The organism is Pseudopedobacter beijingensis (assembly GCF_042678145.1).
In the GTDB taxonomy this organism is placed as follows: domain Bacteria; phylum Bacteroidota; class Bacteroidia; order Sphingobacteriales; family Sphingobacteriaceae; genus Pseudopedobacter; species Pseudopedobacter beijingensis.
Genome location: NZ_JBHUDG010000003.1, coordinates 692,058 through 748,305, shown reverse-complemented (window position 1 = coordinate 748,305; position 56,248 = coordinate 692,058). Strand labels below are relative to the sequence as shown.

The window sequence follows — 56,248 nt, the reverse complement described above, 5'->3', positions numbered from 1 at the left end:
CAACCCATGCTGGAGATTTACAAGAAACTCAACCCATCAATTTACGAACCGCCGTATACGAGACCCGTACGTACGGTGGTGTGAGAGGCGCACTCTGCCAGACATCTGGTAGAGCCGTCTACTCGATTAGCGGTTCGTTTTTTTGTCGTTCCACTCTTTCATATGTTCTTCAATTCGCAATTTGTCAATTGATAGTTGTTGTTTGAATGTTTCAAGCATCGTTAAATAGTCTGATTTAGAAAAATTGAGTTCTTCAAATTTGTCAAACCATTCTACTGTCGAGCCAACTTTTTCAGCTTCCCATTCTTTTGTTTTATCAATACCAATTTGTTTCCATTGTATCAAGTCTCCACAATTTCTTACTTCAGCAACAATTAATGTACAAGAAAAGTCATTGTCGTCAGGACACATAAGAATTGGGCAAATTGTCGTCTCGTTTTCGTTAGGTAAAATTCTTTTCCAAACGATTGCTTTTTCGTCCTCTCTTTCCATCCAGTAAACAAGTGTCGGAATAAGTCCTTTATACATACTGTTCGGATAAATTTCGTCAAGTTTTTCGTCAAGCCAATATCCGTCAATATGAAAATTTATGAAGTCCCAATAATCTTCATAATCACTTTTGTCTTGTATTCCTTCTATTCTGTTCATTGGTTTTTTTAAAATGACCGCTAACGGTTCGGGGCTTGGCGTAGTGGCGGCATTATAGCACTGCCGTTGATACGAAGCACCAAAGTTCAAATTTAGCACAAATGTTCATACGAAGCACTTCACCCGCCATTACGCCAAGCCCTTGTTATAGCCAGTGGTTCTTGTCCACCGTCCTTGTGAACCATTGTCAATACTGCATTTCTCCGTCTTTGTCGTGTCGGGATGTGCGGTTGCGTATTTTTTATTTTCAGAAAGGGTGGAGCTTTTTTTTAATTCAATTTTGTTTGGGCGGAAAAGGGATAAGCTCTTTTGCAAACTTTGGATTGTGTTTCGGCTTGTGCGGTTTGCAAATGTGCTTACACCTGTGTCGGGGCTTACATATAAATTATCCTTACACTAATCGTTTTGTCTGTGTTCAATTCAAAACTTGCTTTGGAAAAATTGGGTCTGTTTTTTAACCCTATTGACTGATAATTAGAAAATCCAATTCCCTCTTTGGGTAAAAGCAAACCTTTATCAATCTTTCCGTTATTGTTTTCATCGTGTAAAATATTCACGGCATATTTCCCTTTGGGCAGATTTTTAAAAGTAATTTCGGCTTTCCCATTTCCGATTTTCGCTTTCTCTAATCGGTAATAATTTCTGTAATCTTCATCAGGTATTGAGCCGTCTTTGTTGTAAAGGGCGAACTGTACAACGCCTTTTGAGTTTTGTAATTTTTCTACCTTAACGGTCAATGTGTAGGTTTCTGCCCGATTTCCCGAAAACGAACAGAGAAAAAAACATAACCCAACTGTCAGTATAATAAAAATTGTTGCTTTCATTTATTATTGTTTTTTATTTGAACCCAATTTTTCTTTCATTCTATCTACTCCGTAGTACACCATTGGCACTAAATAAACCGTCAATGCCAATGAAGAGAGCAAACCTCCAATAATTACCCACGCCAAACCGTTTTTCCATTCGGCTGCTGTTCCGCTGGCTAATGCTATGGGCAACATTCCTATTGCCATTGATAAAGTCGTCATTAAAATGGGTCGCATACGTTCTTTTCCTGCGGTAATCAATGCTTCTTTGTAATGTTTCCCCTCCGCTTTCAGTTGGTTGGTAAAGTCCACAATCAAGATGGAATTTTTTGTTACCAATCCCATTAACATAATCAAGCCGAGCAAAGCAAATAAGCTCAAATTGCTTAACGATAAATTCAAGGCTAAAAATGCTCCGATAGCTGCAACGGGTATGGCAAATAAGGCAACAAAAGGATAAATGTAACTGTCGTATAAGGCTACCATAATCAAATAAATCAGTAAGAATGAAATCAGCAATACTGAACCCAAAGCCCCGAAGCTGTCGTTTTGCCGTTTAATATCGCTTCCCCAAGTCATTTGTATGCCGTTTGGTAAGGGATTGTTTTTGAGATATGCCACGACATCGTCTGCTACTGTTCCCGAAGGTCTGCCGAGTGCATCGGAAGTTAATGTAACGGCAGGTTGTCGGTCTTTTCGTTCTAAAAGCGAAGGCGAATTATCTCTTTCAATAGTTGCAAACTGTGAAACTTCAATCGGAATGCCCATTGGATTTATAATGTTGAGTTGGTTTACATCATCATAATTTTTACGGCTGAATTTATCCAACCAAATCCGTACAGGATATTCTGTTCCGTTTTCCGTTAAAGTGGCATCGTCATTTCCTGTAAAAGCGGTACGCAAATTCATTCCCACATAAGCCGTGTTCAATCCTAAACGCTGCATTTTGTCTTTGTCAGGAATGACTTTTAATTCAGGGCTTCCTGCTTCTACCGAAAGCCGCACATTATCTGCTCCAGGTATTTTTTCAATGACTGTTTTTAAGTCATTACCTGTCTGCATTACCTGGTCTAAGTCGCTTCCGCTTAATGTAATTTCTATCGGTGCAGAACGTGGAATTAAGCCTAATGCTATCATTGAAAAATTGATGCCTGAATATTCTTTTTGCAAATCAGTTCGCAATTTTCGCATAAAGGTTTCGGTAGAAAGATTATTTGTTTCTTTCCTGGATTTTAGCTGAATAGTAAATTCGGTTTTATTGGCAGAACCAACTCCCAAACTTCCGATACCTGTGCTTGGTCCGCCTACATTGCTGAAAACAGTTGAAACTTCGGGTTGCTTCAAAATATAGTTTTCTATTTTTTCTGAAACCAAATTGTTTTGCTGAATGGAAGTGCTTTTATCAAACTCTAATGCCAAACGGAATTTCCCTTGGTCGCCTGTGGAAATGAGTTCCTTTCCAATAATTCCTTGCTTCATCATTACTGCTGTTCCTATAAAAAGAAGCAAAACAAAAACTGTAAAAACAAGTTTGTGATGTAAAACCCAATTTAGCGTTTTGCCATACCAATTGATAAATTTGTCTAACTGATGTTCAAACCAAAGCAAAAAACGGTTGAAGATATTAGTCGGCTGCAAATCTTCTTTTTTCCCGATGCGTGAAGCCAGCCAAGGCGTTAAAGTAAAACCTACCAATAAACTTGTAAGCGTAGATGTGATAACCACTACCGAAAATTGTTTGAGCATATCGGCAACAAAAACCTGTAAGAATAAAATCGGCAGAAACACAACCACATCAACCAATGTAATAGACAATGCCGAAAAACCGATTTCCATTCTTCCGTCCATAGCTGCTGTTCTTTTTTCTTTACCCATATCCAAATGACGTTGGATATTTTCTAAAACTACGGTAGCATCGTCCACCAAAATACCGATGATTAAAGACATTGCAAGCAAAGTCATCAGGTTGAGCGTATAACCCAAAAGCCACATCACGGCAAAAGCGGTAATTAAGGAAGTAGGAATGGCAACCAAAACAATCAATGAGTTTCTGAAACTTCTCAGGAACAGCAACATTACCAACGACACTAAAATAACGGCTAAAATCAAGTCAAACACCACCGAGTTAACGGCTGCAATGGTGTTATCGGTGCTGTCGTCCGTAACTACAAATTTTACATCTGCATTGGCATTTTGTTTTTCAATGGACTGAAATTTTTCCCTAATCAGTTTAGAAACATCAACGGCATTGGCATCGCCTTGTTTCTTAATCATTAAGCCAATACCGTTTTTACGGTTGTAACGGCTATACGAAGTAATTTCTTTAATGCCGTCTGTTACTTCCGCAATATCTTTCACATAAACAGGACTGTTTGGAAAAGGCATTGCGACCTGAACATTCTGAATATCATTGATAGTATTGAATTTGCCTACTAACCTTACCGAATTATTTTCCGTATCGGTTTGCAATTTTCCGGCAGGTAAATCAATCCCCGAACGATTGACGGCTTCCACAACCTGGTACAAAGAAATTTTATAGAGCTTCAATTTTTCTTTGTCCACCTTGATTTGAATTTCCCTTTCTTCTCCACCTAAAATGGTTATCTCTGCCACTCCTTTTAGCTGTTGGATTTGTGGCAGGTAATCGTCTTTCATTTTTTGATAAAACACTGTCGGCTCTAAATTGCTTGTTGCACTTACCGACATTATCGGCAAATCATTAGGCGAAACCTTACTCATTACCGGATTTTGAATATCTTTAGGTAAATCCTTTTTGATATTGTCAATGTAGCGTTGTGCATCCTGCATTGTTTTGTCTAAATCGGTTCCATATTTCAGATTAGCAATAATGATAGAAGCATTAGGCAATGATTTTGTAAGCAAATAATCTACACCCTCCAAATTGGAAAGTGCATCTTCAATTTTTCGGGAAACGGAAGTTTCTACCTCGTTGGGTTCTGCTCCGGGATAAACGGTTCTGATAACCACAACAGGCTGATTAAAATCGGGCATCAGCTCATAGCTCAAATTCTTGTAGCCGATAATTCCCAACAGGGCAAACACGCTGAAAAGTACGATAATCAGCGAGGGACGTTTAATTGATATTTCTGTAATATTCATTTTTGCTGATTTTATTTAGTCGTAATATTTGCTCCGTCAAACAGGTTGATAAAACCATTGATAACAATGACATCGTTTTCATTTAATCCACCTGATACAAGCGTTTTATTGCCGATATTTCTTGAAGTAATTATCGTTTGCAAAACAGCTTTTCCGTTTTTTATCAAATACACTTTTGCAATTCCATTTTCTTCCATAATGGCAGATGTTGGAATAAGAATACCTTGCTCTTGTTCGCTTTCAGAAAGATTAACTTTGCCAAACATTCCTGATTTGATACTTAGATTTTTGGTGTTTGCAACTTGAAATTGAATTGGAAAACTGTTGCCCATATTGGCTTTGCTTCCTATCATTGATACTTTGCCCGAAAGTGAAATGTCGGGATAAACATCTGCATTGATTTTGTAAGTTTGGTTGTTTTGGAATTTTACCAAATCATTTTCGGGAACATTGACTGTAAAGCGTAAAGTGCTTATGTCTGTTATTTGCAACAACGGAACTCCCGGTGCTGCAAAACCGCCTTCTTCATTAAGTTTGGCAGTTACAATACCGTTAAAAGGTGCTTTAATAGAAGTTTTGCTGATTTGCTCTAACAAAGTGGCTTTCTGAACTTTTGCAGTTTTCAATCCCAATTTTGCTTTTTCCAATTGCACACCTTGAACTGCATCTGCTTCCGTTAAAATCGTATAGCGTTTTACATCATCTTCCAAACCCTCAATCTGTACTTCAACTGATTGCAGTTGTAATTTTAATAGCGAATTATCCAATTGAATAAGCGTTTGTCCTTTGCTTACTTCACTCCCTACATCTACTAAAACCGCATTGATTTTTCCCTGTATGTCCGCACTAATTTTGGTTTCTTTGTTCGGTTCAAAAGTTCCTGTATAAGTCTTTGCGTCATCAATACTTTGCAAACGAATGGTGTCCACACTTACGGCAATCGGTTTTTCTTTGTCGTACTGATACACCTTGCTTTCGGTAGTTTCTTTATTGTTTTTCAACTTAAAAAACACAAGTGCTATTACTGCAATCAAAGCAATTATCCCGATTATTTTTTTCCAATTCATATTCTTGATTTTTATCCGTTATTTTAATTCTTAATTGTTCCTGCCAACTTTTTTAGCTCCAAATCCGCTTTCAGATAATCTATCACTGCCGACAGGTAATTTTGCTGTGCTTCACGAAGTGCATTATCAGCCAATAAAACATCGGTAAGTGTTGCCGTACCTTGCTTTTGTTGTAAAATGGTTTGCTCATAAATAGATTGAGCCAAAGTGATTTGATTTTCGGTATTGATGACTGTTTGCTGTGCAATCGTTCTTTGCCTTAAAGCATTTTCAGTTTCCATTTTGTTTTTATCGCCAATCAGTTGAGCCTGCAATTCGTTATTGCTGATTTCCAGTTTTTTTTGATTGATTTTTCGCTGTGTAACTGTTCCGTTGAAAAGCGGGTAAGTCAGTTGCAAACCTGCAAAGCCTATGGGATAAAATTTCAGAAAGTCATTTGGGGTTTTGTCGTAGCCAAAACCTGTTGTTCCGTAGGAAGCAATCAAATTAAGCGAGGGTAGAAATCGTGATTTGTTCAACGTACTCAATTCGCTGTTCAATAGTTTGTTTTGTGTCTGAATAATCTTCAAATCCAATATATTTTCTACATTATTTTCCGTCAAGGTTTGCTGTTCGATTTCAGAAACAACGGTAATATTTCGCTCCAATGGGATACCGATATTCAGTTTTAGTGCATTTAGAATTGAAATGTATTTATTGTGAACGTTTTCCCTTTGGGTATTTAACTGCTCGGCTTGCAATTTCACTTTACTCACATCTGTTCCCTTTGCCAATAACTGTTCTTTCAAAAGTTCCATATTCTTTAAGAGCTTTTGGGTATTTATCAGATTGCTTTCCAAAAAATCCAATTGATGTTTCAATATTTGAGCGTTATAATACAGCGTAGTGATGTCGTATAAAACCTGTTCTTCCGATTTTTGAAATTGAAGCTGTGTCAGTTCGTTGGCAATTCTTGTATTCTCAATCGCTCCATAAACCTGCGGATTATACAACGGCATTGCCAACTGCACATTTGCATTGATGTTGTGCGGAACACCAAATTGCAAATCTCTGAATTGCCCTTCGGGTGCTTGCGGATTGAGTGCATTCATCGGCATTAGCTGTGTAGGCAATTCCATAAAATATTTGTAATCGGCATTGGCAGTAACTTTCGGAATGAGATTGGCTTTTGCTTCTTTTTCCCTTTGTTCGCTGATGCGGATATGGTTTCTGTTGATTTGCAGGGTTTTGTTATAGACCTGTGCCGTATCAATACATTGTTTCAGTGTCCAGACTTCTTGTGCCTGAACAGTATTCCACCCGATAAATATCAACGGAATAACAAGTAGCTTGTGAGTGTTCACTAACATAATTGAGCAAATTTTTTTGTTTTCTATCATTTTAAGTTATTTAATCTCCTCCTATCATTTTTGAGGTAATTCCTTTTTTGTTAGAAAATTCAGCTAATACAATTCCTACCAAATGCAAAAGAATAAAAATAGGAAACCAGTAAATTCCCCATTTGTGTACGGTTTCAATATCTTCTTTCCATTGTGGTAAAAATCCTTTTTCTATACAGATACCTGTAACAGCCGAAATAAAAACAAAAAGATAAAAGTACACATAAGTAAAACCCTGTAACCGTTCTTTAAGCGGTTGATTGCTTTTAAAGGGATTTGGAAAACGAATACCTTTTACAAGCATATAAATAATCCGTGCTAAAAAGGCAAAAATCATTATGTGAGCAAAAACTTCGTGCCATTGCCACATTGGTTCTCTTATCGCTTTGGCAATGTCCGTCATTTGTTCTTTAGGTATTGCCGATGTTTTACTTTCAATAACAGCAACAATATTGTTTTTATTCATCCAATACATACGAAGAAACCCTGTAATGAATAAAACAGGCATTGCAAAAGCCATTATCCAATGCAGTACCCGATGAAATATTGTGAATTTTTGTTGGGATTTCATCACTAAGAAAATTTAGTTAAAATACTGATGATAGTGCTGATACGAATGTTGCAGGTGCAAAACGGTTTCATTTGCTTTTGTTGCATCTGTTTCATTTTCCAACGTCTTCACTATTTCAAGGTGTGGGTGCAACCATTTGTGTAATTCATCGTGGCTTTTTCCGCCCATTGTACAACTTTTTATGAGTTGGCTATTTTGGTCTTTTACCTGTTGAGCTAATGCTTTATAATCGGTCTGATTATTTTGGATATAAGCATTTACCAGTTCTTCGCCTTTCAATACAAAGGGTTTCATTTCTTCGTTCACCAACCATTTTTCGCCATTGTTGAGTTCAATAGCTTCGGAACTCTCATCGTGGCGATGTTCTGCGTGATTTTCTGTTTCCTGATGTGTAGTTGATTTTTCAGTGGAATTATTACAGCTCCACAAAAGCATAAGGCTCATTCCAAATACAATTACTTTTTTCATATCTCAATTATTTTTTTTCAATCATTTTTAAAATTCCCTCCAAAACTGCTTTCCCGTCTTTCATCAGGTTGGATTTATGCCCTGACAATTTCCATTTCAATACGGTCATTCTCATTCCTCCAAGTATAATAGTGGTAAGCGTGGAAGCATTGATTAGCTTGCCGTATTGCTCTGCTTTTTGTCCTTTTTCAATGTTTGCATTGACATATTGGTGCATTAATTCCATTATTTCGGAAACTTTATAACTCAATCCCTCATCATAATGAAAAATACTTTCCGCAAAAATGACACTAACAATCGCAGGCTTATCTGTAAAGGTTTGCAGTTGCGATTTAAAAATATCCCTCAATTCATCTCCTGCCGTTGCGTTAGGATTTACAGGAATGTTACTTATGCGGTTTTTCATTCCTGTTATGAAATAGTTGAGCAAACCAAGTAAAATATCATTCTTGCTTTTAAAATGACGGTATAAAGCCGGTTCGGATAAACCAATATCGGCAGCCAGCGTTTTGATAGTCAGGTTTTGAATACCGTAAGCATCAATCCGAGCCGTTGCAGCTTCCATTATTTCTATTTGTCTATCTGTGAACTTTTCCATATTATTTGTTTGCTAACTAATCACGTTAGTTAGTATTCACTCGCAAAGGTAGAAATAGTTTTTTAAGTGACAATATTTTCTTGAAAAAAGTTTTTCACTTCTTTCAAATCGTCATTAAAAGCGTTGGCAAGATTTGGCTCTTTTGGTTTTGTGAGGCGTTGGGTTGTGTGTTGGGCAAAACCAAATGTGCCAATGCGTGTCGGCTAAAATTGAATTAAAAAAATGTGCGGTGGGAAAAATAAAAAATACAGAAAGGTAGGCAATGAGTGTCGGCTTACTTGCTGTTTAATTGTTAAAATGGTTACTGTCTGTTAATGTTCGGAGGGTTGTCCTACCATTGGCTATAACGGTTAGTATATGAAAAGTAGGCGATTTCGAAGCACTAAACTTTCGGTTAAGCACAAAGATTGATACGAGCCAAAAGCCTTGATTTTACTACTATTTCGCCTATTTTGTATATACATTGTTAGCGGTTCGGGCTTTTTTTCTTCGGTCAGCAACATTTCTCGTCTTGTTGAATTGGTGGACATTTCTCGCTCCCATAACTGCAATAAACACAGCAGTCTCCTTGTTGTGGTTTCAATACAGTTTTGCAGTTTTCGCACTCGTAAAAGTATTGGCAAGCATCTGTCGGCATTGTTTCTTCTTTTTTGTGTCCGCAGTTGGGGCAAGTGATTGTTGATTGCAATTTTATTTCCATTTTATTTTTCCTTTTTGTCTCTTACTGAATATCCTGTTCCGTTAATTGCTGTTTCGATTTCGGCTATGTTAGTTTTTGAGTTGTCAAATTCAACGATTGCGTTTCCATTCTCGTATGAAGCAGTTGATTTGATTATTCCTGAAAGTTTGTTCACTTCGTGGTTTACGTGTTCTTCGCATCCTGCACAAGTCATTCCGCTGATAGTAAACTCAACGGTCTGTAAATTTGATTTGTCAACTACTATTACTTGTTTTTCTGTCTTAGGGTAGAAAATATGTGCATAGTAAGGAAAGGCAAGCATTACAATTGCGAATGCTGTAACAATTCCTAAAAACTTTTTACTCTGAATGAATTTTGGCTTTTCATCAGTTTCACAATCACAGTCTATTTCCTTTTTCGGTTTTAGTTTTTGATACCAAGCAAAACCAAGAACCAAAATTGTCAAACCAATTAAATACGGTCGGAAAGGTTCAAGCCACGAAAAAGAGGCAGCAAGTCCGCTTGTTCCTGCAATTAGTGCCAAAACTGGTGTAATACAGCATAGAGAAGCAGCGAATGCCGTTAAAATTCCTGCTCCGATTAGTTTATTGTCCTTTTTCATATTGTCTCCAAAATTTTGTTTTCGTCAAGTATTATGAAAAACGGTTCAAGCAAGTTTTTGTATTCGTTTGTCAGCGAATAGAAAATGGTCTGTGCTTGCCTTTCTGTTTCAATGAGTTTTCGGTCTTTGAGTTTTCGCAGGTGTTGAGAAACTGCCGAAATGGTCATTCCAAGAACATCACTCAGGTCGCAAACGCAAAGTTGTTTCTCTTCATAAAGCAGGAACAGGATTTTCAGTCTGACGTTGTTACCCGCCAATTCAAGTCCGTTCGATAAGTAGTCAAACGAGCCGTTGAGTTCTGCAACTCGGTCTTTACAACGGTTGATTTGTTTAATGTCCGCTTGTTGTCTTATGCAAGAATTGTTTTCCATAAACACAAAGATAGTCAACTTGTTTATTTAAGCAAATGCTAAAATACAATATTTTAAAAATAACCCGATTTGTTTCTCGGGTCGTTTTATTGCCTGACCGCTAACGGTTTGGGTATTGCCGAAGGCGGGGAGTTTTAGCACCAAACTTCAATAGAAATACCAAAGTTCAAATATAGCAAAAATGTTCAATATAATTCCTTCAGCCCCGCTTTTGGCAATACCTTGTTACCTGCTGCCCTAATTTTTTATTAGGTTTTGTCAAGTTTTGTTTTGTCAAGTTGTCATAAAATGTTAATTTTGCAACCTCAATGAAAAAAACAACGCAAATATCTTCTCAAGTTACTCCGCCTTAATGGTTGGTTAATTGCTGTTTTTTCCCAATTCCTTTTATTGGTTTCTTTCGTGTACCCGAAATGCTGATTTTCGGTGCAAATTACATTTTATAAATTTTTACAATACAAATATCTTATGCAGAAAATTATCAATTTGTTTGATTTCAAACAAAAAGTAGATTACAAAACCGAAATTTTATCAGGTATTACCGTTGCTTTGGCTTTAGTTCCAGAAGCAGTTGCGTTTGCCTTAATTGCAGGACTTTCTCCGCTTGTGGGTCTTTATGCCGCTTTTATGATGGGCTTGGTTACGTCCATTTTAGGCGGTCGTCCCGGAATGATTTCGGGTGCAACTGGTGCAATAGCAGTAGTCATAGTTGTTTTAGCAAAAACGCACGGTGTGGAATACGTTTTTGCCACCGTTATTTTGGCAGGAATTATTCAAATGTTAGCAGGATTTTTAAAGTTAGGAAAACTTATCCGTTTGGTTCCGCATCCTGTTATTTTTGGTTTTGTGAATGGTTTAGCCATCATTATTTTTATGTCGCAGTTAGACCAATTCAAAGATGTTTCGGGCAATTGGCTCACAGGTTCAAATATGTATATTCTCTTGGCTTTGGTGGGTTTAACAATGCTTATTATTTGGGGATTGCCTAAAATTACAAAAGCTGTTCCCGCTTCCCTTACTGCTATTTTAGTGGTTTTTGGGTTGGTTTATTTTTTAAAATTGGATACCAAAACTGTTGGCGATATTGCTTCTATAAAAGGTGGATTTCCGCCGTTTCATATTCCTCAAATTCCTTTTAATTTAGAAACACTTCAAATCATTTTTCCGTATGCGGCTATTGTTGCAGGGGTTGGTTTGATTGAAAGTTTATTGACCTTGAATATTATTGATGAAATTACTGAAACAAGAGGACATAGCAATAGAGAAGCAGTGGCACAAGGAACGGCTAATATTTTATCGGGTTTCTTTTCAGGAATGGGCGGTTGTGCAATGCTTGGACAAAGCTTAATTAATGTATCCAGTGGAGCAAGAGCGAGATTATCTGGAATTATTGCATCTGTGGCTCTTTTAGTATTTATAATGTTTGGTAGTAGTTTAATTGAAAAAGTTCCGATGGCTGCACTTACTGGACTTATGATTATGGTAGCGATAGGTACGTTTGAATGGGCAAGTATCCGTATTATTAATAAAATGCCACGACACGACATTTTTGTAGGTATGTTAGTTGCTTTAGTTACTGTGTTGCTACACAATCTCGCATTGGCAGTTTTAATAGGAGTTATTATTTCAGCATTAGTTTTTGCTTGGGAAAGTGCTAAAAGAATACGTGCCAGAAAATACATTGACGATAAAGGAGTAAAGCATTACGAAATATTTGGTCCACTTTTCTTTGGTTCAACTACAGCTTTTACAGAAAAATTTGATGTAATTGGTGACCCCGAAGAAATAATTATTGATTTTAAGGAAAGTAAAGTGGTAGATATGTCAGCAATAGAAGCGTTGAACGTTTTGACACATCGTTATGCTAAGCAAAATAAAAAAGTACATTTGAAGCATCTAAGCGAAGACTGTCGACAATTATTGAAAAATGCAGAAAGTGTTATCGAAGTAAATATCATTGAAGACCCAACTTATAAAGTGATGTTAGATAAATAATTTTTTTTAGCGACTTTTCGAGGTCGCTTTCTTGTTGCGTAGTGTTTGGAAAGGGTTGCAGGTAACTTATTTATATGTCCCACATACTTGCCCATACATAGCCAAATCAGGCTATATATGTCTCATAAACTGGGACATATTTTTAAATATATAAATTTTATAAATCATCAAAAGGACTTTTTACATTCTGTAAGCTTTTTGTGCTTACATGAGTATAAATTTCTGTTGTTTTACTGCTATTATGACCTAGTATTTCCTGTATATATCTCAAATCAGTCCCATTTTCCAATAAATGTGTAGCGTAACTATGCCTCAACCAATGCAAGGTAACGGGTTTTTGAATCTTACATTTTTCTAATGCTTGTTTCAATACGTTTTGTAAACTTTTTGCTGAATAAGGAGATCCGGGTTTGATACCTTCAAAAAGCCATACTTTAGGGCGATATTGTTTATAATAATCACGAAGCAAACTCAATATTTTAGGACTTAATGGTACTATCCTGTCTTTTTTACCTTTAGCCAGTCTAATAATGATAACCATTCTATGCGAATCAACATCTCTAGGCTTCATATTAATTAACTCGCTACGGCGAAGCCCGCAACTGTAAATGAGGCTCAGTAAGGTTTTGTGTTTGATGTTTTGATGCGCCTCCAGGATTTTTTTTATTTCAGTTTTGCTAAGTACATTCGGCAACAGCCTTTCTTGTTTTGGGCGATATATCTTTTCAACAACGATGGTGTTGTTCTTTAGGATTCCGAAGTACAATTTTATAGCATTGATAATCTGATTTTGGAAAGAGACAGAGAGCTTTTTCTTTAAAATATAATCATGCTGATAAACTATCACATCGTTGTTATTTATATGTGAGATTTCCTTATTATTATAATATTTTAAAAAAGAAGTAAGAGCCTCTGTATAAGTTTTAATAGTGTTTTCGCTGTACCTCTTTGTGATAAGGTAATGTCTAAAGTCCGTTAGAACTTCTTTTTTATCTGGATTAAGGCCATTGTCTTTTTGGGGTAAGTTAAAACGAATTCTATTAGCTGTATGATCTGGTAAATGCCAAACTTGTAAAGTTTGGCTCCATTTAGCCCCGGGAAGGCATTTTATTCTGGCAATCAATTTGGCATTCTTTTCAAAATATACAGCAATCCTTTTACTCCCTCCATGTTCTATTATTTTTGCGCTCCAGTTTCTCATGGTTTTCCTTTCTCCTCTCTTTTTACCAATAAAACCTCCTCCTTTTCCAATAAAAGGTAGCCGTAGTCGTAACAAAAGAAATAAGTATTTCCTTTTTGTGTGGTATAGAGGTGCGTATGATAACTGAAATCAAAGCCTTTTTGTAAAAGGAGTTCTCTTTTTACTTTTGTTTTTCCGCCGGGATTACAGCTTTTTAGAATACTATAGTTCTTTCGCAATATTTTGTTAATATGTTTTAAAGGACTATTGTCATCTGCTTTTAGGCGGTTGTTATAATTGGTTCTGCACTGGTCATCACAAAACTTTTTGTCGGCTCTTCCCACGATAGGCTGCTGACAGTCGAGGCAAAGTCTTTCCATACCGTTTGGTTTAGATTTAAAATTAAAAATATTTCAATGATATTCAAAGGAATAGCCAAAGAGGTTTAATCAGGTATAGCCGTGTATAAACGGATAATGTCCGACTCGGCTACCAGAACCTTCTCATTTTTGTATCGTCGGTGCTGGTGAGCAGTACTGGTCGTTAAATAATCAAAACTTAAAATTTTAAAACATGGAAAATGTAATTAACAAAGTGGTACTTTCTGGGTTTGCGGGAGCAGATGTAGAAGTTAAGGCGTTTGGTAAAGGAAAAAAGATGGCCCGGGTAAATCTGGCTATTAACGAGTTTTTTAGAAGTGCCAACGGAGAGGAAACCAAAAAAACACAATGGTTTACCCTGGTATTCTGGAATGCCAAAGCAACAATGGCAGAAGAACAAATTAAAAAAGGATCGAGATTAACCATAGAGGGGCGCTTAAATAATAGTGTATACGAGTCAAAGGACGGAGTAAAGCGCTATGCTACAGATATTGTGGTAGATGCATTAACCTTGCTGGACAAATCAAAGGACCAATAGTTTGTATTGGCAAGCTGCACAGTAGTTTGAGGGGGCGTTAAAAAGCTCACAGGGTAGAAGTCTCCTTGTCTAAAATGTTAAATAACGTTAATGGTCTTGGTGGTGGGCCTAACAAGCTATATATTTGTGTCAGGTTTATAATTGGTTAGTTAAAAGCTTTCATTCTCCCCGTTTGAAAGCTTTTTTTATTTTAAAACGGTTTTAAGTAAACTTTATCGGTAAATAATCTTTCAAAACAAGTTCAGGGATAAAAAAATGAATGGGTACCGGGTAATATCAATGAAAATGAGCGACTCCTTACAAGTAAACTTTTAATATTTACCTTTGCCTGATGGAACTCATTAATGAGACTTTGAAAGAATATCTGGATCGCTATTGCGAACCGGAACCGGAGTTGCTAAAACATATAGACAGAGAAACAAATCTTAAGGTTTTACTGCCCAGAATGTTGTCTGGCCATTACCAGGGTAGGGTTATTAGTATGATTACCAAATTGGTTAATCCCCGCCGAATATTGGAAATAGGAACTTTTACCGGTTATGCCACGCTTTGTTTTGCAGAGGGGCTGGCACCGGACGGAAAGATTATTACCCTGGATATTAATGAAGAACTGGAGGATAGGGTACGTAGTTATTTCAATCAGTCGGACTATGCAGAAAAAATAGATTACCGCATAGGCAATGCCAGTCAGATTATTCCGTTATTAGACGAGGTTTTTGATATTGTTTTTATAGATGCCGACAAGAAAAATAACTACAATTACTACCTGCAGGTATTTGATAAGGTAAGGCCGGGCGGAATTATTATTGTTGATAATGTTTTATGGAGCGGTAAGGTATTGGAAAACAAATCGGACAAGGATACCTCAAATATTATGGGTTTTAATGATGCCGTTGCTCAGGATAATAGAGTAGAAAAATTGATTCTGCCTGTAAGAGACGGGCTGTTTGTTATCAGAAAAAAATAGAAAGAAAATGACATTTCGTTTATCTAGAAATATTTTGTTATGTGTGCTGTTGGTTGCCTTTTTTAGTGCATGTTCATCCAAAAAGAAAGTGACAAAGCCTAGTTCAGGGACAAGCGGTTCTGTTTTCCATCAGAACAATAAGGCTATAGAAAAAGAGGTAAACAGACAAACAAAAGGGAATTTTGTTACTTATACCCCACAAACATATATAGAGCGTTTTAAGGGAATTGCCGTTACAGAAATGAACAAATATGGTATCCCGGCAAGTATTACCCTTGCACAGGGTATTCTGGAGTCTGGCAATGGAAATAGTGATTTAGCCAGATATGCCAATAACCATTTTGGTATAAAATGTACCAGCGACTGGAGGGGTAAAGGTTATTATAAGGACGATGATGCGAAAGACGATTGTTTTAGAGTTTACAGCAATCCGGACGAAAGTTACAGAGACCACTCAGAGTTTTTAAAGAGAAAGCGTTACGCTTTTTTATTTGAGCTGGATAAAGACGATTATAAAGGTTGGGCGCAAGGGCTTAAACAGGCGGGCTATGCTACCAACCCCAGATACCCCGATCTGCTGATTTCGATTATAGAAAGGTATAAGCTGAATGAATACGACAGAAAAGAAGGACGGGTTGAGAAGATTAAAAGGGAGGATAAGGTATTGGCAGATATTAACAAGAATATCTCTAAAGAAGCGGTAAAAGATAAACCTGTAGAAGCTCCTCCGGCAATAGAGGGCGATTATTATATTGTGGTAAAAGGAGATACGCCATACAGCTTGTCTAAACGTTTTGGTTTAACGGTTGACGAGCTTTTACAAATGAACAATATAACTGATGGAACGATTAAGTTAGGTCAGCGGTTGCTGATTAAGAAATCGGGCAATACGGATAATTATTATAATGGAGGCAAAGTACCTGTTTATAATCCGATGATTTATACGGTTGCACCGGGAGATACACTTTATAGCATCGCCAAGCGTTTTAATGTAAGCGTAGATGATTTGATAAAACTGAACTACCTGACGGATAATAATATTAAAGTAGGACAGGAGCTGATCATAAAAAAATAATACGATTATTGGATGAAGCAAAAGTGTGTGACTTTTTTTGTAGGTGTATTTTTTATTGCACTAAACGCTTTTGCACAGGAACAGGAGCTAAGCGGAGTGGTTTTTGATAACGATACCCATAATCGGATCAATAGGGTTAATATCAAAAATGAGAGAACGCAGGTAAAGCTTTTTAATAATACCAAAGGAGAGTTTAGCATTACCGTAAAACCGGGAGATAAGATTGTTGCCATTGCAGAGGGGTATTATGTAGATACGCTTACTTATACCAATCAGGCAGCTTTGGTTTTTTACCTCAAGCGTGTTGCTATTCCGTTGAAAGAAGTATTGGTTAAGGATTCTGTGGAGAATGCTAAAAAAAGATACGAAGAGTTAAGAAAACAGTTTAGCAGTCTTAACAGGTTAACCAACAGAGATCTGCTTTCTATAGGACAAACGGGTGTAGGTATAAGTATAGACGCCATTTGGAATTCTTTAAGCAGAGAGGGGCGTAATGCGAAGAAATTACAAGGTATTATGGAAAGAGATTATATGAATAATTTCATCGATGAAAAATTTAACAAAGCCCTTGTTTCAAAAATAACAGGTTTAAGTGGCGATAAGCTTACTGTTTTTATGCTTAATTATCGCCCAGCTTACTATTTTGTTTATGGAGCAAGTGATTATGATCTGGTTTCTTACATCAAAATGGCTTACTTAAGGTTTCAAAAGCACCCTTATCTGGAAGATCTTTCTGAATTAAAACCTATAAACCCAGAATGAGGTTTCCGGTAATTGTTTGCCCCTGGTTAAAAGTTAACGGAATGGCTGTTTTTCCGTTTATTCTTGTCAGTAGCAAGCAGCAAAAGGAAGATGCATCGCTGATTTTGCATGAAAAAATACATCTTTATCAGCAACTGGAATTATTGATTTTTCCTTTTTATCTTCTTTACCTGTTAAACTATTTAGTTAATTATACACGTTATAAAAAAAGGTATAATGCCTATATGAACATTGTTTTTGAAAAAGAAGCTTATGCTAATGACAATAACCCTGATTACCTTTCAAAAAGGAAAATTTGGGCTTTTTTGTCGTATCTGTAGAGCGGTCTGTAAAATATTGTTCATCTTTGTAGGGTTAAAAATTTCTTGTAAACACATCGCCGGTTCAATTAATGCAGCATGCGTAGAATTTTAGTACTATTACTTGTTTTTTGTTCAGTCATGAGCTCAGAGGTTGTAGCACAAGGCTCTTACACCGAGGCCGACACCATAAGGACAAATATTATCTATCCTAAAAAAAATGCCTTTCAAACCAGGCCTTCTTATCTGTCTGTAGAGGCTAAGAAGTTGCCTTTTTATCTGGTAAAAAGGAGAGTAAATTATTGGAAAACCACTGCGGCTTTTGGGGTAAACCTTAATCAGGCTACTTTTAGCGATAACTGGTCTAGCGGTGGGGTTAATTCTGTGGCTTTAAGTTCACAGGTAAACTATAAGTCAGAATATAAAAAAGACGCTAAAAACCTTTCTACAGAGCTTATTTTGCAATATGGAAAACTAAAGAATAAAGACCAGATGGAGCGTAAAACCAACGACCGGATTTTCTGGGATAATAAAGCTTCACTACAATTGTCAAAAGATTGGTATTTCTTTGCTTCGTTAAGTTTTGAATCACAGTTTGATGCGGGCTACACTTACGGGAAAGACTCGGAGGGTAACGAAACCAAGAAAATGATCTCTAAGTTTATGGCTCCCGGTTATATTACAGAATCATTGGGTTTTGAGTACAAGCCTGTTAAATATTTTAGTACACGTTTAGGTACAGGTACCGCCCGACAGACTTTTATGATAGATACCGCGCTATATAAAAATAACAGTAAAAATTATGGGGTGCCTATCGGTAAAAAAATGAAGAACGAACTGGCTTTTCAGGTTGTTTCCAATATAGATAAAGATATTGCTACAAATATGAACTTAAAAGCCAGGTACATGATGTTTGTAGCTTACGATAAATTAAGTCAGATAGATCATAGGCTGGATCTTACATTAACGGCTAAAGTTAATCGCTTGGTAAATGTTACGGTAAACGGTACCGCACTGTACGATAATAATTCAGGAAACGGAAAAATACAGGCCATGCAGTCTCTGGCCTTAGGGCTTGTTTATAAACTACCCAAGTAACTTTTAGTTTTCATAGAAAATAAAAAATGCCCCACTTTCCGGGGCATTGTTCTGCATAACACTAACTAACTAACTTTATTCCTTTTGCAGAAGAGAAACAAAGACTTTTTATATTGTAATAAATTGTTTTACAGTATTTTGTGAACTTTAAAATACATAAAACAGTCCGTCTTTCGGGGCTTTTTAACAAACTTTAACACGTTTATGACGGTGTGTTATGGATAAGACGACCGTATTAAACAAGTTGTTACAAAAAAGTCTAAAAAATTAGGCAAAAAACATTTAAGGTGCTTGCTTGGCCGCAAAGAAACATAAATATTACCAGATAAAACAACCCATTTTAAAATAAAAAGCACTTTTAGAAGGAAATAGGTCGCTGTAATTTGATAAAAAATAAAGCTATTCCCTTTCATTCAAAATGATAACTTTGTAGTTTGAACAAAAATTCAGATTAGCAAATGTTTGACAATCTCCAGGAAAAGCTCGAGGGAGCATTTAAAGTATTAAAAGGACAAGGAAGCATTACCGAAATTAACGTGGCGGAAACCATGAAAGAGATTAGAAAAGCTCTTTTAGATGCCGATGTTAACTATAAAACCGCCAAAGCCTTTACAGACGAGGTAAAGCAAAAAGCTTTAGGGCAAAATGTTTTAACCGCCATCTCTCCTGGCCAGTTGTTGACCAAGATTATGAATGATGAACTTACCCTGTTAATGGGTGGTTCTGTGGATGAGCTTGAGTTAAAACAAAACCCTACGATAATATTAATTGCCGGATTGAACGGAGCAGGTAAAACTACTTTTACCGGAAAACTGGCAAATTACCTTAAGACTCAGAAAAACAAAAAACCTTTATTGGTTGCAGGAGACGTTTACCGTCCGGCAGCTATTGACCAGCTGGAAGTTCTTGCCGGTCAGGTTGGGGCAGAGGTATATACAAACAGAGAGTCTAAAGACCCTGTGGCTATAGCTTTAGAAGGTATTGTGCATGCTAAGCAAAACGGAAATAACGTTGTTATTGTCGATACAGCTGGTCGTTTAACCTTAGATGAAGCGTTGATGGATGAAATTGCTGAAGTTAAAAAAGCGACAAATCCACACGAAATACTTTTTGTAGTAGATGCAATGACGGGACAGGATGCCGTAAATACAGCTAAAGCATTTAATGACAGGCTGGACTTTACCGGTGTTGTTCTGACCAAGCTTGATGGTGATACCAGAGGTGGTGCTGCCTTGTCTATCAAGTCTGTAGTAAACAAACCGATTAAGTTTGTAGGTACAGGCGAAAAAATGGATGCCTTAGACGTATTCCACCCGGACAGGATGGCTTCCCGTATATTGGGAATGGGTGACGTTGTTTCCTTGGTGGAAAGAGCCCAGCAACAATTTGACGAGAAGAAAGCTGCCGAACTACAGAAAAAAATAAGGAAGAATAAATTTGATTTTAACGACTTCCTTGGTCAAATTCAGCAGATTAAAAAAATGGGTAACATTAAAGATCTGATGGGGATGATTCCGGGTGTTGGTAAAATGATGAAAAATATTGAAGTAGAGGACGATGCTTTCAAAGGAATCGAAGCTATTATCCATTCTATGACTCCTTTCGAAAGAGAAAATCCAGATACCATTAACCCAAGCAGAAGACAAAGAATAGCTAAAGGCTCGGGAACAGATATTGCGGAAGTTAACAAACTGATTAAACAGTTTGAGGATATGAGAAAAGTAATGAAGCAATTCTCTGATCCATCAGCAATGGCTAAAATGCAACGCATGATGAAAAACATGCCAGGAGGAATGGGACGCTAATTGCGGGGAGATATTTAAAGAAAAAGGGCTGTATCAAAAGTAATTTGTCATTCCGATCGAAGTCGGGGAATCTCTTTCAGAAGTACTTAGGAAAGAGATTCTCTCTCCTAAGCTCGTTGAAATGACATTTTTTATTTATGATACAGCCCTTTAATAAAAAAGCTATTCAGACTTTAACGTCTTTGCGGCTCATCGTTAAAACTTCACATTCAGGCTAAACATAAAATTGGTTCCCGCCTGTGGAAAATAAAAGTTCTCGGTAACCAGATCACCATTAAACAAGTAACCGTAGGTGTAGCCATTGCTTTCATATTTTTCGTTAAAAATATTGTTTACTTGTAAGCCTAAGCCAATATTACGTAAACCCAATGCTTTAAGTTGGTATCCCAATCTAATGTTATTTACAAAGAATGCGTCTAGTTTTCTGGCATCGTTACTGGTGTTGTCTAAAAACTGTTTACTTACATATTTAGAGCTAAGGCTGATATTCAGTCCAGTCATGGGGCGATAGGTAAATTCGTTCCCCGCAATAAGGCTCGGAGAAAAAGCAATATCCGTATTCTTGTGCATGTTCTCTTGTTGGCCTATCCAGTCAAAATTAGCATCATATTCATCAAAAAACTCATGAAACTCTTTAATTCTGTGTTGGCTTAAGCTGGCATTCAATGCCCACGAAAACTTAGCATTAATATCCCATTTACCATCCAGCTCAACCCCTATTCTGTAGCTCTTATCCACGTTTTCTCTAATGTATCCACCTACATCATTAATTCTTCCATTTACAATCAACTGGTCTTTATAGAACATTCCATATAAGTTAGCTCCGGCAGAGATGTTGTTTTTTAAATGTCTGTAGCCAATTTCCAGATTGTTCAGGCGTTCTGGTTTTGGTCTGCTGTCTGGCGTAGATTCAGTATAGTCGTCCCTGTTAGGTTCTTTATGTGCTACTGCAAAAGAAGCGTATAAATTGTTATAACCGTTAAGCTGGTAGGTAGCACCCAGTTTAGGGTTAAAAAAGTTTAATACGGCATTTTGCTCTACATTGTTTTTATTGCGATCGTATCCAAAGAAAGTATAGTCAATTCTACGGTATTGTAAATCAGCAAATAAGTTTAGTGGATTTAGGTTGATACTGGCCTTACCAAAAACGTTAAAGTCTTTTTTGGTGGCATCGTTGTCATAATAACGGTAATCGTTTTCCGTTTGGGAAGCATATCTTGCCCAGGTTACCTCTCCAAAATGCTTTCCTTTATACTCATTATAAGCCCCACCTAAAATAAAGTCGGCAATTTTAGATGGTCGGTAATTTAAAGAATAGGTTAAGCCATAAAAATAGTTGTCTAGCCAGCGTCTTCTCACTAAGTCAGTGTTAGCAACAGTGTCAGTGCCAATAAATAGGGAATCCATGCCGTAGCTGGTAAAGTCTTGTCCGTATTTATACTCTTCGTAATAGCCTTTTCCACGGGTATAGTGTAAGGCTCCATTAAAGCTAAGTTCAGGATTAATCTCTTTAGAGTATAAAAGCTGGTAATGATCCTGATTATAGTTGTCTGTCTGGTTTTTATAGGTAAAGGCATTGTAAGTTCTGGGATTAGCGTTGAATAAATTCAAAGAATCTTCAACTGTATTATAAAGTGTACCCAGATTACGGTTATAATGACTCAGCAGGTCTGCCTGCGAACCTTTCAGTTTAGCTTCAGGAATACCATTCCATGATTGATAGGTTTTTTCCTGACCGGAGAAAGTAATGGCCCTTAATATGCTTTTTTTGCCATAATAAGCTCCGGAAACATAATACGATTTAAGGTCAGAAGATCCTCTGTCTATATATCCATCACTTACTACTCTTGATAGTCGGCCATCAAAAGCCCATTTGCCATTAATGAGTCCGGTTCCAACCTTAAGAGTGTTTTTTAACGTTCCGTAAGATCCGGCAGCGTTATTTAACTCAACATAAGCAGAATCAGATAAGGCAGATGTTTGAATATTGATGCTGGCACCAAAAGCACCTGCGCCATTGGTAGAAGTACCTACGCCACGTTGCAATTGCATATTATTTACAGAAGATGCAATATCAGGCATGTTTACCCAGAAAGAGCCATGACTTTCGGCATCATTGTACGGAATACCATTAATGGTTACGTTTATTCTGGTAGCATCAGACCCTCTGACACGCATAGAAGTATAGCCCACACCGGCTCCTGCATCAGAAGCTACCACCACCGAAGGGGTCTGGTTTAATAAATAAGGCATGTCTTGTCCGAAGTTATTGCGCTCAATATCTTCCTTGCTAATGTTTTTAAACGTTGTAGCAGAATTAGCAGTAGCTCTGATGGCACTAACAACCACCTCATCGGCAAGTTGCATAGACTTTTGCAAACGTATGCTTAGCTGTGTGCTTTTGGTTACTGTCACTGCATTTTCAGCTGTTTTGTAACCTATATAGGTTATTTTTAACTGATAGTTTCCCGCTTTCAGATTTTTAAAAGTGAATTCACCTTTATTATCTGTTTGGGTAGAAATTCCTATTCCCAGCAGGGTTATGGATGCTCCGGCCATAGGTTCTTGGAGTTGATCATCTGTTACTTTTCCAGATAAAACAACATTCTGAGCCATTAATGCATACGGCATCAGGAAAGCGATTAACATCGCAAACATTACTTTTTTCACTTTAACTGTGTTTAAATAATAAAACCAATTGGTGATTAAGGGGTTAAATCACCTGTTTTAATATTACCATCCCTCCGCCGGCATTACCCGGATCAGGTGCTCATGATGAGTTTAATTTAACAACCAAACTTATCATAAAGGGTATAATCTCAGCCTTTATTTGTGTTAAAAACAAGGCACCCCATTAGATGCCACAAATATAGGCCTTATTGCCGATAAATAAAATCTTTATTAGTGGTAATAAGCGTTTCAGGAACATTGTAAACGCAGAGTATAAAAGTTAAGAGGTGCTAAAATACAATTGTTATTTTGTGCTTTTGATTTTTTACTTTTGGTGTATAACCCTATAAAGGGCTGTTTGAAAGTTTGTATGGTGAAATTTTTCACAGGCTATTTTGAGCGGGGATGAAAAAATTATTAGACCAAACCTAAACAGGTTTTAGGGGTATAAATATAAATTTGTCTATCTTATACTTAGTAATAAAAACTTATGGTAAAATATCCTCGTATTATAGTCTTTACATTTACAGCTTTTATACTGGCTTGTAGTCCAAAAGTAAAGGTTAATAACAGTGTGGCTACCCTGGTGCCAGCTGCAGAGCAAAAATTGATTCCTGTAGACAGTAATGTGATTATTGGACAATTACCCAATGGTTTAACCTACTATATCAGAAAAAATGAAGAACCTAAGAAACGGGCCGAGCTTTATCTGGTAAATAAGGTAGGCTCTATTGTTGAAGACGATGACCAGCAGGGCTTGGCGCATTTTACGGAGCACATGGCTTTTAATGGAACTAAAGAGTTTCCTAAGAACGAGCTGATAGACTATCTGCAAAAAGCAGGGGTGAGGTTTGGAGCTGACTTAAATGCTTACACTGGTTTTGACCAAACGGTTTATCAACTGCCTTTACCTACGGATAGTACCGAACTTTTTAAAAAAGGGTTTGATATACTGGCTAATTGGGCTGGCTATGTTTCTTTTGATGATCATGAGATAGATCAGGAAAGAGGGGTTATTGTTGAAGAGGACAGGCAGCGTGGAAAAAATGCGCAAGAGCGTATGTTAAAACAACTGTTACCAGTATTGTTAGCCAATTCGAGGTATGCCGAACGTTTACCTATCGGAAAAATTGATATTATACAAAACTTCAAATACGAAACTATCAAAAGATTCTATAGAGATTGGTACAGACCCAATTTACAGGCTGTAGTGGCTGTTGGTGATTTTGATGTGAAGGAGGTGGAGCAACTGATAAAGGATAATTTTTCGGAATTTAAGAATCCGGAGTCTGAAAGAAAAAGAGAAGAATATACTTTAGGAGGGAATAAAGAACCGCTGGTGAAAATTGTAACAGATGCAGAATATCCTTATAACGTGGCCTCTATATCTTACAAGCATCCGGAAAGAATAGAAAAAACAGAAGAAGACCTGATGGTTAAGGTAGAGGAAAGCCTGATTAACGAAATGTTGAATAATAGGCTGAATGAAATTTTGCAAAAAGGAAATGCTCCATTTGTTTTTGCACAAAGCAGTTATGGTCCTTATCAGGGAGGGCTGGCAAATAGCGAAGCATTTACCAGTTTTGTGGTAGCAAAAGACGGTAAGGGCTTAAAGCAGGCGGTAGAAGCTGTACTGGATGAAAATGCCCGGATGAAGAAATTTGGTTTTACAGAAACGGAGCTTTCCAGGGCAAAAACCAACCTGATGACCACCATAGAAAAGCGTTATAAAGAAAGAGAAAAAACGGCATCGTCTGTTTATGTGCAAGATTATGTAGAACATTTTCTAAAAGGACAGGCTATACCGAGTATAGACTTTATATATGCGTTTTACCAAAAAAACTTAGAGCAGATAAAATTGGGAAATGTGAATGCCCTTGCTGGCGGAATGATTACCGAAGAGAATATGTTGGCAGTTATACAGGCGCCAGATAAGGAAAAAGCAAATTTACCATCCGATGCCGAATACCTGAACTGGATAAAGTCTGCAGGGAAAAATGTAACTGCGTATGTTGATGAGGTTATAGACCAACCCTTGCTGACAGCTACTCCTATTGCCGGAAAGATTGTTAAAGAGCAAAAAGTAGCAGAGCTGGATGTTACTGAATTTGAATTGTCTAACGGAATTAAGGTGGTATTAAAACCAACAGACTTTAAAAATGATCAAATCTTATTTACTGCATCCAGAAAAGGAGGTGTTTCTTTAGCGACAGATCAGGTTTTTAGGGCTGCGGAAATGGCTGATGAACTGGTAGACGAGTCGGGGATAGCCAGTTTTGATGCAGTACAGTTAGGTAAGCTGTTAACAGGGAAAACTTTGCAGGTAACGCCTTTTATCGGCACCTATTCAGAAGGGGTAAAAGGCTCAACGTCGCCAAAAGATCTGGAAACCGCTATGCAGATGATTTATCTGTACTTTACCCAGCCCCGTAAAGATGCTAATGTTTTCCAAACCAAAATAGATGAGAACAAAACTGTTCTGGTAAATAGAGAGACTAATCCTTCTTCCGTTTATCAGGATACTATTTCTGCCGTACTTAATAACTATCATAAAAGAGCAAGAGTAATTACCATCCCTGAACTGGAAAAAATTAATCTGGACGATGCCTTTAGCTTTTATAAGAGTCGGTTTTCCAATGCAAATGGATTCATATTTACATTTGTAGGTAATTTCAATGTAGAGGAAATGAAACCTTTATTAGAGACCTATTTAGGAAGCTTGCCGTCAAATCAGCAGGTCGCATCCAATTATAAAGACCTGGGTTTTTATCCTGTCAAAGGAAAGGTAACCAAAAAGGTTTATAAAGGGTTAGAAGATAAAGCATCAGTGCTTTTAATTTATCACGGAGATTATGGTTATTCTAAAGAAGAAAATATGCAGTTAACGGCTTTAAAATCTGTGCTTGATTTTAAGATATTGGAAAGGCTGAGAGAGAAAGAAAGTGGCGTGTATAGCCCTAGAGTAAATGTTTCTTATAGCAATATACCTAAAGCAACCTATAGCGTTTCTATATCTTTCAGCTGTTCAACAGCCAATGTAGATAAGTTAATAGCTGCTGCAGAAGATGAAGTTGCCATTCTGAAAAAGAATGGAGCTACAGCAGATGATATTACCAAGTTTAAAGCAACCCAAAACAGGCAATACGAGTTAATGTTAAGAGAAAATGGTTATTGGTTGCAATACCTGCAAAAATCAGTAGAAGACAAGAAGAATTTGCTGGATGTTCTATCTTTTCCCGACAGGTTAAAAGAAGTAAATGCAGGCACAGTAAAACAATCAGCAAATAAGTATCTGGATAGCAATAATTTTAAACAGTTTATTCTGTTGCCGGAGAAAAAGTAAAGATTTGATGAATGAAAAAGAAGAGGCTTGGCTCGTTAACAGAGCCAGGCCTCTTCTATTAGATGATATTTGTAGCGTTGATACAAGTTGAGTCAGATCTGTATGGATGGCATTGGGGACTGTCTTGCAGGTAACATAAAAACAAAGCCGCTTTTGTTTTACAAAAGCGGCTTTGTTTTAGAAATCTATATTAAGATTAATCCCGTCTGCCTAATAGCATAGAAGCATAATAAACCAAAGTAGCTAGAGAAGATAAAGCAGCAACAACATAAGTCATAGCAGCCCACCATAAAGCACTTTTAGCCTGTTCATGCTCAATACCTGTTTGCATTACTCCTTTGTTAGCCTGTAACCATGCTAAAGCTCTGTTACTGGCATCAAATTCTACAGGTAATGTAACAAAACTGAAAATAGTGGTTATTGCCAAAGCCCCTACACCTACAGCAAGTACATAAGGATTATTACCAAAAGCTAACATCAAAACACCAATCATTAATACCCACTGAACCAGATTAGATGCAATGCTAACAATAGGAACCATTGAGGATCTAAACTGCAGCCAGCTATAAGCTGTTGCGTGTTGTACTGCGTGTCCGCACTCGTGAGCTGCAACAGCAGCAGCGGCAATACTTCTACCGTGATAAACATCAGGAGAAAGGTTTACCGTTTTGTTTTGAGGGTTATAGTGGTCTGTTAGCTGACCGTCAACAGAAATAATTTCAACATCATAAATACCGTTATCATGCAGCATTTTTTGTGCTATTTCTGCACCGCTTAAACCGGAGCCCAAAGGTTCTTCAGAGAACTGTTTAAATTTACTCTTGAATCTCCATTGAACAATGAAACTGATAACCGCAATTCCAATAAAAAGAATTAGTCCTAAATTCATAATCTTCTAATTAATCAAATTTTTAATAGTCAAAAATCGTTCCTCTAAAAAAATATAGAGTCTTATAAAATTCTTAAAATCATTCTCTAAAGCCACTAAGGGCGATTTTTGCAATCCCAATAATAATAATTTTATTTAATGTTACTGTTAAGTAGCTGACAAAAGGTGGTTTTTTTACAGTTTAAAAACAGAAAAAATGTCAGTGATACAAGGGTTTTCTCATCATAAAATCTTCTAAAACGAATTGATGATAGGGTGTATCTACAGGTTTAAAAATTTGGAATCCCATTTTTTTATAAAAAGAAACTGCCGGATTATGACGATTTACCATAAGCTCCAGTTGTTGTGCTCCTTTTTCTAAGGCAATTTGTGCAACCTTTTCAATAAACAAGCGTCCGGCACCCTTTCCCTGAAAATCCGGATCTACATAGAGCTTATGTATTTTAACAATTGAGGGATCTTCTGTTGGCGAATAGCTGGTAAAGCCGAAAGGAACTCCATTTTCTTTGATGAGCAAAAAGGTGTGGCCCTGAGCAATCTGGCTTTTTAATGCTTCTGGATTGTAAAACTCGGCAAGCATGGTTTCTATCTGTAACAGAGGAACAAAGGAGCTGTAAGTGGGCCACCAGATTTTGTGAGCGAGCCCAGCTATTGTTTTTAAGTCATATTCTGTGATTGGATTTATCTCTATCATAGATTTTCGGCTATCCATATCAGGTCATTATCAAAATAAAGTTTGTACAGTCCATCTTTTGTAGTTTGGTATAGGTTTTCTGAAATTAACGAAAGGCCCTCTACAGATAGATGACTCGCTAAAGATGCTATTCTTACTTTTTCGCCTGCAGGCTTCCATTTACTAAAGCCGGGCTTTGCTGTAAAACAACGTTCCTGCTCATTTAACTGTACAATATCTATGGCATTAATGTATTTGGAGAAAAGAACGAAATCAAACTCATTGATAATAATGTTTACAGCGTGATATTGCTCACGCTGTAAAAAATCAAGAGCGGCTTCTAGTTCGATTTTTCTTTCACAAAACACCAATCGTGTATGTTCCTGAATCTCTTCAGTAAAAGTATTTTGAGTGATTATAACATCAATCTTGATACCTAAAGAGGCTACTTTTTCCACTTCTTTTTGGAGCACCATCACAGTGGGGGACCATTCCAGTAACTGACCCAGATATTCAGGATCAAACCTGTTTATATCTGCAATAAGCAAAGCCGGTTCCTGTTTTTCTCTAATGATATGATGAGATGACATTTTTTGTCAACAATTAAATCCAAAATAAAAAATAACCCAAAGATTAGGGTGTAGAACTATTCCTCCTGAGGCTTTTCTATACGTCTGGTGCCTTCATATAATTCATATTCTAACAATCTGCAATCTAATTTTCCGTTGTAAAACTCTATTCTGCGAGCGGGTTTTAATCCTATTTTCTTCGCAAGATCAGGGTTTCCGGTGAAAATATATCCTGAGTATCCTTTGCATGCCTGTTTCATAAAGTCGCCCATTCTCTTGTAAGTGGCTTCCAGTTTGGAATGTACTCCCAAACGTTCGCCGTATTCGGGGTTAAACATGATGGTTCCGTTTCCTTCAGGGATAGTGGTATCAGCAAAATCGCCAACCTCAAAATCTATCAGTCCGTCTACTCCTGCGGTTTTTGCATTTCTGCGGCTAATTTCAACGGCTTCTTCAGAAATATCAGAAGCAATAATCTTTACATCTGCATTTTTAATAATCTGGTCTTTAAGCAATCTTCTTTCGGTAAAAAAAACTTGCTCATCATATCCCATAATATGCATAAAACCATAGTTCATACGAAAAAGCCCTGGTGCGCGGTTGGTGGCAATTAAAGCCGCTTCAATAGCTATCGTTCCAGATCCGCACATGGGATTTACAAAAGGTGATTTTCTGTCCCATTTAGATGCATATACTGTTCCGGATGCCAAAGCCTCAAGCATAGGAGCTTTACCGGGGATTTTCCGGTAACCGTGTTTTGCTAGAGTTTCGCCAGATGTATCTAAGAATAATTCTGCCCGGTCGTCTTTCCAGAAAAGGTGTATAACTGTTTTAGAATAATCCGGTCCCGAATTAGGTCTGATCTTGTGTGCAGTCTTAATTCTGTCGGCAATTGCATCCTTTATTTTCAGATTTGCGTAAAGCGGAGTGGTAATTGTTGGGTTATCCACATTAGAAGTTACGGAAAAATAACCTGCAAAGTCTATAAGTTTTTCCCATTCAATAGCCTGTGCTTTTTCATATAGCTCATCTCCGTTTTCTGCCCTGAAAGAGGCTATGCTGTAAAGTACCTGACTAGCGCATCGTATATTGAGATTCAGCTTAATACATTCATTTATGCTGGCTTTAAGTTCTACTCCCGTAGAAAAAACTCGGGCAGGTTTAAAGCCTAGATTTTTTACCTCATTTTCCAAATAAGGAGACAATCTTTTATTACAGGTTATGATAACCTTTGATGGAGTGTTGAAAACTTGCGTCATAAGAATATGCAAATTAACGATAAAAATATAGAGATTTGGGCTTTGATTTTTAAATACCCTTTAGGAAATGGATGTAAAAGGAAAAGTTCACGAAGTTTCGGATACCATGAGCGTAACCGAATCATTTAGAAAAAGAGAACTCATAGTTGAGATAGCAGAAAACCCTCAATATCCAGAATATGTAAAGTTTGAAGCTATTCAAGATCGTTGTTCATTAATGGACCCTCTAAAAGTTGGAGATGATGTAGAGGTTTTCTTCAATTTAAAAGGCCGACCTTGGTCAGACCCTAAAACAGGTAGAAAAAACTACTTTAATACATTACAGGTTTGGAAAGTAAATGTGTTAACTGGTGGTGATGCAGGAATGTCTGCAGCTGCTCCTCAATATGCGCCTCCGGTAGATATCAGCGCGGCGCCAGGAGAAGATGACGACCTACCGTTCTAAATTAGCCTATTTTCTGATTACAATGCGATAGAAAGCGGCACCGATCCCAAAGGTGACCGCTTTTTCTGTGTTAAATTATGTTAAACCCATTAACAAAGGCTCCTTTCTTAAGTATATTTGATTGGGTATGAAGCGGAAAAGCATAAGTTTTATAATAGGATTAATGAGTTTTGCGATGCTAGGGGTAATAGCTATGCAATACTACTTTATAAAGGAATCTTATGTGCTTAAATCGCAGTTGTTTGACCAATCTGTAAACGATGCCCTCAAAAATGTTTCTATCAAATTAGAAAAAGGCGAAGCAGCTGAATTTTTGGCTAAAAGGGTAGAAAAGCGACAAAAAGAGGTAGAAGAGAAAAGACTTGCAGAAAAACTACGACTAGCCAGAGACGAGCGTAAGAACAATATCAAAAAATTTAATGAAGACCCTTCCATTGCTTTCATCAGAAAACTAAAGGCAGACCAGGCTAAATCAGATAGCTTGTTCAGACTTAGAGATAGTCTGCTGAGAAACAGGTACCCTAATATCTTGGTTTATAATGGGCCTATAAAAACAGATATTGAAGAAGGGAATTTTGGAGGTGTAAAGTTTGATTTTGAAGAGGTTACGGATGAGTTTGGTTACAGACAGGTGGTTAAAGAAACTTATTCTTCAAATTTAAAACAAGCTAATCAGTTACAAAAGAAGGCCTCTGTATTGGGTAAGGTGGTAATAGATTCTATCAAACAATACGTTGTAGTAGATCCGGCTTTAGGACCCATTGTAAAAACAATAGGAAAACCCAATTACCTTTCGGCCGTATCACCCAAACAGTTAGCCGAGGTAAATAAAGGCGAGTTATTGCAAAAACAGAACGCCAGACAGGTTAAGCTTTATTTGGATTCTTTAGAAAGCCTGAAAAATAAGCGTGATATTTTTGATGATATCGCTTCTGAGTACCAGAACGTAAATATACCTTTAGATAAGCGTATTAATAAAAAAGTAATAGATTCGCTATTGCTGCTCGAACTGGCCAATAACGGTATATTTATGAAATTTAATTATACTGTAGAGTCCAACTCTAATCAACTCATTTTTGCTAATAACATGAGTGAGGAGGAAGTGATAGCAGATAACAATGTTTATAAGATAGTCCTTTTTCCTAGAGATATGGTAAGGGATGGCGGGATTCTAACGGTAAGTTTTCCAGATAAAAAAAACCTGATTATTAGTAATATGACTACCGTGCTGGCATCTTCAGGAGCATTGTTGTTGATTTTGCTGGGATGTTTCGCTTATACTATTTTCTCTATTATCAGGCAGAAAAAAATGTCGGAGATGAAGACAGACTTCATCAACAATATGACCCATGAGTTTAAAACCCCTGTAGCAACTATAATGATAGCTAGTGAGGCTTTGAAAGACCCGGAAGTTAATGAAGACCAGAAGCGCGTAAACAGATTAGCAGGGATAATTTATGATGAAAACGTACGATTAGGAGATCATATAGAAAGGGTGTTGAATATTGCTAAATTAGAGCGAGATGATTTTACGATTGATAACTCACCGGTAAATATTCACGACCTGATTAGCGCGGTAACAGACAGTATGAGTTTGCAATTGCAAAAAAACAATGCGAAGGTAGCTATGCATTTAGACGCCGCTTCTCCTGTAATTATGGGAGATGAATTGCATTTGTCTAACGTAATTTATAATTTGATTGATAATGCAAATAAATACGGAGGGGTTACTCCCGAAATTACCATTAGTACCATTAGTAAAGGGAAAGAGTTGATTGTTACGGTTGCTGATAAAGGAATGGGGATGACCCGCGAACAGCAAAGCAGAATATTTGATCAGTTTTACAGAGTGCCAAAAGGAAACGTACATGATGTTAAGGGATTTGGTTTGGGCCTAAACTATGTGAGTATGATGGTTAAGAAAATGGGCGGATCTGTTAGTGTAAAAAGCGAAAAAGATATAGGTTCTGAGTTTGAGTTGAGATTTGTATCATATAAATATGAATAAAAAAAGGGTATTATTGGTAGAAGATGACCCCAACCTGGGAGCCATTTTAGAAGACTATCTTTCATTGAAAGGTAAGTTTGAGGTAACACTTTGTACAGATGGTGATGAAGGGTTAAAGGCGTTTACATCTAAAGATTTTGATATTTGTATACTGGATGTGATGATGCCTAAAAAAGATGGACTTTCGTTAGGTAAAGATATCCGCAAAATTAATAGTACCATACCCATTATATTTGCAACAGCAAAAGGGATGCTGGAAGATAAAGCAGAGGCTTTTGGTTTGGGTGGCGATGATTACATTACCAAACCCTTTAGGATTGAAGAATTGTTATTAAGAATTAATGCACTCCTTAAAAGGGTAACCAATCAGGAAAGTTCGCAAGAAGAAAAAGCCAAAACATTCAATATAGGTGAGTATGTTTTTGATTACCAAAGTCAGGTAATCAGCAGGGGAGAAGAGCAACAGAAACTGAGTACAAAAGAGGCGGAGTTGTTAAGGCTTTTATGTCTGAAAATGAATGATGTGCTTACTCGTGAAGAAGCTCTTTTACAAATTTGGCATGATGATAATTATTTTAACGGCCGTAGTATGGATGTTTTTTTGAGTAAGCTTAGAAAGTACCTGAGAGAGGATCCTAAAGTGGAAATTATTAACGTTCACGGTAAAGGATATAAGTTACTGGTAAGCAGTTAGGCTTATCCACAGTTTATAGTTCATCGTTTACAAATGTTTATTTATCGAATTCTTAGTTCATTATTAATCGTTTAAAGTTCATCCTTTTTTATTCATAGCCTCGTTCGTTCATTCAGAAACTGATTTCTTATTCCTTTTGAAAAAAGCTACAATTTCAGGAATAGACTGCTTAGGAAACTCGTGTCCGCTATTACTTTTCTGAACGATCAGCTCGGTATCCTGTTTTCCATAAAAAAACTCCATATCAGCATTCTTTACTCCTGATTTGCCGTCTATTCCGAGATTTTTCATCACAATAGCTATTGACTTTTCCTGGTTTTCAAAAGGAACGGTATTGTCTTCCTTTCCCATGTACATCCAAACAGAAATAGGGTTTAGTCCGGTAATCATTAAGCCTCCTTGTGCCGAAGCAGAGCATATTGCTGCTAACAGGTTTCCGCGTTCTTTCCAGAGCACATTGGCAAATCGGGCACCATTAGAGTGTCCCACCGCATAAATTCGGTTGTTGTCAATAGCATAATTTGTATGAATATCCTCAAAAACAATATCGAAGAAATCAATATCTCTGTTTTCTAAAGTGTTTGGTAAAATCTGCCATCCATTTAGTTTCCCTTGCGGGTCTAGTTTAGACTTTCTGCCGGGTATGCCTTCCATAAAAATAATCAACGCTTCTTTATAATGATTTTGAATATCTATTTTCCGACTCACAAAGTCTGCATTGCCACCATGTCCATGGAATATAAATACCACAGGGAGATTTTGTGATTGAGAAGAAACAGAAGGAGCATAAATAATAGCCTTACGCAATTGCCCGTTCACATTATAAACCTTCGTGGTTTGCCCTATAGCGGTAATGCAGGGGAGCAGAAAAGTAACTAAAAGTAATCTTAACATGGTGTTTTTCTCCTTGGATTGATTTGAAAGGGAAAAGTTTAATAATCGTTTCCCTTCATTGTTCATCATTCATAGTTTATTATTTATTCCTCATAGTTCCACTCTTTCATCATTCAACACAACTACTTTATCCTAAAAGGGTGTTTTACCGATAAAAACCATTGCTTTACCGAGAAATAGCGGCTATATCACTAAATGTTCTGTGCTTTTTACCCATAGCGATATACTTTTGTAATATACAATTAGGAATATGGAAAAGATGCAAAAACAATATTCAAACAGATCGGGGAAAGTTGCTTTTGGCCTGGTTATATCGGCTGCGGGTGTGGTGTTGTTAATGGAGCAAATAGGATATTTTGTTGCTGATTGGGTGTTAAGCTGGCCCATGGGACTGATTATGCTCGGGTTAATTACAGGAGTTAAACATGGGTTTAAACATGGTGCCTGGTTTTTATTAACCTTAATAGGTGGGGTGTTTCTGGTAAATAAAATAGATCCCGCTTTATCTATAGGGCAATATGTATTGCCTGTAGCTCTTATTTTAATGGGTGTCTGGGTTATTTTTAGTAAACGCCCTAAGTGCAACCCCAGAAAAGAAAGATGGAAAAAGAAATTCAGAGAATTTAAAGAAGGGCAGGATGAGTTTTATTATCAAAAAAAAAATTCTGGAGAGGATGTTATAGAGTCCGTTAGTGTATTTGGAAGTATAAGGAAACATGTTATTTCAAAAACATTTAAAGGAGGGGAAGTTGTGTGTATTATGGGAGGCGCAGAAATAAATCTTGGACAGGCAGATATACAGGGACGTGTGGAACTGGAGGTGGTCCAGGTTTTTGGCGGAACAAAACTATATGTTCCTGAACATTGGGAGATAATAACGGAAATGTCGGCAATTTTTGGGGGAGTGGAAGACAAACGGATTTATAGAAATAGAGCTGATATGGATACCGATAAAATGCTGGTAATAAAAGGGATTTCCATTTTTGGTGGAATAGAAATTATTTCCATTAGTTAAACACCGGATTGAGTAACTGTTGCCGGTTTTGGTAGGATATATTCCTGTAAGGGTAACGGATAAAACAACTTTTGAAAGTTACTGCATTAACGTTATTTAGCCTCTTAAAATTAAAATAGCTTCTTAATATTTTTAATAGATATAATGATGAACTGGTTTACTGCAAAAATTATTTATCAGATAGTAGATGAAGAATCTATTAGCTGCCAATACGATGAACAGGTACGCTTGCTTAGAGCAATAAATAGAGAACAAGCCTTTGAAATGGCACACCAGGTGGCTTTGATGAATCAGGATAAATTAACCACTGAATCCGGAAAAACCATAAATTGGGAGTTTGTGGCTGTAACAGAACTGAAAGTTATTGGTCAAATAGAAAACGGGCTCGAGATACAGTCTGTCATTAATGAAACGGATAGTCAGGAAAATTATCTGGAACTGGTAAAACAAAAGGCAGATTTTCTAAAGAACAGATTGTTCTTAGCTGACGTAAAGACTGTTTAGTTTGTCCATCTGTGCCAGATCTGTTCGCTTGATGAAGAAAGAAACTTGTAATTAATTGTACAATATATAATATAGCAGCAAAGTAGTGGTAACTTTCCCTTTTCTTAAACTCTATTTCAGAAAAGTTTTTTCCATTTTATGGTTAATATGGCTGGCTATACATGTCCATACGTTATATTCTTTAGGCATACCACTAGAGCTGGCGCTAAAGGATAGCTTGTTTAGCCTGTTGCTTATTAGTCTGGCTGGTTGTCTTATTTCCAATATTTTGGCCTTTTACCAACCGGATAAGGATAGCTATACGTATGTCACTGTTTGCTGTTTTGCTTTGTCTTTGTTATGTGTGGGTATTATGAAATGGGTACTGCCGGCTCTTGCTCCAGAGTTAGCTATGTATCAGTCTTTTTTAGCAGCTTCTATGCCTATTCGTTTTGCCTTTACCTTGCTCCTGATTGGATGGATGGCCGTAATCAGTGTACTTTGGTACAGGCAGCAGGACCGTAATGAGGCCGAGCGTATAAAAATTGAAGCGGACAGAATGAATAAAGAAGCAGAACTCGCTTCGTTAAGAGATAAGCTACAACCCCATTTTTTATTTAACAGTCTCAACTCTATAAGCGCGCTAACAGTAACTAAACCAGAGGAAGCTCGTAAAATGGTATATCAGCTATCTGAGTTTTTAAGAGGTACTATTAAAAAAGACAATAAACCTTCGGCTCTGCTGACAGAGATAGAACATCTTAAGTTATACCTTGAAATAGAGAAAGTACGCTTTGGAAACAGGTTGGTTACGGATATTGTTTGCGAGGATATTGGAGATGATATCTGGGTGCCCAGTATGATTTTGCAACCTATTGTAGAAAACGCCATTAAATTTGGGTTGTATGACACTTTGGATAAGGTAACTATAGGCATCAGGTGTAAAAGAGTAAATGACAGTGTAATAATTAGTGTAAGTAACCCATTTGATCCGGAAACTGCCTATCCGCAAAAAGGAACAGGCTTTGGATTGGAAAGTGTTAAAAGAAGGCTTTGGCTATTGTATAACCAGTCGGGACTTGTAAAAACCGCTTATCAGGATAATTTGTTTATAACCACTCTTAATATTCCGCAAGTATGAGAACAGCTTTAATTATAGATGATGAACCATTAGCAAGGGATATTATCAGGGAATATCTGCAAAAATATAATGATATTAGGCTTTTAGCGGAGTGCGGTAATGGTTTTGATGGGTTAAAAGCAATTAAAGAGCATAAGCCTGATGTGGTTTTCTTAGACATACAAATGCCTAAAATTACGGGATTTGAAATGTTGGAGCTTTTAGAAACTGAACACACCCCGCAGATTATATTTACCACTGCTTTTGATGAGTTTGCCATCAAGGCTTTTGAGGCTAATGCGGTAGATTATCTGTTGAAGCCTTTTAATCAGCAAAGGTTTGATAAAGCGATGGATAAATTATTGCAGGAAGCACAGGATAATACGGTAGATAGATTGAAACAGACCGATACCACATTTTTGCCTCAGCAAACAGAAAGGGTAGTTATTAAAACCGGAAATAAGATCAAAATTATACCTGTTTATGATATTATTTATCTGGAATCTGATGACGATTATGTCAATATATATACGCAGGAAGGGTGTTTTCTAAAGAATAAAACAATGACTTTTTTCGAAAACTCTTTAAATGCTACTGAGTTTATACGAGTACACCGGTCTTACATTGTTAAAATTAATGAGATCACCAAGATAGAGGCGTATGAAAAAGATAGTCATGTACTGATTTTGAAGTCCGGGGTTAAGATACCCGTGAGCAAAAGCCGTTTCGGAAGTCTCAAGGCAGCGCTAGGGATGTAGTCCTAAAATAAATCAGGATATAACCCACCCCTATAAACCTGTTTTTTAAAAGGGATTTTCCCCCGAATTAGTTTAGTTTAAACGGAGCTATCAAATCAAACCGGGGAATGTTAACATGGATAGACTCTCCATCTACCAGACGTTTCATTTCGTAGCTGCCATGCATCGTTCCCATATCTGTTTGCAGATTACATCCTGACACGTATTCATGTGTTTGTCCTGGTTCTATAACAGGTTGTAACCCTACTACTCCTTCGCCTTCTACTTCTCTGCGGTTTCCGTTAGAATCAAAAATATGCCAGTGCCTGCGCATCAACTGAACAGCATAGCCACTTAAATTCTCAATCTGAATCCGGTAAGCAAACATAAAATGCTCATTAGAGGGATTGGAATATTCAGGTTGGTAGGTTGTTTCAACAGAAACTTTTACTCCGTCGGTTATTTGTGCTACCATATCTTATAAATTTTTGTTCATTGAAAATTATAGATAAATATCTGTAAATCAAAAATTACACCAGAACTGTATCAAATTTGTTTCGAATATCATTTAAAACATCTTCAATAGCAGCCATATTATCCAGACCTACCAGCTTCATTCTGTATTCTTTAAAGTTGGGTATTCCTTTAAAATAATTGGCATAATGTCTTCTCATTTCAAAAATACCTGTTTTAGGGCCTTTCCATTCTACAGATTTAATCAGATGGGTATGGCAAATATCTACACGTTCGTCTATGGTTGGGCCTTCCAGAAACTGCCCCGTTTTAAAAAAGTGTTTTACTTCTCTAAAAATCCATGGGTAACCAATAGCGGCTCGGCCAATCATAATGCCATCCACCTCGTATTCCAATCGCCAGTTAGCAGCCTTAACGGGCGAATCAACATCACCGTTTCCAAAAACGGGAATCTTTATTCGCGGGTTTTTCTTTACCTCTTTAATAAGAGTCCAGTCGGCCTCACCTTTATACATCTGGGCTCTGGTTCTGCCATGAATAGAAAGCGCCTGTATGCCCACATCCTGTAACCTTTCTGCTACCTCATAAATGTTTTTAGTGTTGTCGTCCCAACCCAACCTTGTCTTAACAGTAACAGGTAAATGGGTTGCTTTTACTACTGCTGCTGTCATAGATACCATTTTATCGATGTCTTGCAATAGGGCAGATCCTGCGCCTCGACAGGCTACATTTTTAACCGGACAGCCGTAATTAATATCAATAAGGTCTGGCCCTGCCTGGCTGGCTATTTCTGTCGCTTCACGCATGTGATCAATGTCGCTGCCAAATATTTGTATTCCAATTGGGCGCTCATATTCAAAAACATCAAGTTTCTGACGGCTTTTTGCGGCATCACGTATCAACCCTTCCGAAGAAACAAACTCGGTGTACATAAGGTCTACACCACTTTGTTTGCATACATAGCGGAACGGGGGGTCGCTCACATCTTCCATAGGGGCAAGAAGTAAGGGAAATTCACCTAAATCAATATTTCCAATTTTTACAGCCATTTTTCAACCAATTGATTATATTCAACGCAAAATTACAAAAAACTTGTCGTTATGGATGATCATCAGTTAGTACAATATCGTCACCCTATCTATGAACTGTTGTACCTGATCTTGTTTTGTGTACTTTCAGGGTTTGCTTTTTCTTTCCTGGGCATGTTTGTGTTTATGGGTATGAATTCTTTTTCTACCGATCTTTTGCTTGACCAGCAAGCTTTGTCTATTAATGTGGGGTTTTTAAGAATACTGCAAATATTTAGTTCAACAGGAATATTTATAATGGGACCATACCTTTTTTCTAAAAAAAGAGGATACCATTTTGAGCGTTATTATAAACTGGACGGAGAGGTTTTTCCAAATCTGGCGGTATTGAGCATACTTTGTATGTTTTGTGCGCTTCCGTTAATAGAGTGGATGTCGGCTGTTAATGCTAAAATGGTGTTCCCGGAATCGTTGAAAGGGTTGGAGAGTTGGATGAAAATGAAAGAGCAAGAAGCTGAGTTATTAACAAAACAGCTTTTGGTAATGCCTTCTTTTGCCGACTTTACTATTAACTTTTTGATGATAGCTTTGTTACCGGCTATAGGAGAGGAGCTTTTGTTTCGGGGAGCTTTGCAAAATATTTTCTCCAGCTGGTTTAAAAATCACCATGTTGCTATATGGGTTACCGCAATTCTTTTCAGTGCTATTCACTTACAGTTCTTTGGTTTTTTTCCAAGAATGTTTTTAGGCGCTTTATTTGGGTATTTGCTGGTATGGGGAAAAAGCCTGTGGTATCCCATCATTGGCCATTTGGTGAATAATGGGGCGGCCGTAGTTGCTGCTTTTATATTACAGCAACAGGGTAAAAGTATTGATGAGCTGGATAAAACGGATACTTTTCCCGTTTATGCTTATGGCTTAAGTGCTATTTTTACCTTAGTTTTGTTGCTTAGGTTTTATCAAAAAAGCAGGAAACAAGATTGATGAGCTCTTCGTGGATTAAAATTTATACATCGAATGAGTTTATCCGGTCTGAAATGGTGAGACAGGTACTTACCGAGAATGGAATTGATGCTGTGCTGATGAATAAGCAGGATTCTTCTTATAAGATTGGAACAGTAGAGGTATATATTCATCCTCAGAATTTTGATAAGGCTATAGAAATTATTATTCAAAACGAACTTTAATGAAAACCCGCGCTATTACCGGTTTCGTATTTATCATAGTTATGCTTGTGTCGCTATTTAGCGGGGCCTATGTTTTTACCGGATTTTATATTTTGCTGAGCCTTTTGTGTTTGAACGAGTTTTTTGGATTAAGCAAAAATACAGGGGTTGCTGTAAACAGACTAGCTGGCTTTTTAATCGGAGCGTTTGTATTTGGATTTTATGCATATGGGCGGTTTCAGGACGTAGATGCTAAATATGCTTTGTTGTTAATTCCTCTGATAGCTTTGGTTTTTATTTGGGAACTTTACCGGAAATCTGATAACCCTTTCTCCAATATAGCCTATACTTTTTTAGGCATTATTTATACGGTACTGCCCTTTGTTTGTTATTATGCTATTGCTTTTATTGATGGCAGCTATAATTATCATCTGGCCCTGGGTTTTTTTCTTTTGCTTTGGACCAGCGATACAGGAGCTTATTTATTTGGCGTTAAGCTTGGCAGGAATAAGTTGTTTGAGCGGCATTCGCCTAAAAAATCGTGGGAAGGTTTTATTGGGGGAATATCAACCAGTGCTTTTACAGCTTATATTGTGTCGCTTTATTTTACAGAATACAGTTTAATAAACTGGTTAACAATGTCTTTAATTATCTCTTGTTTGGGTACGCTGGCAGATTTGGTAGAGTCTATGTTTAAGCGTAGCATTAATGTTAAAGACTCGGGGAGCCTGCTTCCGGGGCATGGAGGGGTATTGGACCGTTTTGATGGCTTGTTGATTAGCGCACCAATTGTTTTCGTGTACTTATATTTGATTACTTATTAGTATTTTCGCTTAAATTATTTACGACAATGACTATACATAAAGAAGGATATACTTCCATTGCACTTACGGTACTTTTTATTTTTGTTACCAATGCCGTTATTCATTATTATGTACCAGATCTTACCTGGTTAGTATGGCTGTGGTACATTGTCTCTTTCTTTCTGTTTGTAATTGTATTACAGTTCTTCAGGCATCCGAGCCGTAATTGGATTAAGGGCGAATATGACATTATGTGTCCGGCAGATGGTAAAGTTGTAGTTATAGAGGAAACCGAAGAAACAGAATATCTGAAAGACAGAAGGATACAAGTATCTGTATTTATGTCACCTATAAATGTACACGTAAACCGTTATCCTATAAGCGGTATTATTAAATATTTTAAATACCATCCAGGTAAATACCTTGTTGCCTGGGATCCTAAATCGTCTACAGATAATGAGCGTACCACTACTGTAGTTGAGCATAAAAATGGTGCTCAGGTTTTATTCAGACAAATTGCAGGAGCTTTGGCCAGACGTATTGTTTGGTATGTTAAAGAGGGAGAACAAGCCGAACAAACTAAAGAATTTGGCTTTATTAAGTTTGGGTCAAGGGTTGATCTTTTTCTGCCCGTTGGCACCGACATTCATGTAGAGTTGGGGCAGGTTGTAAAAGGCGGCATTACACGAATTGCTACTTTGAAATAAGGAAAGAATAAAATGTTCGATTTAGTCTGAGAGAAAACAGGGGTTAATTAGAGAACACAAACTGTAAAAGATTAGAGCCCATTTTTAATGCCTTTTCTCGTGTTTCCTGAGTGTCTTCTTTATAAGTGCCGAGGTCTTCCCATCCGTTGCCTAAGTCGCTTTCATAAGTATAAAAGCAAACCAGACGTCCCTCATAAATTAGACCGAAACCCTGAGGTCGTTTATTATCGTGTTCATGAATTTTGGGAACACCATTTGGGAACTTGAATATTTGGTTATATATAGGGTGAGAAAGAGGAAGTTCCTGAAATTCCAGTTCTGGGAAAACCTTTTTCATTTGCGGTCGAATAAATTTATCCAAACCGTAATTGTCGTCTATATGTAGAAAACCGCCTGCAAGTAAATATTTTCTGAGGTTTTTAGCTTCTGTATCAGAAAACTGAACATTACCGTGGCCCGTTAGGTAAATAAAAGGATAGCTGAACAATTCAGAGCTGCCTACTTCTACAACACCTTCTTGTGGGTTTATATTGGCTCCCGTATGCTTATTAAAAAAGGCTATTAGGTTAGGAAGAGCTGTCCGGTTAGAATACCAGTCTCCTCCTCCGTTGTACTTTAATTTAGCAATCTTGAAAGTAGAGGGTGGGACAGCCGCAAAAAACAGAATTGTAGCCCCTGCCGTAAAAATATACCTTGCTAACGATTTAAGTAGTTGACTTCGAAACATGCTTGTAATGCGGCGGTTTCTGTACGTAACCTGCTCTCGCCTAAAGTTATCGGAAGAAATCCATTTTCCAAAGCTATTTCTATTTCTTTTTCTGAAAAGTCTCCTTCCGGACCTATTAATATAAGATAATGACTGTTTTTTTTGAAGTTATTTGCCAGTTCCTCTTTTTGGTTAGGAAGGCAATGAGCTATGAATTTATGTTCTGCAGATGCGTTTTGTTTAATAAAATCTTTGAATGGTAATGCTTTATTTAGCTTGGGGAGATAAGCTTTTAATGATTGTTTCATGGCAGAAACCATAATCTTCTCCAATCTGTCAACTTTAACATCTTTTCTTTCAGAACGTTCACATATAATAGGACTTATTTCCTGTATGCCTATTTCGGTAGCTTTTTCTAAAAACCATTCTATCCGATCAATGTTTTTAGTTGGGGCAACGGCTATATGTAAATAATGATCCGATTTTTTAAACCCATCTTCTTTACTGATAATAGATAACGCTGTCTTTTTGGGATTGTCATCTGTAATTTCTGCAAGAAAAAATCCTCCAGATCCATTAACCAGATTTATTCTGTCACCTTTTTTTAATCTCAGTACCCTGGAACAATGTTTACTTTCCTCTTCGTTCAGTTGATATGATTGTTCAGAAATGGTTAAATCCGGGGTATAAAAGATATGCATGTGTTATAACTAAAGAAACAAAGGTACAAAACAATAAAATAGCATTATGATTGATAGGGTAAATCCTGAAAAATAAGATTTATTTTCAAGCTTTTTAATAGTTTTTTTCACTGAGAGTTGTTATCTTGAATAATAAAAGAGACTACATTATGGGAGATAAAAGCCCTATTTCTGCTGTTTTTGACTTAAATAAACCAATTTTAAACCAAAAAGGTATTGTTGTCTGGTTGTTAGGTTTGTCAGGAGCGGGAAAAAGCACTATTTCGTTATTGTTGGAAGAAAGACTGCGCTCCAATGGTTTTTTTTCGGTGTTGCTTGACGGAGATAAATTGCGCTCAGGGATGAATCAAGACTTGTCCTTTAGTCGTACTGATCGTTCGGAAAATATTAGACGTACAGCAGAAGTCGCAAAAATATTAGCAGATCATAATGTTGTTGTTATATGTTCATTGATAACTCCTTTGCAAGAACATAGAAATATAGCGAACCGTATTTTGACCCAGGATTATTTTGAGGTATATGTAGACTGTCCTTTAAATATATGTGAACAAAGAGATGTTAAAGGCCTGTATAAAAAAGCAAGAAATAAAGAAATTCCCAATTTTACGGGAATTAGTTCTGCATTTGAGCCTGTAATAAAACCGAGTTTAGTGCTGTCTACATCTGTTCAGACTCCTGATGAAAGTACAAGGTTATTATATCATGCTATTCTTCCTATCATTAGTCCACATAAAAAATAAAAATTTATATTTTACATAAGAAACTCTGGTTAAGTAAAGAGGGTTTATTGTATGTAAATTCACTGCCATCTAAGTGAGTTACATTAGCTCCGCTGTTTATGGCAATGGCATGTCCGGCGGCCGTATCCCATTCCATGGTTGGTCCATGACGATAATAGATATGAGCCTTGCCTTCAGCGATCATACAAAATTTAAGAGAGCTTCCGGCTGATACGGATCTGACTACTGGGTATTTTGATAATAGTCCCGCTTCTTCTGTAGATGCATGAGAACGGCTACCTATAGATATCCATTCTGTAGCGTGTATATCTGCTTCTAATCGCTCGGGCTTTTCTTTAGATATTTTCCAACTGCCTGTTTCTGAAGAACCATAGTATATTGTATTAACAACAGGGAGGTAAATAATTCCTAAAACAGGGATGTTGTTGTGTATTAGGGCTATGTTGACTGTAAATTCGCCATTTTTATTAATAAATTCCTTGGTTCCATCTAAAGGGTCTATACACCAATAATATTCCCAATTTTTTCTAGTATCGTATGGAATATCTTTTCCTTCCTCAGATAGGATAGGAATAAAAGGAAATAATTTTTCCAAGCCATTTACAATAATATCATGTGATATTTTGTCTGCTATAGTCAACGGAGAAGAGTCCGCTTTTAATGAAATTTCTAATTCCTCTAGCGGTTTGTTATAGATATCTAAAATTCCTTTACCAGCTTCTTTAGCTATTTCTAAAAGTTCGGTTATATTAATCTTTATCATGTTTATTCAAGAAAGTCATCGTTGGGTTCATTGAAAGGAGTAAATTTAATCCAGTCTACATACATCTCTTTTGTATCAAAATCTGGCGCTTTGTATGTTCCTGTATCATTACCTGCCCACCATGCAAACCAGTTCCCTATATAAATATAGGAAGCAATATAGGGGACTTTAATTGTACTGGTACGTATCAATTGATTGTCTATGTAGTATTCAACCCGAGCTGTTTCTCCATTTCCGCCGGTGTGCCAGTCCCACCTATAAATATGATAGGCTCCATCATTTAACCCTTTGTTGAGTTTAAACGGTTGACTGTCATATTCTCCTGTCTTTTCGCCAATCCAATTTGTGAAAATGGGGTTTGCAAGATTTTGTCCTTTTACCTCAATATCTATTTCATGGTTTAGAGTGATTTTGCCATTGGAGGCAATATTACCGGCCGTGAGTGCTTTTTGATAAGCAACAGGATTAGTTGCCGAGGTTATTTCTTTGTACCAGAATGTCCAGGCAGCAGAGAGCACCCCCATGTCCGGAGCTTGCAAAACACGCATTTTTATTTCATATTTTCCAGAAGCAAATCGTTGTTTTGATTTTATTACGCCTCCTAAACGTTTGCTTTGGCCACCTGCTCCCCGTAAGGGGCCTGAATACCTGTCACCTAAAGCTCTCATTACTGCAGACCCCGATTGTGTATATACGTTTTCTTTGATTACCCCTCCATGTTGGTATAAGGGATTATCTGGTTGACCCCAAACCTGATTGAGTTTTTCCCATTTCGAATCATCTAAAGACCCCTCGAATTTATCGAAAAAAGTTCCAGGAATAGAAAGATCCCCAATATCAGGATCTCCATCAATTCCCTCCTCATTTTGTTGGGGAGGTTCTGGGATTTCTGAGGGATCTGTATTTTTGGTTTTTTTACAGCTTACAATTATAATGCAAATAATAATAAACCACTTTATATAGGTTGTTTTCATGTTGTTTTTTATTTGTTAGGTATAAACCCTCATAAAGGGTCAGTGATTTTACATCAGATCTTTATGAGGTTATATCGTATGTGTTGAGTTTCTCTTTCAGCATTTTTAATATTATGGATTGAGGCTCTCGTTTTTCTAGATCCTTCCTGTCGGTTTTTAGCAATATATCCTTTTTCATGACTTTGTTTTCCTGATCATATTGTTCTATTGCATGTGTTGAGATCAATTCATTATTCTGCCTTTTTGTAAGTAATGGATAGCCGAGCCTCTCTAGTGTTTCACCAGCAACTAACTCAAAAATCTGAAGATCGGTATCGTTAAACTCGTTGATAAACTTTTTGGTATTATTACTCATGATAGGTTTTTCCAAATTTGACCACATGGCTCCTGCTGCGGCTGTAATTTTAGAGGTGTTGGATGTATAAAATTGTAACATCTCGTTGGTATAAGAGATTTCGAGAAAATCGCAAAGTTGTTTCACTGTGTCCTCTGGATCTGTAATAAGGGTTTCATAATTTAGAGCAAAGAGGTTGTCTTTTTCGATATTTTCCATCAATGTCAGACATGCTTCCTGATCTTCATGCCATTGTTTGGCTAAAAAATATATATGCTTTTCGCCTACTATAGCTTTTTTAAATGATGCGGCCACGTCACGCCCATCACGATATAAATAAATGTATTTTAAGTTTGGTTCAACTTTCTCAAGGTCCTCAGCATAATATACATTACCCATGCTTTTACAACACCAATATTTTGCATTTTTTATTATGGCGGCTTGTAAGTATATCAGCTTATTTAATTCAAAAAGACTAAATGTTTCTGATTGTGTAAACAAAGTATCTTTATCTAGAAGTACTCCTTCCCATGGAACAGGATTTGCATTTACAAAATCTACCACATTACTAATCAGATTGCGGTATGATTGAGCATTCAATGAACCATATAATGGTAGTAGTGGGACAAATGTAGTAAGGATATGAGGTGGATGCGGCGATGCAATGTCGGGGGATTGGTCTAATATCACTCTTAATAAATTAGACCCAGACCGTTGGGTTCCTATAATTTGTATTCCTGAGGCTTGTTTTATGTTCATAGTGATATTTTTGTTATCGCTCCCAATACAATTGAGGCAAGGATGAGATAAACGGGACTTATTTTATATCGATAGCTTAGAATGAAGGATATTAACGTTATTGTTATTAGAATAAGATCTGTATCGATTTGTTGTAAAATATTGAATCCAGAAGTAATAATTAAACCAATGACTACAGCTTTAATTCCTCCCAACATATTTTGTAAAGTATGTTGCTCTTTATTCTTCAGAAACACACTTGAAACTATAATCATTAATATAGCTGATGGAATAAATATGGCCAGGGTTGCTAAAAGTGCACCTGTAATGCCGGCAAGCTTGTACCCAATAAATGTTGCACTTACAAGAATAGGGCCGGGAGTTATTTGACTGAAGGCTATTGCATCAATAAATTCTTGTGGGTTAAGCCATTGTAATTCACTAACGAATAGAGATTGCATAATAGGTATCATAACGTAACCACCTCCAAATAATGAAAGGCTGATCCCCGAAAAAACAACTCCAATTTTTAGATAAATATTATCCAGTAGCCGGACAGAATTGCTTATGAATGACAATTCACAAACCAGTAAGAGAACCAACATGGTTACTGATTGCCATTTCAGGCTTAGTTTAAAATTGTTTTTTAGGGTTTCATGATGGGCAACGGGGTGTTTAGTTCCATTTATTTTTAGAAGTATCCCTGCTATTCCTCCTAAAATAATCAAACCAATAGTAACCAAATAACTCTTTAATAAAAGCTGAGTAATAATGGCTATAATGCATAATATTATTTTGAGTGCATTCCCAGAAACTTCTTTTTTAAATAGATTTATACCGGTAGAAATAACAATAGCGGCAACTGTACCACTCACAAAATACATCAGGTACTTCGCTTGTACGTTATAAGCATAAGTAAAATATACACAAGATAAAACCAGCATTAACATACAAGCAGGTAACAAAATGGCAAACATGCTAACTGCAGCACCTCTTGACCCTTTCAAAAAATAGCCAATATAGGTTACTACATTAACAGCTAATGGACCAGGAAGTAAACTGGCTAAACCTACCGCATCTAAAATGAGATGATTATCTATAATTTCATCTTTGTCCACCATTTCACGTTGTACTACAGTTATTAAAGCCATGTGTCCGCCAAAAGAGACTAAACCTATTTTAAAAAAAGTAAAGAAAAGATAGGAGAGGCTTACCTTCTTTACATTCTGTTTTTCATTAATTACGGCTTGCATCAAAATCTGGTTTTGGATATAAAAAATTATGTATTTCCTCTACTCGGTAAGGGTCTCCATCAACTTGTATTTTCCATAGGATACGTCCTTTCATATCGGTTACAAATAATGCTCTTGGATCGGTTACACAGAATAAAACCTTATCAATATTAAAAAGAGACACATTCCCTTTCACTGTTGTATAGTATTCGCGTGGTAAAGAAATCTTTAACTTAGTATAGGCTTTTTGATTTGTGGTATCCAGTTGAAAAGCCAATGCTCGTGTGATGCCATTCTTTGTTCCGTTATCGAGAATCATAAGCTCATTATTTTGAGTAATGTGAGCGGAATGTTGCGAGCTAAAGTGATCTGATGGAGCAAATTCAAAATTGCCTTTATCTCCGAACTTCCATATAACACGTCCTGTCTTATAATCTATATTCCAAATCTGGTTTAGATCACGGAAGGATAAAAGAAAGTTGCCATCTTTCTGTTTGAATACAGAGTTGGCATGCACCCAGTCTTTTTTACGTTTCATTATCTCGGGATCAGACAAAGGATCTAGATGATCTAACATAGACCATTCCCATATCTTATGCCCATCCTTATTAAATACCACAATTCCGTCACCGTGAACAGTATCCTGTTTGCTTCCCCCTATAGAAGAAAGATCAAAAATTTTCTCGTCAAATGTTATCGCATAAATATTTCCCTGTTCATCTTTTCGTACTTCATGGTGTACCATTTTGTCCATATCCCCTTTTCCAACCTGTAAATGATTTTTAACTTTTCCCGAAAGGTCTATTTCTATGATTTCATCACCTCCTGATGAAGGGATTTTTTCGGCACCAAGAATACAAAGCACTGTTTTTTCAGTTGTCCAGTGAGATACTTTAACCCCTTTCTTAAAGGCTTCATACCATACAATATTTCCGAAGTCATCTATTATGACTGCTGAGCCGGGTTCCGTTAATATTTGTGTAAGAAAAAATTTGTTATTGATTTCTTTTTTAAAAGCGTTGTCTATATATTCTAGATTAAAATAGGGGGTGGCGTGATAAATAGGCATGGTTTTAAACGAACGTTCTTTACTCAACGCTTTTTGTTTATTGTTGAATGCAATTATCTGGAAGTTATAATTGGTAGGAGCCGTTGTATTAACAATCCATAATGTATGGTGGGAAGTTCCTTTGGATACATCAGTGTATAGGGTGTCTTTACTGTTTTCTGTCCAGTATTTTATGACTGCATCACAATCTCTGTTTGTTGTTGCCCTGAACTTAAAACGAAGCCGATTTTCCGGTAAATGTATCAAGTCCACATTTTTTATCCTTAAAGGATTAATAAGGTTCATTATGCTTTCCCTTAAAGCTATTGCAATTATTATAATCATAAATAGGATAGCCCCAAGTAGGATGGTTTTTCTTTTGATTCGGCTCATAAATTGATTAAGGTATTTATCCTGAAAGATACTCAATAATCTAAGTATCTTTCAGGGGTCTACTTATTTTATCCGACCTTTATTAATGCTTGCGTCTAAAGACATATTGCTTTGTAATTCGTTCTGCGGATACGGATATACAGTATAATCAACATTATCTGAATAGGTTGATGGGTCTGCTAATACTGGTTTTACTTTTTCCTTAAACTTAAGTAAAGGGTTGCTGCCATTAGATGCACTGCGTCCCCATCTAATCAGATCATCTCGTCTGCGTCCTTCCATGAAGAACTCTTTATTTCTTTCGTCAAATATTTGATCTCTTAATGTTGATTTAGAGTTGAAATCGTCAAGATGGATATCGTCTAAGCCGCTTCTATTTCTGATCTTGTTAATAAGATCTATACTTTCTTGGTTGGGACCGTCAAGTTCATTCAATGCCTCCGCCCGCATCATTAAGATATCTGCATATCTGAGAATGGTTACATTATTAAAGCCAGCGTAATTATAGTTGTTAACGTGTGGGTATTTTAGGTTATAGATATATTTAGCCATTACAGTATCTGGAGCAGATCCTCCTATTCCTCCATATTCTTTGGGAACACTAACCACCTGACCATAAAGTGTTTTGTAAATACCGGTTAATAGTTTTCTTCTATCATCATTCTGGCTAAATACAGAATAGAACTGAAGGGTTATCGGAAAGTTTCCCCATCCCCTGTTCAGATCCCATGGGGTTGAGTTGATACCAAAGCTATTACTGTTAATGCTATATGAACCAGGCTCATTAGATGACTTTAGTACAAAAATAAATTCATTGTCTGAACGATTGCCGGTATCAAACAGCGAAACAATTCCTCCTTCTGCGCGAGTTCTGATGTCGTAGTTTTTGTCCATAACCTCCAGGGCTTTATCTGCTGCTTTTTGCCATTCACCCCGGCGCATGTACAATCTGACTAATAAACTTTTTGCCGCCCCGCTGGTTGCTCTCGCCACTGATGCTGGCGGATATGTGAGTGGTAAGTTTTCTTCGGCAAATGTTAAATCATCAATCATTGCAGCTTCTATGTCTGCTTTGGGAGATAATACAGGGTTTTCATCCTCTTTTGTAAACTGGGAAGAAGGCTTTATAAGTAAAGGAACATTTCCCCAAAGAGAAGTTGCATCATAATAAGCTAAAGCCCTGAGAAACCTTACCTCGCCCAAATTCTGATTCTTTATTTGTTCTGTAGAGCCATTGCTAACATAATTTATTTTTTTGATGAGAGATTCTGCCTCGTTAGCCCGGGATATCATCCTGAAAACACTTGACCAGACACCATTAATGGTTGAATTGGATGCATCATAAGTTAATTGATCTAATTGTACACCCTGTTTGGCGGTAGGTACAGTAGTAACTACATCTGCCGGATACTCATATAACCAATAGAGGTAGCCTGCATAATAACCAAAACCACCATTATCTTTCAATGCTGCGTAAACCCCACGAACGGCTTGTTCTCCATTTTCAGGCTTAGTGAGGGTATTTTCATCATATACCGAATAGGTTTCCTCCTGTAATCCTTTTTCACAAGCCTCCATAATTAAAAAACCCAGGAGAGATGCTGCCATTGTTATTTTATATATATTTTTCATTGCTTATCTGTTCTTTTTGATTTATCCCAATTTAAAAAGTCACTTTAGCTCCCAAGAGATACATCCTGTTAACCGGATAGGCATTAAAGTCAATTCCCCGGGCAACATTCTTATTTTGTTGTGAGTTATTTACCAGATTGCCTATTTCCGGATCAAGGCCCGAGTACTTGGTGAATGTATATAGGTTTTGAGCATTAACATATATATCAAATCCTGCTATTCCAATTGTTTTAATGAGTTTTGAAGGTATGCTATATGTTAGTGTTATATTTTTTATTCTCAGATAATCGGAGCTTTCCACAAAGTGAGAGTTGACCCAACCTCCGTGAGAATTACCATAAAAACTTCTGGCAGGAATAGTCCCTGATGTGTTTTCTGGAGACCATACATCAGTTAATACATCTTCTAATTGGTTCCCTCTCGAAATAGGATTTAGAAGATCTATCTTTTGTACATTCAGTAATTTACCGCCTGTTTGCCCCTGTAATACAAGGTCTAGATTAAAGTTTTTATAGGTTATATTATTGGTAATACCAATCAGAGCTTTGGGTAAACCAATTCCCAACACTATACGGTCTTCTGGATCTAAAATATTGTCATCTACTAAATTTACAAACTTTGGATCTCCCACTTGTGCATTAGGATGAGTAGTTGTTAAAACAGGATCATTTGCCTGAATAATTCCATCGTATACATATCCATATATAGCGCCTAGTGGTTCACCAACACGAATAATAAAAGGACTTTCAAAGTTGGCAGAACCGTCAGGCTTAAATGAACCTACATATATATCAGAATTATTATCCCCTAAAGACAATACTTTATTACGATTGTAGGCATAGGAAATAGTTGTATTCCATTTGAGATGTTTATTTGAAATATTTATGGTCTGCAAAGAGAGTTCGATACCCTTGTTTTCCACTTTTCCTGTGTTTCCGAAGAGTGTTTCGAAACCTGTAGAAGGAGCAATACTGCGATCTAGTAATAAGTCATTAGTTATCTTGCTGTAATAATCAGCTTCCAGAATAATACGATTTTTTAATAAACCAACATCCAGACCAAGATCCCATGCCTCGGTTTGTTCCCATCGAAGATCAGGATTTGAGATACGTGTTGTTGCGATTCCACTTACGGATGATACACCATCAAATGTGTATTTAGTGGAGTTGTCACTGGCATAAGTTGCCGATGAAATTCCGGAAGGAATACGGTCGTTGCCTGTGATACCGTAGCTTAATCTCAACTTACCTGACGAAAACAGCCCCAAATTCTTAATAAAATCTTCTTGATTGAATTGCCAAGCAATAGCAGCGGAAGGGAAATAGCCTAGTTTATGATTATTTCCGAAGACGGAAGATCCATCAATACGGTAAGTTCCTGTAAAGATATATTTGTTCTTGTAATCATAGTCAACTCTACCGAACCAGCTTTTTCTTCTTACACTGGTTTTACCAGAATAGGCTGTAAATTGTTGAGCGGTAGAAAGGTTATTATAGCCGAGGTCATCACTACTGAAATTAGTGGCTGTTACACCTTCCTCTTGATATAAGTAGTTTTGATAATTGTACCCAACAAGAAATTTAGCATTATGTTCTTCTTTTTTTAGTTCATAATGTACTGTAGGATTAAAAATAAGATCTTGCTCTCCTATATTGGCAACCGTGGCTATTCCATGTGAAGCTACTGCATTGGGTACAGTTGAAGGAGCAAAGTAAGAAGCTTTACTTTTTGTAATGTCTGAACCAAAATCTGCTTGTATTGTTAGCTTTTGTATAGGTTGATATTTTAATGAAAAATAACCATTTGTTCTGTAATTGGTGTTTTCTCTGTCTTCAGCTTCCAGAAAATGCAGAGGATTCTGAGCATCTAATTGCGGAGGAACACCAGAATCAAATGTTGAAGAGGGATTGGCATGTAATACCTGTTTTAGGAAACCGTTAATGGTTGATGGAGCAAGAGGTAGATCATTCTGTATACCATAGTTTCCAAATACTCTTGCGGTCATTTTAAATTTATCATTAATGCTGTGGTCTACGTTTACCCTTCCACCAATTCGTTTGTATTTTGAGTGTACAACAATCCCGTCTTGATTTAAAAAATCAAAGCTGGAAAATACACCGGTTTTACTGGTTCCACCTGTAAAACTAAGTACATGGTTTTGGATGGATGCCGAGCGAAAAACCTCGTCCTGCCAATCGGTACCTAGTAACCCTTTTTTTAATGAATCTAGTCGGCCAGGGCCATATGAAGGTAAATCTCCATTGAGTTCTGATAATTTATTCAATCTTAGAGCATTATCATAAGAACCTATAAGGTTAAACCGACCTACTACGTTCTGAATACCCGCATAACTATGTATGTTTAATCGGCTTTCTTTGTTTACCCCAGTTTTAGTTGTAATTAATACCACCCCATTAGCTCCTCTGGCTCCATATATAGAAGTAGAAGCGGCATCTTTTAAGATTGTAATAGAAGCCACATCCTCCGGGCTAAGAGAAACTCCTACGCCATCGGTCGTAGGGAAACCATCAATAACATAGAGCGGTTCGCTATCTGCATTAATGGAGTTGGTTCCTCTTATTCTTATAGATAATGAAGCTCCGGGAGTTCCATTATTCTGGCTAACTTGTACACCTGCAGCGCGACCCTGAAGAAGATTGGCAACGGAAAGGGAAGATTTATTAAGGTCTTCCGCATTTAATGTTACAGCAGATCCTGTAAATGTACTTTTGTTTTTGCTTCCATAACCTACCACCATTATTTCATCAAGAGATGTTATGCCAGGTTTTAACTGAATATTAATTCGTGTTTGTTTGCTTACAATTACCTCCTGAGTGTTAAAGCCAATCATACTGAAAACCAGTATGGAATTTTCATCTACAGCTAATGTGTACTGACCATTTATGGAGGTTAATACACCATTTTTAGTTCCTTTTTCCAACACACTTACTCCTGGTAAAATTTCGCCATCATTAGCAGTAACAATTCCAGATACGGTAATTTTTTCTTTTTGTCTCAGTATAGCATTTTCATCAGCTTTTAAGGGGTGAGATAGAAATATCTGAACCATAATAGATGAAATAATGATCCTTGTAATAAGCCGAAGCCTTTCTGTATAGATATAATCCATAGTTTGTTATAACTGTTAGTGAATAAAAAATAATTGGTTTGATCAGATTTGATCGTTTTTAACTCGAATCAAAAAAATGTAATAATATGTTTTTTAATGTGTTCATTGTTGTTTTAATGGCGTTTTTAAATCATTTGGTTCATGAAACGGAGTGATCTTTACCCAATCGACATATAAATAATCAGTGTCAAAATCAGCAGGCTTAATCCATATAGGAAACCATACACCTATCCAGTAATTACTGGCATGATTTGGGATGTTTTCGAAAGAAGAATGAATTAACTTATTATCATAATACCATTCTATACGTGGTTTTTCATTATTTCCTCCTGTGTGCCAGTCAAATCGGTACAGGTGATAATTTCCGTCTGTTTGGTTACCAAAGTATTTATCAACGGTTATGTATTGTCCTTTTCCAATCCCACGCCAATTTGTGAGTAAGCCCCAATCGAGACGAGAACTATCCGGAGTGTTAGGGAGTTGGTTATGCCCAGGGAATTCAAAATCAATCTCATGATTATAACTATCGTTTTTATAGTAAAATGTCCAGAAAGCAGACAAGGCTCCAGGTTGCGGGCAAATTTTTGCTCTGATTTCAAAACTTCCAGAGGCAAAAGCCTCTTTTGTAAATATCGCCCCTCCAACTCGTGTGGGTTGACCATGACCTTGTATGTGTCCTTTATAATCATTTCCATGTGCTCTTATAACTAACTTTCCATCTGATATAAAAACATTTGAAGGAACGACTCCTCCGTGTAAACCCGGACCCCATTTCTCATTGGCTAATTTCCAAACAGCAGTATCTATAGTTGTTGACTTAAAATCGTCAAATAGGACTTGAGAGAATACCCTGACAGGAAAATAAACACATAGTAATAGCATAAATAGTTTATAATGTCGTATCATGAAATGGCTTAAATAATGGTTTACTAAAACTACTTAAACTTAAAAAAAAAGCTGTTCCTATAGTCCCGAATTATAGTAATTCTGTCCGTAATGTTTGAAACAGATTTTAAAAAACGTATCTCTGTTTTAGATTTTGTTGTTTACAGTAAGTGTACGTAAAAAATAGTACCTTTAATAAGGGTAGAGTTTCTTAAGAACAATTATAAAAATAAAATTTCCTATAGTTTTGAATGAAGAGTTTATGAGAACAGGCTATTGTGTTTTTCTTGTGATCCTACATTTTATATCGTTTCCTGCTTTCACACAAATAGGTAATACCAGATTTGCGCATATCGGTATCGATGATGGTTTATCTCAAAGTACAGTAAGGTGCATGTTGCAAGACCGAAAAGGCTTTATGTGGTTTGGAACAAGGGATGGATTAAATAAATATGATGGGTATAACTTTATTGTTTATAAGAAAGATCCGTTGAAAAGTAGATGGCTTAATTCCAATGACATTAAATCTATTGTTGAAGATAAGCAAGAAAAGCTATGGATAGCAACATGGGAAGGCGGGGTAAATGTTCTTGATCCGAAAACAGAAATATTCACACATTTTAAAAAAACAGAAAAGGCTTCACAAGGACTTTCTAGTAACAATGTAGAGTGTCTTCTTGTTGATGATGAAGATAATATATGGATAGGAACTTATTCTGATGGATTAGATTTATTTGACAGGCAGAAGAATTATTTCATTCATTTTAAAAATAGAGGAGATGATTCTGGAAGTATTAGCTGCAACAATATCACAGCAATGTATCAGGATTCTGATAAAAATATATGGGTGGGAACGACTAATGGGTTGAATCTCTTTAACAAAAAGAATCAGAGTTTCACAACCTTTATCAACGAAACAGACACTAACAACAAACTTTTAAACAATAAGATCAAATTTATTTTCGAGGATCGGAGAAAGAATCTTTGGATAGGGACTTATGGAGGAGGACTTTATTTGTTCGATCGGGAGAAAAAGAGCTTTCGGACAATGAAACTTAGCTCAAACGGTCTAGATAATAGAGTGCTATTATCTATGAATGAAGACCATAATGGGAATTTATGGATTGGTACAGAAAACAATGGTTTGATTGTATTTAATCCAGAAAAAAACAGCCATACCTATTTCCTGAACAAGGATAATAATCCAACAGGCATTAGTAGTAATACTATTAATACTATTGTTAGAGATGTGAAAGGGAATCTTTGGATAGGAACACTTAATGGCGGGATAAATCAGGTCAATGTAGAAGCCGGGAAGTTTAATCACTATAAACATCAAGAGGGACAAAATAGTTTAAGCAATAATATTGTTGATGCTATTTATGAAGATGCTAAAGGAAATCTGTGGATTGGTACTGACGGTGGGGGGATAGATATGTTTGATAAAGAAAAAGGAGTATTTAAAAACTATAGACATTTAAAGAATAACAAGCATAGCATTGCTGGAGATTATGTTCCTGCCGTTTGTCAGGATAGTAAAGGATTTATATGGGCAGGTACATGGGGA

Annotated in this window: 53 protein-coding genes (1 of these 53 running past the window's edge); 22 read left to right on the top strand and 31 right to left on the bottom strand. The window is 36.8% G+C overall.

All coding sequences use genetic code 11. From position 1 onward, the window contains the following. Positions 1-126 precede the first annotated feature (126 nt). From ACFSAH_RS04990 to ACFSAH_RS04940, 11 genes are all read right to left on the bottom strand, one after another. A complete protein-coding gene (locus tag ACFSAH_RS04990) occupies positions 127-648 on the bottom strand; it encodes a hypothetical protein (protein ID WP_379661598.1) in 522 nt (173 codons plus the stop codon). A gap of 374 nt (positions 649-1,022) precedes the next feature. After that, positions 1,023-1,472, bottom strand: coding sequence for a DUF2141 domain-containing protein (locus tag ACFSAH_RS04985; protein WP_379661597.1), 450 nt, complete (start codon positions 1,470-1,472; stop codon positions 1,023-1,025). A 3-nt stretch (positions 1,473-1,475) separates the two neighbouring features. Then, a complete protein-coding gene (locus tag ACFSAH_RS04980) occupies positions 1,476-4,574 on the bottom strand; it encodes an efflux RND transporter permease subunit (protein WP_379661596.1) in 3,099 nt (1,032 codons plus the stop codon). Between the two features lie 11 nt (positions 4,575-4,585). Next, a complete protein-coding gene (locus ACFSAH_RS04975; RefSeq protein WP_379661595.1) occupies positions 4,586-5,641 on the bottom strand; it encodes an efflux RND transporter periplasmic adaptor subunit in 1,056 nt (351 codons plus the stop codon). Positions 5,642-5,664: 23 nt separating this feature from the next. After that, positions 5,665-6,990: a TolC family protein gene (locus tag ACFSAH_RS04970; protein WP_379661594.1), complete on the bottom strand. Its 1,326-nt coding sequence runs from the start codon at positions 6,988-6,990 to the stop codon at positions 5,665-5,667. 40 nt (positions 6,991-7,030) lie between these two features. Continuing rightward, positions 7,031-7,591, bottom strand: coding sequence for a cytochrome b/b6 domain-containing protein (locus ACFSAH_RS04965; RefSeq protein ID WP_379661593.1), 561 nt, complete (start codon positions 7,589-7,591; stop codon positions 7,031-7,033). A 12-nt stretch (positions 7,592-7,603) separates the two neighbouring features. Further along, on the bottom strand, positions 7,604-8,059 hold the full coding sequence (locus ACFSAH_RS04960; protein WP_379661592.1) for a hypothetical protein: 456 nt from the start codon (positions 8,057-8,059) through the stop codon (positions 7,604-7,606). Between the two features lie 7 nt (positions 8,060-8,066). After that, positions 8,067-8,657: a TetR/AcrR family transcriptional regulator gene (locus ACFSAH_RS04955; RefSeq protein WP_303443237.1), complete on the bottom strand. Its 591-nt coding sequence runs from the start codon at positions 8,655-8,657 to the stop codon at positions 8,067-8,069. 493 nt (positions 8,658-9,150) lie between these two features. After that, complete coding sequence (locus ACFSAH_RS04950; protein ID WP_008992943.1) at positions 9,151-9,357, bottom strand: GDCCVxC domain-containing (seleno)protein; 207 nt, start codon at positions 9,355-9,357, stop codon at positions 9,151-9,153. A gap of 1 nt (position 9,358) precedes the next feature. Continuing rightward, complete coding sequence (merTP, locus tag ACFSAH_RS04945; RefSeq protein WP_008992944.1) at positions 9,359-9,958, bottom strand: mercuric transport protein MerTP; 600 nt, start codon at positions 9,956-9,958, stop codon at positions 9,359-9,361. After that, on the bottom strand, positions 9,955-10,329 hold the full coding sequence (locus ACFSAH_RS04940) for an ArsR/SmtB family transcription factor (RefSeq protein WP_008992945.1): 375 nt from the start codon (positions 10,327-10,329) through the stop codon (positions 9,955-9,957). The genes merTP and ACFSAH_RS04940 overlap by 4 nt, the downstream gene beginning before the upstream one ends. A 468-nt stretch (positions 10,330-10,797) precedes the next feature. On the opposite strand from ACFSAH_RS04940, the gene ACFSAH_RS04935 reads away from it, so the two are divergent. Then, positions 10,798-12,324, top strand: a complete 1,527-nt coding sequence (locus tag ACFSAH_RS04935) for a SulP family inorganic anion transporter (RefSeq protein ID WP_115000917.1) — start codon at positions 10,798-10,800, stop codon at positions 12,322-12,324. A 157-nt stretch (positions 12,325-12,481) separates the two neighbouring features. Here the strand turns inward: ACFSAH_RS04935 and xerA are convergent, their stop codons facing one another. Beyond that, the gene (gene xerA, locus ACFSAH_RS04930; RefSeq protein WP_379661591.1) at positions 12,482-13,525 is read right to left on the bottom strand and encodes a site-specific tyrosine recombinase/integron integrase; all 1,044 of its coding nucleotides are present in this window, start codon (positions 13,523-13,525) and stop codon (positions 12,482-12,484) included. Further along, the gene (locus ACFSAH_RS04925; protein ID WP_379661590.1) at positions 13,522-13,884 is read right to left on the bottom strand and encodes a hypothetical protein; all 363 of its coding nucleotides are present in this window, start codon (positions 13,882-13,884) and stop codon (positions 13,522-13,524) included. The genes xerA and ACFSAH_RS04925 overlap by 4 nt, the downstream gene beginning before the upstream one ends. Positions 13,885-14,077: 193 nt before the next feature. On the opposite strand from ACFSAH_RS04925, the gene ACFSAH_RS04920 reads away from it, so the two are divergent. The 7 genes from ACFSAH_RS04920 (at position 14,078) to ffh (ending at position 20,428) form a co-directional block, all read left to right on the top strand. After that, on the top strand, positions 14,078-14,422 hold the full coding sequence (locus tag ACFSAH_RS04920; protein ID WP_379661589.1) for a single-stranded DNA-binding protein: 345 nt from the start codon (positions 14,078-14,080) through the stop codon (positions 14,420-14,422). Between the two features lie 331 nt (positions 14,423-14,753). Continuing rightward, positions 14,754-15,389 (top strand): O-methyltransferase, encoded by a 636-nt coding sequence (locus tag ACFSAH_RS04915; RefSeq protein ID WP_379661588.1) that lies wholly within the window; start codon positions 14,754-14,756, stop codon positions 15,387-15,389. Between the two features lie 7 nt (positions 15,390-15,396). After that, positions 15,397-16,464 carry a glucosaminidase domain-containing protein gene (locus ACFSAH_RS04910; RefSeq protein ID WP_379661587.1) on the top strand — a complete coding sequence of 356 codons (1,068 nt, stop codon included), beginning with the start codon at positions 15,397-15,399 and terminating at the stop codon, positions 16,462-16,464. Between the two features lie 12 nt (positions 16,465-16,476). Next, on the top strand, positions 16,477-17,226 hold the full coding sequence (locus ACFSAH_RS04905) for a hypothetical protein (protein ID WP_379661586.1): 750 nt from the start codon (positions 16,477-16,479) through the stop codon (positions 17,224-17,226). After that, a complete protein-coding gene (locus tag ACFSAH_RS04900; RefSeq protein ID WP_379661585.1) occupies positions 17,223-17,546 on the top strand; it encodes a hypothetical protein in 324 nt (107 codons plus the stop codon). The genes ACFSAH_RS04905 and ACFSAH_RS04900 overlap by 4 nt, the downstream gene beginning before the upstream one ends. 120 nt (positions 17,547-17,666) lie before the next feature. Further along, positions 17,667-18,623: a DUF3078 domain-containing protein gene (locus tag ACFSAH_RS04895; protein ID WP_379661584.1), complete on the top strand. Its 957-nt coding sequence runs from the start codon at positions 17,667-17,669 to the stop codon at positions 18,621-18,623. Between the two features lie 458 nt (positions 18,624-19,081). Further along, a complete protein-coding gene (gene ffh, locus ACFSAH_RS04890) occupies positions 19,082-20,428 on the top strand; it encodes a signal recognition particle protein (protein WP_379661583.1) in 1,347 nt (448 codons plus the stop codon). 195 nt (positions 20,429-20,623) lie between these two features. Here the strand turns inward: ffh and ACFSAH_RS04885 are convergent, their stop codons facing one another. Next, entirely contained in the window at positions 20,624-23,098 is a 2,475-nt protein-coding gene (locus tag ACFSAH_RS04885; protein ID WP_379661582.1) for a TonB-dependent receptor, read from the bottom strand. A gap of 490 nt (positions 23,099-23,588) precedes the next feature. Here ACFSAH_RS04885 and ACFSAH_RS04880 point away from each other — a divergent pair, with 490 nt between their 5' ends. Next, a complete protein-coding gene (locus ACFSAH_RS04880; RefSeq protein WP_379661581.1) occupies positions 23,589-26,441 on the top strand; it encodes a M16 family metallopeptidase in 2,853 nt (950 codons plus the stop codon). A 196-nt stretch (positions 26,442-26,637) separates the two neighbouring features. Here the strand turns inward: ACFSAH_RS04880 and ACFSAH_RS04875 are convergent, their stop codons facing one another. The 4 genes from ACFSAH_RS04875 to ACFSAH_RS04860 all read right to left on the bottom strand — a co-directional run bounded on the left by ACFSAH_RS04875 (position 26,638) and on the right by ACFSAH_RS04860 (position 29,831). Next, positions 26,638-27,330 (bottom strand): zinc metallopeptidase, encoded by a 693-nt coding sequence (locus ACFSAH_RS04875; protein ID WP_379661580.1) that lies wholly within the window; start codon positions 27,328-27,330, stop codon positions 26,638-26,640. Between the two features lie 199 nt (positions 27,331-27,529). Next, positions 27,530-28,024 (bottom strand): GNAT family N-acetyltransferase, encoded by a 495-nt coding sequence (locus tag ACFSAH_RS04870; protein ID WP_379661579.1) that lies wholly within the window; start codon positions 28,022-28,024, stop codon positions 27,530-27,532. Beyond that, on the bottom strand, positions 28,021-28,593 hold the full coding sequence (locus tag ACFSAH_RS04865) for a thiamine diphosphokinase (protein WP_379661578.1): 573 nt from the start codon (positions 28,591-28,593) through the stop codon (positions 28,021-28,023). The genes ACFSAH_RS04870 and ACFSAH_RS04865 overlap by 4 nt, the downstream gene beginning before the upstream one ends. 56 nt (positions 28,594-28,649) lie before the next feature. Further along, the gene (locus ACFSAH_RS04860) at positions 28,650-29,831 is read right to left on the bottom strand and encodes a THUMP domain-containing class I SAM-dependent RNA methyltransferase (RefSeq protein ID WP_379661577.1); all 1,182 of its coding nucleotides are present in this window, start codon (positions 29,829-29,831) and stop codon (positions 28,650-28,652) included. Positions 29,832-29,898: 67 nt separating this feature from the next. Here ACFSAH_RS04860 and ACFSAH_RS04855 point away from each other — a divergent pair, with 67 nt between their 5' ends. The 3 genes from ACFSAH_RS04855 to ACFSAH_RS04845 all read left to right on the top strand — a co-directional run bounded on the left by ACFSAH_RS04855 (position 29,899) and on the right by ACFSAH_RS04845 (position 32,978). After that, complete coding sequence (locus ACFSAH_RS04855; RefSeq protein ID WP_379661576.1) at positions 29,899-30,276, top strand: DUF3127 domain-containing protein; 378 nt, start codon at positions 29,899-29,901, stop codon at positions 30,274-30,276. Positions 30,277-30,403: 127 nt separating this feature from the next. Continuing rightward, positions 30,404-32,284, top strand: a complete 1,881-nt coding sequence (locus tag ACFSAH_RS04850; protein ID WP_379661575.1) for a sensor histidine kinase — start codon at positions 30,404-30,406, stop codon at positions 32,282-32,284. Continuing rightward, the gene (locus ACFSAH_RS04845; protein ID WP_379661574.1) at positions 32,277-32,978 is read left to right on the top strand and encodes a response regulator transcription factor; all 702 of its coding nucleotides are present in this window, start codon (positions 32,277-32,279) and stop codon (positions 32,976-32,978) included. Before ACFSAH_RS04850 ends, ACFSAH_RS04845 begins: the two co-directional genes overlap by 8 nt. A 108-nt stretch (positions 32,979-33,086) precedes the next feature. Here ACFSAH_RS04845 and ACFSAH_RS04840 read toward each other — a convergent pair whose 3' ends face one another. Continuing rightward, positions 33,087-33,941 (bottom strand): CE1 family esterase, encoded by an 855-nt coding sequence (locus ACFSAH_RS04840; RefSeq protein ID WP_379661573.1) that lies wholly within the window; start codon positions 33,939-33,941, stop codon positions 33,087-33,089. A 181-nt stretch (positions 33,942-34,122) separates the two neighbouring features. On the opposite strand from ACFSAH_RS04840, the gene ACFSAH_RS04835 reads away from it, so the two are divergent. The 4 genes from ACFSAH_RS04835 (at position 34,123) to ACFSAH_RS04820 (ending at position 37,248) form a co-directional block, all read left to right on the top strand. Next, positions 34,123-34,887 carry a LiaF transmembrane domain-containing protein gene (locus ACFSAH_RS04835; RefSeq protein ID WP_379661572.1) on the top strand — a complete coding sequence of 255 codons (765 nt, stop codon included), beginning with the start codon at positions 34,123-34,125 and terminating at the stop codon, positions 34,885-34,887. 144 nt (positions 34,888-35,031) lie between these two features. Further along, on the top strand, positions 35,032-35,391 hold the full coding sequence (locus ACFSAH_RS04830; RefSeq protein ID WP_379661571.1) for a DUF4288 domain-containing protein: 360 nt from the start codon (positions 35,032-35,034) through the stop codon (positions 35,389-35,391). A gap of 85 nt (positions 35,392-35,476) precedes the next feature. Further along, positions 35,477-36,511 carry a sensor histidine kinase gene (locus tag ACFSAH_RS04825; protein ID WP_379661570.1) on the top strand — a complete coding sequence of 345 codons (1,035 nt, stop codon included), beginning with the start codon at positions 35,477-35,479 and terminating at the stop codon, positions 36,509-36,511. Continuing rightward, complete coding sequence (locus ACFSAH_RS04820; protein WP_379661569.1) at positions 36,508-37,248, top strand: LytR/AlgR family response regulator transcription factor; 741 nt, start codon at positions 36,508-36,510, stop codon at positions 37,246-37,248. Before ACFSAH_RS04825 ends, ACFSAH_RS04820 begins: the two co-directional genes overlap by 4 nt. 67 nt (positions 37,249-37,315) lie before the next feature. Here the strand turns inward: ACFSAH_RS04820 and apaG are convergent, their stop codons facing one another. Beyond that, complete coding sequence (gene apaG / locus ACFSAH_RS04815) at positions 37,316-37,702, bottom strand: Co2+/Mg2+ efflux protein ApaG (protein WP_379661568.1); 387 nt, start codon at positions 37,700-37,702, stop codon at positions 37,316-37,318. Positions 37,703-37,757: 55 nt separating this feature from the next. Beyond that, the gene (gene dusB / locus ACFSAH_RS04810; RefSeq protein WP_379661567.1) at positions 37,758-38,750 is read right to left on the bottom strand and encodes a tRNA dihydrouridine synthase DusB; all 993 of its coding nucleotides are present in this window, start codon (positions 38,748-38,750) and stop codon (positions 37,758-37,760) included. 51 nt (positions 38,751-38,801) lie between these two features. Between dusB and ACFSAH_RS04805 the strand changes: the two genes are divergently transcribed. Genes ACFSAH_RS04805 through ACFSAH_RS04790 form a run of 4 tightly spaced genes read left to right on the top strand, consistent with a single transcriptional unit; the run spans position 38,802 to position 41,405 of the window. Next, on the top strand, positions 38,802-39,713 hold the full coding sequence (locus tag ACFSAH_RS04805; RefSeq protein ID WP_379661566.1) for a CPBP family intramembrane glutamic endopeptidase: 912 nt from the start codon (positions 38,802-38,804) through the stop codon (positions 39,711-39,713). After that, positions 39,713-39,916: a putative signal transducing protein gene (locus tag ACFSAH_RS04800; RefSeq protein ID WP_379661565.1), complete on the top strand. Its 204-nt coding sequence runs from the start codon at positions 39,713-39,715 to the stop codon at positions 39,914-39,916. Before ACFSAH_RS04805 ends, ACFSAH_RS04800 begins: the two co-directional genes overlap by 1 nt. Then, positions 39,916-40,719, top strand: coding sequence for a phosphatidate cytidylyltransferase (locus tag ACFSAH_RS04795; RefSeq protein ID WP_379661564.1), 804 nt, complete (start codon positions 39,916-39,918; stop codon positions 40,717-40,719). Before ACFSAH_RS04800 ends, ACFSAH_RS04795 begins: the two co-directional genes overlap by 1 nt. Positions 40,720-40,745: 26 nt before the next feature. Next, entirely contained in the window at positions 40,746-41,405 is a 660-nt protein-coding gene (locus tag ACFSAH_RS04790) for a phosphatidylserine decarboxylase family protein (RefSeq protein WP_379661563.1), read from the top strand. 43 nt (positions 41,406-41,448) lie between these two features. On the opposite strand, the gene ACFSAH_RS04785 is transcribed toward ACFSAH_RS04790, so the two are convergent. Then, complete coding sequence (locus ACFSAH_RS04785) at positions 41,449-42,132, bottom strand: DUF4159 domain-containing protein (protein WP_379661562.1); 684 nt, start codon at positions 42,130-42,132, stop codon at positions 41,449-41,451. Next, positions 42,102-42,812 (bottom strand): 16S rRNA (uracil(1498)-N(3))-methyltransferase, encoded by a 711-nt coding sequence (locus tag ACFSAH_RS04780; protein ID WP_379661561.1) that lies wholly within the window; start codon positions 42,810-42,812, stop codon positions 42,102-42,104. Before ACFSAH_RS04780 ends, ACFSAH_RS04785 begins: the two co-directional genes overlap by 31 nt. Positions 42,813-42,961: 149 nt before the next feature. On the opposite strand from ACFSAH_RS04780, the gene cysC reads away from it, so the two are divergent. After that, on the top strand, positions 42,962-43,552 hold the full coding sequence (gene cysC / locus ACFSAH_RS04775) for an adenylyl-sulfate kinase (protein WP_379661560.1): 591 nt from the start codon (positions 42,962-42,964) through the stop codon (positions 43,550-43,552). 4 nt (positions 43,553-43,556) lie between these two features. Here the strand turns inward: cysC and cysQ are convergent, their stop codons facing one another. The 8 genes from cysQ to ACFSAH_RS04735 form a co-directional block, all read right to left on the bottom strand. Continuing rightward, positions 43,557-44,315, bottom strand: a complete 759-nt coding sequence (cysQ, locus tag ACFSAH_RS04770) for a 3'(2'),5'-bisphosphate nucleotidase CysQ (protein ID WP_379661559.1) — start codon at positions 44,313-44,315, stop codon at positions 43,557-43,559. Positions 44,316-44,317: 2 nt separating this feature from the next. Further along, entirely contained in the window at positions 44,318-45,289 is a 972-nt protein-coding gene (locus ACFSAH_RS04765; protein ID WP_379661558.1) for a glycoside hydrolase family 16 protein, read from the bottom strand. A gap of 61 nt (positions 45,290-45,350) precedes the next feature. Beyond that, on the bottom strand, positions 45,351-46,382 hold the full coding sequence (locus ACFSAH_RS04760) for a sulfotransferase family protein (protein ID WP_379661557.1): 1,032 nt from the start codon (positions 46,380-46,382) through the stop codon (positions 45,351-45,353). Continuing rightward, positions 46,379-47,614, bottom strand: coding sequence for a chromate efflux transporter (gene chrA, locus ACFSAH_RS04755; protein ID WP_379661556.1), 1,236 nt, complete (start codon positions 47,612-47,614; stop codon positions 46,379-46,381). The genes ACFSAH_RS04760 and chrA overlap by 4 nt, the downstream gene beginning before the upstream one ends. Further along, complete coding sequence (locus ACFSAH_RS04750) at positions 47,598-48,947, bottom strand: aryl-sulfate sulfotransferase (protein ID WP_379661555.1); 1,350 nt, start codon at positions 48,945-48,947, stop codon at positions 47,598-47,600. The genes chrA and ACFSAH_RS04750 overlap by 17 nt, the downstream gene beginning before the upstream one ends. A 150-nt stretch (positions 48,948-49,097) precedes the next feature. Continuing rightward, positions 49,098-50,666 carry a RagB/SusD family nutrient uptake outer membrane protein gene (locus ACFSAH_RS04745; RefSeq protein ID WP_379661554.1) on the bottom strand — a complete coding sequence of 523 codons (1,569 nt, stop codon included), beginning with the start codon at positions 50,664-50,666 and terminating at the stop codon, positions 49,098-49,100. Positions 50,667-50,697: 31 nt separating this feature from the next. Then, positions 50,698-53,736: a SusC/RagA family TonB-linked outer membrane protein gene (locus ACFSAH_RS04740; RefSeq protein ID WP_379661553.1), complete on the bottom strand. Its 3,039-nt coding sequence runs from the start codon at positions 53,734-53,736 to the stop codon at positions 50,698-50,700. Between the two features lie 162 nt (positions 53,737-53,898). Then, the gene (locus ACFSAH_RS04735; protein WP_379661552.1) at positions 53,899-54,678 is read right to left on the bottom strand and encodes a glycoside hydrolase family 16 protein; all 780 of its coding nucleotides are present in this window, start codon (positions 54,676-54,678) and stop codon (positions 53,899-53,901) included. A 265-nt stretch (positions 54,679-54,943) separates the two neighbouring features. Here ACFSAH_RS04735 and ACFSAH_RS04730 point away from each other — a divergent pair, with 265 nt between their 5' ends. After that, a protein-coding gene (locus ACFSAH_RS04730; RefSeq protein WP_379661551.1) for a hybrid sensor histidine kinase/response regulator transcription factor crosses the window boundary here: on the top strand, positions 54,944-56,248 show its 5' portion. It continues 2,955 nt past the right edge of the window; the window shows 1,305 of its 4,260 coding nt (coding positions 1-1,305); its start codon is at positions 54,944-54,946; the stop codon falls past the right edge of the window.

Bases quoted from the DNA above. Each gene is read 5' to 3' on its own strand.
- ACFSAH_RS04990 (WP_379661598.1), bottom strand. From the start codon at position 648: ATGAACAGAATAGAAGGAATACAAGACAAAAGTGATTATGAAGATTAT.
- ACFSAH_RS04985 (WP_379661597.1), bottom strand. From the start codon at position 1,472: ATGAAAGCAACAATTTTTATTATACTGACAGTTGGGTTATGTTTTTTT.
- ACFSAH_RS04980 (WP_379661596.1), bottom strand. From the start codon at position 4,574: ATGAATATTACAGAAATATCAATTAAACGTCCCTCGCTGATTATCGTA.
- ACFSAH_RS04975 (WP_379661595.1), bottom strand. From the start codon at position 5,641: ATGAATTGGAAAAAAATAATCGGGATAATTGCTTTGATTGCAGTAATA.
- ACFSAH_RS04970 (WP_379661594.1), bottom strand. From the start codon at position 6,990: ATGTTAGTGAACACTCACAAGCTACTTGTTATTCCGTTGATATTTATC.
- ACFSAH_RS04965 (WP_379661593.1), bottom strand. From the start codon at position 7,591: ATGAAATCCCAACAAAAATTCACAATATTTCATCGGGTACTGCATTGG.
- ACFSAH_RS04960 (WP_379661592.1), bottom strand. From the start codon at position 8,059: ATGAAAAAAGTAATTGTATTTGGAATGAGCCTTATGCTTTTGTGGAGC.
- ACFSAH_RS04955 (WP_303443237.1), bottom strand. From the start codon at position 8,657: ATGGAAAAGTTCACAGATAGACAAATAGAAATAATGGAAGCTGCAACG.
- ACFSAH_RS04950 (WP_008992943.1), bottom strand. From the start codon at position 9,357: ATGGAAATAAAATTGCAATCAACAATCACTTGCCCCAACTGCGGACAC.
- merTP (WP_008992944.1), bottom strand. From the start codon at position 9,958: ATGAAAAAGGACAATAAACTAATCGGAGCAGGAATTTTAACGGCATTC.
- ACFSAH_RS04940 (WP_008992945.1), bottom strand. From the start codon at position 10,329: ATGGAAAACAATTCTTGCATAAGACAACAAGCGGACATTAAACAAATC.
- ACFSAH_RS04935 (WP_115000917.1), top strand. From the start codon at position 10,798: ATGCAGAAAATTATCAATTTGTTTGATTTCAAACAAAAAGTAGATTAC.
- xerA (WP_379661591.1), bottom strand. From the start codon at position 13,525: ATGAGAAACTGGAGCGCAAAAATAATAGAACATGGAGGGAGTAAAAGG.
- ACFSAH_RS04925 (WP_379661590.1), bottom strand. From the start codon at position 13,884: ATGGAAAGACTTTGCCTCGACTGTCAGCAGCCTATCGTGGGAAGAGCC.
- ACFSAH_RS04920 (WP_379661589.1), top strand. From the start codon at position 14,078: ATGGAAAATGTAATTAACAAAGTGGTACTTTCTGGGTTTGCGGGAGCA.
- ACFSAH_RS04915 (WP_379661588.1), top strand. From the start codon at position 14,754: ATGGAACTCATTAATGAGACTTTGAAAGAATATCTGGATCGCTATTGC.
- ACFSAH_RS04910 (WP_379661587.1), top strand. From the start codon at position 15,397: ATGACATTTCGTTTATCTAGAAATATTTTGTTATGTGTGCTGTTGGTT.
- ACFSAH_RS04905 (WP_379661586.1), top strand. From the start codon at position 16,477: ATGAAGCAAAAGTGTGTGACTTTTTTTGTAGGTGTATTTTTTATTGCA.
- ACFSAH_RS04900 (WP_379661585.1), top strand. From the start codon at position 17,223: ATGAGGTTTCCGGTAATTGTTTGCCCCTGGTTAAAAGTTAACGGAATG.
- ACFSAH_RS04895 (WP_379661584.1), top strand. From the start codon at position 17,667: ATGAGCTCAGAGGTTGTAGCACAAGGCTCTTACACCGAGGCCGACACC.
- ffh (WP_379661583.1), top strand. From the start codon at position 19,082: ATGTTTGACAATCTCCAGGAAAAGCTCGAGGGAGCATTTAAAGTATTA.
- ACFSAH_RS04880 (WP_379661581.1), top strand. From the start codon at position 23,589: ATGGTAAAATATCCTCGTATTATAGTCTTTACATTTACAGCTTTTATA.
- ACFSAH_RS04875 (WP_379661580.1), bottom strand. From the start codon at position 27,330: ATGAATTTAGGACTAATTCTTTTTATTGGAATTGCGGTTATCAGTTTC.
- ACFSAH_RS04870 (WP_379661579.1), bottom strand. From the start codon at position 28,024: ATGATAGAGATAAATCCAATCACAGAATATGACTTAAAAACAATAGCT.
- ACFSAH_RS04865 (WP_379661578.1), bottom strand. From the start codon at position 28,593: ATGTCATCTCATCATATCATTAGAGAAAAACAGGAACCGGCTTTGCTT.
- ACFSAH_RS04860 (WP_379661577.1), bottom strand. From the start codon at position 29,831: ATGACGCAAGTTTTCAACACTCCATCAAAGGTTATCATAACCTGTAAT.
- ACFSAH_RS04855 (WP_379661576.1), top strand. From the start codon at position 29,899: ATGGATGTAAAAGGAAAAGTTCACGAAGTTTCGGATACCATGAGCGTA.
- ACFSAH_RS04850 (WP_379661575.1), top strand. From the start codon at position 30,404: ATGAAGCGGAAAAGCATAAGTTTTATAATAGGATTAATGAGTTTTGCG.
- ACFSAH_RS04845 (WP_379661574.1), top strand. From the start codon at position 32,277: ATGAATAAAAAAAGGGTATTATTGGTAGAAGATGACCCCAACCTGGGA.
- ACFSAH_RS04840 (WP_379661573.1), bottom strand. From the start codon at position 33,941: ATGATGAACAATGAAGGGAAACGATTATTAAACTTTTCCCTTTCAAAT.
- ACFSAH_RS04835 (WP_379661572.1), top strand. From the start codon at position 34,123: ATGGAAAAGATGCAAAAACAATATTCAAACAGATCGGGGAAAGTTGCT.
- ACFSAH_RS04830 (WP_379661571.1), top strand. From the start codon at position 35,032: ATGATGAACTGGTTTACTGCAAAAATTATTTATCAGATAGTAGATGAA.
- ACFSAH_RS04820 (WP_379661569.1), top strand. From the start codon at position 36,508: ATGAGAACAGCTTTAATTATAGATGATGAACCATTAGCAAGGGATATT.
- apaG (WP_379661568.1), bottom strand. From the start codon at position 37,702: ATGGTAGCACAAATAACCGACGGAGTAAAAGTTTCTGTTGAAACAACC.
- dusB (WP_379661567.1), bottom strand. From the start codon at position 38,750: ATGGCTGTAAAAATTGGAAATATTGATTTAGGTGAATTTCCCTTACTT.
- ACFSAH_RS04805 (WP_379661566.1), top strand. From the start codon at position 38,802: ATGGATGATCATCAGTTAGTACAATATCGTCACCCTATCTATGAACTG.
- ACFSAH_RS04800 (WP_379661565.1), top strand. From the start codon at position 39,713: ATGAGCTCTTCGTGGATTAAAATTTATACATCGAATGAGTTTATCCGG.
- ACFSAH_RS04795 (WP_379661564.1), top strand. From the start codon at position 39,916: ATGAAAACCCGCGCTATTACCGGTTTCGTATTTATCATAGTTATGCTT.
- ACFSAH_RS04790 (WP_379661563.1), top strand. From the start codon at position 40,746: ATGACTATACATAAAGAAGGATATACTTCCATTGCACTTACGGTACTT.
- ACFSAH_RS04785 (WP_379661562.1), bottom strand. From the start codon at position 42,132: ATGTTTCGAAGTCAACTACTTAAATCGTTAGCAAGGTATATTTTTACG.
- ACFSAH_RS04780 (WP_379661561.1), bottom strand. From the start codon at position 42,812: ATGCATATCTTTTATACCCCGGATTTAACCATTTCTGAACAATCATAT.
- cysC (WP_379661560.1), top strand. From the start codon at position 42,962: ATGGGAGATAAAAGCCCTATTTCTGCTGTTTTTGACTTAAATAAACCA.
- cysQ (WP_379661559.1), bottom strand. From the start codon at position 44,315: ATGATAAAGATTAATATAACCGAACTTTTAGAAATAGCTAAAGAAGCT.
- ACFSAH_RS04765 (WP_379661558.1), bottom strand. From the start codon at position 45,289: ATGAAAACAACCTATATAAAGTGGTTTATTATTATTTGCATTATAATT.
- ACFSAH_RS04760 (WP_379661557.1), bottom strand. From the start codon at position 46,382: ATGAACATAAAACAAGCCTCAGGAATACAAATTATAGGAACCCAACGG.
- chrA (WP_379661556.1), bottom strand. From the start codon at position 47,614: ATGCAAGCCGTAATTAATGAAAAACAGAATGTAAAGAAGGTAAGCCTC.
- ACFSAH_RS04750 (WP_379661555.1), bottom strand. From the start codon at position 48,947: ATGAACCTTATTAATCCTTTAAGGATAAAAAATGTGGACTTGATACAT.
- ACFSAH_RS04745 (WP_379661554.1), bottom strand. From the start codon at position 50,666: ATGAAAAATATATATAAAATAACAATGGCAGCATCTCTCCTGGGTTTT.
- ACFSAH_RS04740 (WP_379661553.1), bottom strand. From the start codon at position 53,736: ATGGTTCAGATATTTCTATCTCACCCCTTAAAAGCTGATGAAAATGCT.
- ACFSAH_RS04735 (WP_379661552.1), bottom strand. From the start codon at position 54,678: ATGCTATTACTATGTGTTTATTTTCCTGTCAGGGTATTCTCTCAAGTC.